At 68.1% G+C, this 57,671-nt stretch carries 34 protein-coding genes, 2 tRNA genes and 5 rRNA genes (2 of these 41 cut by a window edge); 14 read left to right on the top strand and 27 right to left on the bottom strand.

The genetic code is table 11. The features are described from left to right. From GGQ69_RS00420 to GGQ69_RS00385, 8 genes are all read right to left on the bottom strand, one after another. A 23S ribosomal RNA gene (locus GGQ69_RS00420) occupies positions 1-719 on the bottom strand (it extends 2,370 nt beyond the left edge of the window). Positions 720-1,354: 635 nt separating this feature from the next. After that, positions 1,355-2,879 (bottom strand): 16S ribosomal RNA (locus GGQ69_RS00415). Between the two features lie 1,900 nt (positions 2,880-4,779). After that, positions 4,780-4,896: ribosomal RNA gene (gene rrf, locus GGQ69_RS00410) — 5S ribosomal RNA — on the bottom strand. 252 nt (positions 4,897-5,148) lie between these two features. Continuing rightward, positions 5,149-8,237, bottom strand: a 23S ribosomal RNA gene (locus GGQ69_RS00405). 635 nt (positions 8,238-8,872) lie between these two features. Then, positions 8,873-10,397 (bottom strand): 16S ribosomal RNA (locus tag GGQ69_RS00400). The 16S, 23S and 5S rRNA genes sit together here, the layout of an rRNA operon. 726 nt (positions 10,398-11,123) lie before the next feature. Then, a complete protein-coding gene (gene glgB, locus GGQ69_RS00395; RefSeq protein WP_183523347.1) occupies positions 11,124-14,915 on the bottom strand; it encodes a 1,4-alpha-glucan branching protein GlgB in 3,792 nt (1,263 codons plus the stop codon). Next, entirely contained in the window at positions 14,912-16,720 is a 1,809-nt protein-coding gene (gene treS / locus GGQ69_RS00390) for a maltose alpha-D-glucosyltransferase (RefSeq protein WP_183523345.1), read from the bottom strand. The genes glgB and treS overlap by 4 nt, the downstream gene beginning before the upstream one ends. A 91-nt stretch (positions 16,721-16,811) precedes the next feature. Further along, positions 16,812-18,932, bottom strand: a complete 2,121-nt coding sequence (locus tag GGQ69_RS00385) for an alpha-1,4-glucan--maltose-1-phosphate maltosyltransferase (protein ID WP_183528100.1) — start codon at positions 18,930-18,932, stop codon at positions 16,812-16,814. Between the two features lie 219 nt (positions 18,933-19,151). Between GGQ69_RS00385 and glgP the strand changes: the two genes are divergently transcribed. Continuing rightward, the gene (gene glgP, locus GGQ69_RS00380; RefSeq protein ID WP_183523343.1) at positions 19,152-21,785 is read left to right on the top strand and encodes an alpha-glucan family phosphorylase; all 2,634 of its coding nucleotides are present in this window, start codon (positions 19,152-19,154) and stop codon (positions 21,783-21,785) included. Between the two features lie 31 nt (positions 21,786-21,816). On the opposite strand, the gene glgX is transcribed toward glgP, so the two are convergent. From glgX to GGQ69_RS00350, 6 genes are all read right to left on the bottom strand, one after another. After that, complete coding sequence (gene glgX, locus GGQ69_RS00375) at positions 21,817-23,982, bottom strand: glycogen debranching protein GlgX (RefSeq protein ID WP_370577156.1); 2,166 nt, start codon at positions 23,980-23,982, stop codon at positions 21,817-21,819. Between the two features lie 5 nt (positions 23,983-23,987). Then, positions 23,988-25,004 carry a 23S rRNA (guanosine(2251)-2'-O)-methyltransferase RlmB gene (rlmB, locus tag GGQ69_RS00370; protein WP_183523339.1) on the bottom strand — a complete coding sequence of 339 codons (1,017 nt, stop codon included), beginning with the start codon at positions 25,002-25,004 and terminating at the stop codon, positions 23,988-23,990. A gap of 69 nt (positions 25,005-25,073) precedes the next feature. Then, positions 25,074-26,576 carry a cysteine--tRNA ligase gene (gene cysS / locus GGQ69_RS00365; protein ID WP_183523337.1) on the bottom strand — a complete coding sequence of 501 codons (1,503 nt, stop codon included), beginning with the start codon at positions 26,574-26,576 and terminating at the stop codon, positions 25,074-25,076. Between the two features lie 9 nt (positions 26,577-26,585). After that, positions 26,586-27,089, bottom strand: coding sequence for a 2-C-methyl-D-erythritol 2,4-cyclodiphosphate synthase (gene ispF / locus GGQ69_RS00360; RefSeq protein ID WP_183523335.1), 504 nt, complete (start codon positions 27,087-27,089; stop codon positions 26,586-26,588). After that, positions 27,086-27,898, bottom strand: a complete 813-nt coding sequence (locus GGQ69_RS00355; RefSeq protein WP_183523333.1) for a 2-C-methyl-D-erythritol 4-phosphate cytidylyltransferase — start codon at positions 27,896-27,898, stop codon at positions 27,086-27,088. The genes ispF and GGQ69_RS00355 overlap by 4 nt, the downstream gene beginning before the upstream one ends. A gap of 112 nt (positions 27,899-28,010) precedes the next feature. Continuing rightward, on the bottom strand, positions 28,011-28,493 hold the full coding sequence (locus tag GGQ69_RS00350) for a CarD family transcriptional regulator (protein ID WP_029139081.1): 483 nt from the start codon (positions 28,491-28,493) through the stop codon (positions 28,011-28,013). Between the two features lie 262 nt (positions 28,494-28,755). On the opposite strand from GGQ69_RS00350, the gene GGQ69_RS00345 reads away from it, so the two are divergent. Next, complete coding sequence (locus GGQ69_RS00345) at positions 28,756-29,310, top strand: hypothetical protein (RefSeq protein WP_183523331.1); 555 nt, start codon at positions 28,756-28,758, stop codon at positions 29,308-29,310. 172 nt (positions 29,311-29,482) lie between these two features. Here GGQ69_RS00345 and GGQ69_RS00340 read toward each other — a convergent pair whose 3' ends face one another. Next, a complete protein-coding gene (locus tag GGQ69_RS00340) occupies positions 29,483-30,163 on the bottom strand; it encodes a response regulator transcription factor (RefSeq protein WP_183523329.1) in 681 nt (226 codons plus the stop codon). After that, entirely contained in the window at positions 30,160-31,299 is a 1,140-nt protein-coding gene (locus GGQ69_RS00335) for a cell wall metabolism sensor histidine kinase WalK (RefSeq protein ID WP_255459495.1), read from the bottom strand. Before GGQ69_RS00335 ends, GGQ69_RS00340 begins: the two co-directional genes overlap by 4 nt. A gap of 256 nt (positions 31,300-31,555) precedes the next feature. Here GGQ69_RS00335 and phoU point away from each other — a divergent pair, with 256 nt between their 5' ends. Then, entirely contained in the window at positions 31,556-32,215 is a 660-nt protein-coding gene (phoU, locus tag GGQ69_RS00330) for a phosphate signaling complex protein PhoU (RefSeq protein WP_183523325.1), read from the top strand. Positions 32,216-32,310: 95 nt separating this feature from the next. Here the strand turns inward: phoU and GGQ69_RS00325 are convergent, their stop codons facing one another. From GGQ69_RS00325 to GGQ69_RS00315, 3 genes are read right to left on the bottom strand one after another with little or no spacing between them, the layout of a single operon-like run. Beyond that, the gene (locus tag GGQ69_RS00325) at positions 32,311-33,069 is read right to left on the bottom strand and encodes a phosphoglyceromutase (protein WP_183523323.1); all 759 of its coding nucleotides are present in this window, start codon (positions 33,067-33,069) and stop codon (positions 32,311-32,313) included. A gap of 36 nt (positions 33,070-33,105) precedes the next feature. Next, positions 33,106-33,447 (bottom strand): DUF2516 family protein, encoded by a 342-nt coding sequence (locus GGQ69_RS00320; protein WP_183523321.1) that lies wholly within the window; start codon positions 33,445-33,447, stop codon positions 33,106-33,108. Positions 33,448-33,456: 9 nt separating this feature from the next. After that, entirely contained in the window at positions 33,457-34,671 is a 1,215-nt protein-coding gene (locus GGQ69_RS00315; protein WP_183523319.1) for a PLP-dependent aspartate aminotransferase family protein, read from the bottom strand. 80 nt (positions 34,672-34,751) lie between these two features. On the opposite strand from GGQ69_RS00315, the gene tmk reads away from it, so the two are divergent. The 3 genes from tmk (at position 34,752) to GGQ69_RS00300 (ending at position 38,360) form a co-directional block, all read left to right on the top strand. After that, entirely contained in the window at positions 34,752-35,489 is a 738-nt protein-coding gene (tmk, locus tag GGQ69_RS00310; protein WP_370577029.1) for a dTMP kinase, read from the top strand. After that, positions 35,486-36,715 (top strand): DNA polymerase III subunit delta', encoded by a 1,230-nt coding sequence (locus GGQ69_RS00305; protein WP_183523317.1) that lies wholly within the window; start codon positions 35,486-35,488, stop codon positions 36,713-36,715. Before tmk ends, GGQ69_RS00305 begins: the two co-directional genes overlap by 4 nt. Positions 36,716-36,782: 67 nt before the next feature. Beyond that, positions 36,783-38,360 (top strand): alpha/beta hydrolase, encoded by a 1,578-nt coding sequence (locus GGQ69_RS00300; protein WP_183523315.1) that lies wholly within the window; start codon positions 36,783-36,785, stop codon positions 38,358-38,360. Between the two features lie 73 nt (positions 38,361-38,433). Here GGQ69_RS00300 and GGQ69_RS00295 read toward each other — a convergent pair whose 3' ends face one another. Continuing rightward, positions 38,434-39,210, bottom strand: coding sequence for an HAD family hydrolase (locus GGQ69_RS00295; RefSeq protein WP_255459364.1), 777 nt, complete (start codon positions 39,208-39,210; stop codon positions 38,434-38,436). Positions 39,211-39,403: 193 nt separating this feature from the next. Here GGQ69_RS00295 and GGQ69_RS00290 point away from each other — a divergent pair. After that, positions 39,404-39,480, top strand: a tRNA-Thr gene (locus tag GGQ69_RS00290). Between the two features lie 240 nt (positions 39,481-39,720). Continuing rightward, on the top strand, positions 39,721-40,017 hold the full coding sequence (locus GGQ69_RS00285; protein WP_183523313.1) for a rhodanese-like domain-containing protein: 297 nt from the start codon (positions 39,721-39,723) through the stop codon (positions 40,015-40,017). A 43-nt stretch (positions 40,018-40,060) separates the two neighbouring features. Here the strand turns inward: GGQ69_RS00285 and GGQ69_RS00280 are convergent, their stop codons facing one another. Both GGQ69_RS00280 and GGQ69_RS00275 read right to left on the bottom strand, forming a co-directional pair. Continuing rightward, on the bottom strand, positions 40,061-40,510 hold the full coding sequence (locus tag GGQ69_RS00280) for a hypothetical protein (protein ID WP_183523311.1): 450 nt from the start codon (positions 40,508-40,510) through the stop codon (positions 40,061-40,063). Further along, a complete protein-coding gene (locus GGQ69_RS00275; protein ID WP_183523309.1) occupies positions 40,510-41,583 on the bottom strand; it encodes an NAD(P)H-quinone oxidoreductase in 1,074 nt (357 codons plus the stop codon). The genes GGQ69_RS00280 and GGQ69_RS00275 overlap by 1 nt, the downstream gene beginning before the upstream one ends. A gap of 134 nt (positions 41,584-41,717) precedes the next feature. Between GGQ69_RS00275 and GGQ69_RS00270 the strand changes: the two genes are divergently transcribed. Next, positions 41,718-41,805 (top strand) — tRNA-Ser (locus GGQ69_RS00270). Positions 41,806-41,864: 59 nt separating this feature from the next. Here the strand turns inward: GGQ69_RS00270 and GGQ69_RS00265 are convergent. After that, positions 41,865-42,329, bottom strand: coding sequence for a tyrosine-type recombinase/integrase (locus tag GGQ69_RS00265; protein ID WP_370577028.1), 465 nt, complete (start codon positions 42,327-42,329; stop codon positions 41,865-41,867). On the opposite strand from GGQ69_RS00265, the gene GGQ69_RS00260 reads away from it, so the two are divergent. Together GGQ69_RS00260 and GGQ69_RS00255 are read left to right on the top strand one after the other, a co-directional pair. After that, entirely contained in the window at positions 42,310-42,498 is a 189-nt protein-coding gene (locus GGQ69_RS00260) for a hypothetical protein (RefSeq protein WP_183523305.1), read from the top strand. The genes GGQ69_RS00265 and GGQ69_RS00260 overlap by 20 nt on opposite strands. Positions 42,499-42,640: 142 nt before the next feature. Then, a complete protein-coding gene (locus GGQ69_RS00255) occupies positions 42,641-44,218 on the top strand; it encodes an ATP-dependent endonuclease (protein ID WP_255459362.1) in 1,578 nt (525 codons plus the stop codon). Positions 44,219-44,517: 299 nt separating this feature from the next. Here GGQ69_RS00255 and GGQ69_RS00250 read toward each other — a convergent pair. From GGQ69_RS00250 to GGQ69_RS00240, 3 genes are all read right to left on the bottom strand, one after another. Then, positions 44,518-45,701 (bottom strand): IS3 family transposase gene (locus tag GGQ69_RS00250; RefSeq protein WP_183523301.1). Its coding sequence is split into 2 segments (ribosomal slippage): positions 44,518-45,414 and positions 45,417-45,701, totalling 1,182 coding nucleotides; the frame shifts between segments, so codons are not numbered across the junction. Positions 45,702-46,361: 660 nt separating this feature from the next. Further along, positions 46,362-47,642 carry a pentapeptide repeat-containing protein gene (locus GGQ69_RS00245; RefSeq protein ID WP_183523299.1) on the bottom strand — a complete coding sequence of 427 codons (1,281 nt, stop codon included), beginning with the start codon at positions 47,640-47,642 and terminating at the stop codon, positions 46,362-46,364. Between the two features lie 880 nt (positions 47,643-48,522). After that, a complete protein-coding gene (locus GGQ69_RS00240) occupies positions 48,523-48,897 on the bottom strand; it encodes a hypothetical protein (RefSeq protein WP_221243323.1) in 375 nt (124 codons plus the stop codon). Between the two features lie 666 nt (positions 48,898-49,563). Here GGQ69_RS00240 and GGQ69_RS00235 point away from each other — a divergent pair. Together GGQ69_RS00235 and GGQ69_RS00230 are read left to right on the top strand one after the other, a co-directional pair. After that, positions 49,564-51,855 (top strand): bifunctional UDP-sugar hydrolase/5'-nucleotidase, encoded by a 2,292-nt coding sequence (locus GGQ69_RS00235; RefSeq protein ID WP_255459360.1) that lies wholly within the window; start codon positions 49,564-49,566, stop codon positions 51,853-51,855. A 205-nt stretch (positions 51,856-52,060) separates the two neighbouring features. Then, positions 52,061-54,820 carry an ExeM/NucH family extracellular endonuclease gene (locus GGQ69_RS00230; RefSeq protein WP_183523297.1) on the top strand — a complete coding sequence of 920 codons (2,760 nt, stop codon included), beginning with the start codon at positions 52,061-52,063 and terminating at the stop codon, positions 54,818-54,820. Between the two features lie 92 nt (positions 54,821-54,912). Here GGQ69_RS00230 and GGQ69_RS00225 read toward each other — a convergent pair whose 3' ends face one another. Then, positions 54,913-56,880, bottom strand: a complete 1,968-nt coding sequence (locus tag GGQ69_RS00225) for an FAD/NAD(P)-binding domain-containing protein (protein WP_183523295.1) — start codon at positions 56,878-56,880, stop codon at positions 54,913-54,915. An 89-nt stretch (positions 56,881-56,969) separates the two neighbouring features. On the opposite strand from GGQ69_RS00225, the gene GGQ69_RS00220 reads away from it, so the two are divergent. Continuing rightward, a protein-coding gene (locus GGQ69_RS00220) for a prolyl oligopeptidase family protein (RefSeq protein ID WP_221243322.1) crosses the window boundary here: on the top strand, positions 56,970-57,671 show its 5' end (the start). Its footprint extends 1,704 nt past the window's final position; the window shows 702 of its 2,406 coding nt (coding positions 1-702); it begins with the start codon at positions 56,970-56,972; the stop codon falls past the right edge of the window.

Here is a 57,671-nt window from a genome sequence, read left to right as displayed (position 1 = left end):
CGCTTTCGCTACGGCTTCCCCACACGGGTTAACCTCGCCACGTACCACTGACTCGCAGGCTCATTCTTCAAAAGGCACGCCGTCACCCCGAAAGGCTCCGACGGATTGTAGGCACATGGTTTCAGGTACTATTTCACTCCCCTCCCGGGGTGCTTTTCACCATTCCCTCACGGTACTTATCCGCTATCGGTCAACAGGTAGTATTCAGGCTTGCCAGGTGGTCCTGGCGGATTCACACGGGATTTCTCGGGCCCCGTGCTACTCGGGCACACTCACTAAGCGGCGGAACGCATTCCAGCTACGGGACTCTCACCCTCTACGGTCAGGCATCCAAACCTGTTCGCCTATACGCCCGCACCTCACCACGGTGGTTCGGCAGAACCACCACGCAAGGGCCCACAACCCCGAACACGCAACCCCTGCCGGGTATCACACGTGCACGGTTTAGCCCCATCCGCGTTCGCTCGCCACTACTGACGGAATCACATGTTGTTTTCTCTTCCTGCAGGTACTGAGATGTTTCACTTCCCTGCGTTCCCCCCGACCGGCCTATGTGTTCAACCGGCGGTCACACGCTCATCGGCGTGCGGGGTTTCCCCATTCGGAAATCCTGGGCTCAACGTCCGGTTATCGACTCCCCCAGGCTTATCGCAGATTCCCACGTCCTTCATCGGCTCCTGTTGCCAAGGCATCCACCATGCGCCCTGAAAAACTTAGCCACACAACGGCCAAGCCCTCAATGAGCAAAAACCCACACCAACACACCCGCCCCCACCAGGAGGACAGGACGATCAGTGCGGGCATCAAAGATGACTACATTCTCGGCGCCACCACACCACACCAGGGGGCGTGATGATGGCGGCAATAAAAATAAGATGCTCGCGTCCACTATGCAGTTCCCAAACAACAACCCGCACCGCGCACTCCACACCCCACCACAACGGCAGGACGCTTCAACGCGGCCGGAACCAGGACCCGGGACCCCCACCACGGAGGAACCCGACCCGGAACAACCACCCCCGAGCCCACCGGCGGATCACTCCACCGACAGACCGGGAACGGCCGGTCCTGTTGTCCCAGGACCCAACAGTGTGCCAACACCCCCACGCCCATCCGGACCCGGTGACGCTCCCCTTCCCCTCGCCGGCGCGACACCACGGCCCACGGCCGCGGCGCCCATTCCAGACGCGGTACTACGAGAACCCACCGGCCGGTACGACCACGGGGCACGATTCGTTGATGTTCCACCCTTGAGCAACCCGCCGGTCCACACGCGGGACCGACACGGGCAACCAATGGACCACCCCGGTACCCGGACCAGAAGTCCAGGCGGTGATGGCCATGTGCTCCTTAGAAAGGAGGTGATCCAGCCGCACCTTCCGGTACGGCTACCTTGTTACGACTTAGTCCCAATCGCCAGTCCCACCTTCGACGGCTCCCCCCACAAGGGTTGGGCCACCGGCTTCGGGTGTTACCGACTTTCGTGACTTGACGGGCGGTGTGTACAAGGCCCGGGAACGTATTCACCGCAGCGTTGCTGATCTGCGATTACTAGCGACTCCGACTTCATGGGGTCGAGTTGCAGACCCCAATCCGAACTGAGACCGGCTTTTTGGGATTAGCTCCACCTCACAGTATCGCAACCCATTGTACCGGCCATTGTAGCATGCGTGAAGCCCAAGACATAAGGGGCATGATGATTTGACGTCGTCCCCACCTTCCTCCGAGTTGACCCCGGCAGTCTCCCATGAGTCCCCGGCATAACCCGCTGGCAACATGGAACGAGGGTTGCGCTCGTTGCGGGACTTAACCCAACATCTCACGACACGAGCTGACGACAACCATGCACCACCTGTGAACCCGCCCCAAAGGGGAAACCACATCTCTGTGGCGGTCGAGAACATGTCAAGCCTTGGTAAGGTTCTTCGCGTTGCATCGAATTAATCCGCATGCTCCGCCGCTTGTGCGGGCCCCCGTCAATTCCTTTGAGTTTTAGCCTTGCGGCCGTACTCCCCAGGCGGGGCACTTAATGCGTTAGCTGCGGCGCGGAAACCGTGGAATGGCCCCCACACCTAGTGCCCAACGTTTACGGCATGGACTACCAGGGTATCTAATCCTGTTCGCTCCCCATGCTTTCGCTCCTCAGCGTCAGTAACAGCCCAGAGACCTGCCTTCGCCATCGGTGTTCCTCCTGATATCTGCGCATTTCACCGCTACACCAGGAATTCCAGTCTCCCCTACTGCACTCCAGTCTGCCCGTACCCACCGCAGATCCGGGGTTAAGCCCCGGACTTTCACGGCAGACGCGACAAACCGCCTACGAGCTCTTTACGCCCAATAATTCCGGATAACGCTCGCGCCCTACGTATTACCGCGGCTGCTGGCACGTAGTTAGCCGGCGCTTCTTCTGCAGGTACCGTCACTTTCGCTTCTTCCCTACTGAAAGAGGTTTACAACCCGAAGGCCGTCATCCCTCACGCGGCGTCGCTGCATCAGGCTTGCGCCCATTGTGCAATATTCCCCACTGCTGCCTCCCGTAGGAGTCTGGGCCGTGTCTCAGTCCCAGTGTGGCCGGTCACCCTCTCAGGCCGGCTACCCGTCGTCGCCTTGGTGGGCCATTACCCCACCAACAAGCTGATAGGCCGCGAGTCCATCCAAGACCGATAAATCTTTCCACCCCCCACCATGCGGTGAGAGGTCGCATCCGGTATTAGACCCGGTTTCCCAGGCTTATCCCAGAGTCAAGGGAAGGTTACTCACGTGTTACTCACCCGTTCGCCACTCATCCACCCCAGCAAGCTGGGGCTTCAGCGTTCGACTTGCATGTGTTAAGCACGCCGCCAGCGTTCATCCTGAGCCAGGATCAAACTCTCCGTAAAAAAATACAAAAGACACGACGACCCACCCGGCGGAAAACCCGGCCGGCCATCGCTCAATCCATGGCAAAAAACCATCCACCACACGGGGGTGCGGCAGACAGCCATTCAACCAATCAAATAATTGGCATCAACAAACTTGGCACACTATTGAGTTCTCAAACAACAGGCACATCACAAGTACTCACCAAGAAACCAGGAAAACCCGGAACATCTTCGCTTTTCTCATCTGCGGCTTTTCAAGTTTCGGTCATTCTCTCGTCATTGTCAAATCCGCGTTTTCAGCGTTTTCTCCAAGTCAGAAACGAAGTCCCTGATCGCTGCTTTTCCCATTTGATCAACCGCTCCGCGGCCGCCCCATGTTCCTGAGCAACTTTTCCATCTTAGACCCGCTGGCCAGTCGGTGTCAACTCCGCCTCGCCGGGCACTCCCCCGGACCGAAGTCCACGGAACCGCCCCGGTCCTTGACCGGCGATGACCCCCGAAGGAACCACCGGCACCGAATCACCAGCCTCAGATCCGCAGGTCACCCCACCGATCCTCGGCCTCCGACCCGTCCGACTCACGTCGTCCGCGCCTCGGCACAAGGGAAGACAATACACACGTTCCGGCCCGAAGCAAAATCGGCCACCCCACACCCCCAGACGGGACGCAGAGCGGCCGATCCCCACCCAACCCCGTTTTCAGCATCCGGACCAGTCACAGGCCCAGACACAGCCACTGAGCCCCTCAGCCCACCGGCCGGAACAACACCGTCGCCAACGGCGGCACCACCACCACCGCCGACACCGGCTGACCATGCCCGCCGAGCCCCGCGGGCGCGACCGCACGGTCGTTTCCCGGTGATCATCCTGGCCGGCCCCGGGAATGGTCTATCGGATGTCCCGGGCCGGGTCCGGTGACGGGGCCGCGAGACTTTCACGGTGCGCAGGGCCTTCGCTCCACCGGGACAGCGGGACAGCGGGACAGTCGCCGCGGAACGGCCGTGTTCGAGAGGCATTCGGCAGCTCGGCGAACCACCCGTGGCGAGAGGTCATCCTTACGTCGAACCACCTGCCCGGGCCGGCTTACCGCTGCGCAGATCCACACGGTCCGGAACTGCACTGGTCGCCACGATGAGCCATGGACCGGGCTCCCCCGCGCACCGACACCAACCGTGGTCCTCGGCACGGCAGGACCACCGCAGTTCGCCTCAGTGGTCTGGCCGGGTTCACCGGTGCTGCATCCCCCAGGGCCGAGGAGCACCACCCATGGTGAGCACGGCCACTGCGCGAGACCCCCGCCCACGAGACCTCCTCGAGAGGGCACCAGGTGATGCGGGCATGGATCCCGTGACGGTCGGCTTCCGGTGAGTCGATCGGCGAACGGGGAACGAGGAAGCACCACGAGATCAATCTCACGGTGAGGGCGTGGCGCGGTCACGCTCGCGCCCCGTCGTCCTCGATGAGGAGGACGGGGTGCGGTCGCACTCACGGCCCGTCGTCCTGGACGCGCATGATGAAGATCGCATCAGGCCCGCTTCGTCAGAGGACGGAAACGGGTGCCGGCCACTCCGGGTGCGAACGGCTGGGGTGCGAACGGTTGGATCAGCTCGATCGGAAACCTCGCACAGAGCACGCCTGCCGGCCCGCACCGCAGGGCCACACTCGGGGTCATCTTCGACGCGCCAGCTCACAGGTGCCGAGGCAGCGGACCGGGCCGAGGCATCACCGACACCGCTGACGGCAGGCCGCCTGACCATGCACAGCGGGAGCCAGTCCCCCCACCCGCGGCGGGCCTCGAGCTACTGGAGTCGTCGGTCCGTTTCGGGGCCGGTCCTCGCTCTGGTGGGGGTGGGGTGGGGGTGGGGTGGTTAAACGCAGGAGCCCTGGACCGTGTGGTCCAGGGCTCCTGGTTAATGGTTGTCCGGCGGCGTCCTACTCTCCCACATCCTCCCGGATGCAGTACCATCGGCGCTGTGGGCCTTAGCTTCCGGGTTCGGAATGGGACCGGGCGTTTCCCCCACGCTATGACCGCCGTAACCCTGTTACCGCCCTGTCCGGGCCTCCCGTGGGGGGCCGCTGTGTCGGGGGTGGTCTTTTAGGGGTACAACTTGTGGTTGCACTGTTCAGTTGTGTGTGTGGTGCGGTGTTCCGCCCCGCGGGCCCCGGGTGCCGGTGAGGGCTCGGGGGTGCGGGGTGGGTTGTTGTTCCGCAACCGCATAGTGGACGCTGCGCACCTGGCCAACCCCGTCCCCTGGTGCCTGAAGCGGCGGGGGGTGGGGTGGTGTTGTGTGTGTAAGTTGTCGGCCTATTAGTACCGGTCGGCTTCACAAGTCGTTAGTCCTTGCTTCCACGTCCGGCCTATCAACCCAGTGGTCTGCTGGGGGCCTCCCAGGGACAAGCCCTGTGGAAATCTCATCTCGAAGCTGGCTTCCCGCTTAGATGCTTTCAGCGGTTATCCGTCCCGAACGTAGCTAATCAGCGGTGCACCTGGCGGTACAACTGACATACCAGAGGTTCGTCCGTCCCGGTCCTCTCGTACTAAGGACAGACCTTCTCAAATTTCCTGCGCGCGCAGAGGATAGGGACCGAACTGTCTCACGACGTTCTGAACCCAGCTCGCGTACCGCTTTAATGGGCGAACAGCCCAACCCTTGGGACCTACTCCAGCCCCAGGATGCGACGAGCCGACATCGAGGTGCCAAACCATGCCGTCGATATGGACTCTTGGGCAAGATCAGCCTGTTATCCCCGAGGTACCTTTTATCCGTTGAGCGACGGCCCTTCCACGAGGTGCCGCCGGATCACTAGTCCCGACTTTCGTCCCTGCTCGAGCTGTCGCTCTCACAGTCAAGCCCCCTTGTGCACTTGCACTCGACACCTGATTGCCAACCAGGCTGAGGGGACCTTTGGGCGCCTCCGTTACATTTTGGGAGGCAACCGCCCCAGTTAAACTACCCATCAGGCACTGTCCCTGACCCGGATCACGGGCCGAAGTTAGATGTCCAGAGTGACCAGAGTGGTATTTCAACGATGACTCCACACGAACTGGCGTCCATGCTTCAACGTCTCCCACCTATCCTACACAAGCCACACCGAACACCAATACCAAACTATAGTAAAGGTCTCGGGGTCTTTCCGTCCTTCTGCGCGTAACGAGCATCTTTACTCGTAGTGCAATTTCGCCGAGTTCATGGTTGAGACAGCGGGGAAGTCGTTACTCCATTCGTGCAGGTCGGAACTTACCCGACAAGGAATTTCGCTACCTTAGGATGGTTATAGTTACCACCGCCGTTTACTGGGGCTTAAATTCTCCGCTTCGCCTTGCGGCTAACAGGTCCTCTTAACCTTCCAGCACCGGGCAGGAGTCAGTCCGTATACCTCGTCTTGCGACTTCGCACGGACCTGTGTTTTTGATAAACAGTCGCTTCCCCCTGGTCTCTGCGGCCCCGATCCGCTCCACCCAGCAAGTGGGTGTCACGGTTGGGGCCCCCCTTCTCCCGAAGTTACGGGGGCATTTTGCCGAGTTCCTTAACCATGATTCTCTCGATCGCCTTAGTATTCTCTACCTGACCACCTGTGTCGGTTTGGGGTACGGGCGGCTAGAACCTCGCGCCGATGCTTTTCTTGGCAGCATAGGATCACCGGATCCCCCACGTGGTGGGGGCCTATCGGGTCTCAGGCTCACGTCCGGCGGATTTGCCAACCGGACACCCTACACCCTTGGACCAGGTCAATTCCATTGCCCGGCCCGGCTACCTTCCTGCGTCACACCTGTTAATGCGCTTGCCTTACCGGTTCAGGTCCCGCGCTCCCCTGCCACGTCCCCCGAAGGGGATCCAGGCAGGCTCGGGCGGTTAGTATCACCGGCTCAGCATGGGCGGTTCTTCGCCGGTACGGGAATATCAACCCGTTGTCCATCGACTACGCCTGTCGGCCTCGCCTTAGGTCCCGACTTACCCAGGGCAGATTAGCTTGACCCTGGAACCCTTGGTCATCCGGCGGACGGGTTTCTCACCCGTCTTTCGCTACTCATGCCTGCATTCTCACTCGTGCACAATCCACCGACGCTTCCGCCCCGGCTTCACCTCGTGCACGACGCTCCCCTACCCATCCAGCAAACGCTGAATGCCACGGTTTCGGCGGTGTGCTTGAGCCCCGCTACATTGTCGGCGCGGAATCACTTGACCAGTGAGCTATTACGCACTCTTTCAAGGGTGGCTGCTTCTAAGCCAACCTCCTGGTTGTCACAGCAACTCCACATCCTTTCCCACTTAGCACACGCTTAGGGGCCTTAACCGGTGGTCTGGGCTGTTTCCCTCTCGACCATGAAGCTTATCCCCCACGGTCTCACTGCCACGCTCTCACTTCCCGGCATTCGGAGTTTGGCTGACGTCAGTAACCTTGTAGGGCCCATCAGCCATCCAGTAGCTCTACCTCCGGGAAGAAACACGTGACGCTGCACCTAAATGCATTTCGGGGAGAACCAGCTATCACGGAGTTTGATTGGCCTTTCACCCCTACCCACAGCTCATCCCCTCCATTTTCAACTGAAGTGGGTTCGGTCCTCCACGCGTTCTTACACGCGCTTCAACCTGGCCATGGGTAGATCACTCCGCTTCGGGTCCAGGACACGCGACTATGTTCGCCCTATTCAGACTCGCTTTCGCTACGGCTTCCCCACACGGGTTAACCTCGCCACGTACCACTGACTCGCAGGCTCATTCTTCAAAAGGCACGCCGTCACCCCGAAAGGCTCCGACGGATTGTAGGCACATGGTTTCAGGTACTATTTCACTCCCCTCCCGGGGTGCTTTTCACCATTCCCTCACGGTACTTATCCGCTATCGGTCAACAGGTAGTATTCAGGCTTGCCAGGTGGTCCTGGCGGATTCACACGGGATTTCTCGGGCCCCGTGCTACTCGGGCACACTCACTAAGCGGCGGAACGCATTCCAGCTACGGGACTCTCACCCTCTACGGTCAGGCATCCAAACCTGTTCGCCTATACGCCCGCACCTCACCACGGTGGTTCGGCAGAACCACCACGCAAGGGCCCACAACCCCGAACACGCAACCCCTGCCGGGTATCACACGTGCACGGTTTAGCCCCATCCGCGTTCGCTCGCCACTACTGACGGAATCACATGTTGTTTTCTCTTCCTGCAGGTACTGAGATGTTTCACTTCCCTGCGTTCCCCCCGACCGGCCTATGTGTTCAACCGGCGGTCACACGCTCATCGGCGTGCGGGGTTTCCCCATTCGGAAATCCTGGGCTCAACGTCCGGTTATCGACTCCCCCAGGCTTATCGCAGATTCCCACGTCCTTCATCGGCTCCTGTTGCCAAGGCATCCACCATGCGCCCTGAAAAACTTAGCCACACAACGGCCAAGCCCTCAATGAGCAAAAACCCACACCAACACACCCGCCCCCACCAGGAGGACAGGACGATCAGTGCGGGCATCAAAGATGACTACATTCTCGGCGCCACCACACCACACCAGGGGGCGTGATGATGGCGGCAATAAAAATAAGATGCTCGCGTCCACTATGCAGTTCCCAAACAACAACCCGCACCGCGCACTCCACACCCCACCACAACGGCAGGACGCTTCAACGCGGCCGGAACCAGGACCCGGGACCCCCACCACGGAGGAACCCGACCCGGAACAACCACCCCCGAGCCCACCGGCGGATCACTCCACCGACAGACCGGGAACGGCCGGTCCTGTTGTCCCAGGACCCAACAGTGTGCCAACACCCCCACGCCCATCCGGACCCGGTGACGCTCCCCTTCCCCTCGCCGGCGCGACACCACGGCCCACGGCCGCGGCGCCCATTCCAGACGCGGTACTACGAGAACCCACCGGCCGGTACGACCACGGGGCACGATTCGTTGATGTTCCACCCTTGAGCAACCCGCCGGTCCACACGCGGGACCGACACGGGCAACCAATGGACCACCCCGGTACCCGGACCAGAAGTCCAGGCGGTGATGGCCATGTGCTCCTTAGAAAGGAGGTGATCCAGCCGCACCTTCCGGTACGGCTACCTTGTTACGACTTAGTCCCAATCGCCAGTCCCACCTTCGACGGCTCCCCCCACAAGGGTTGGGCCACCGGCTTCGGGTGTTACCGACTTTCGTGACTTGACGGGCGGTGTGTACAAGGCCCGGGAACGTATTCACCGCAGCGTTGCTGATCTGCGATTACTAGCGACTCCGACTTCATGGGGTCGAGTTGCAGACCCCAATCCGAACTGAGACCGGCTTTTTGGGATTAGCTCCACCTCACAGTATCGCAACCCATTGTACCGGCCATTGTAGCATGCGTGAAGCCCAAGACATAAGGGGCATGATGATTTGACGTCGTCCCCACCTTCCTCCGAGTTGACCCCGGCAGTCTCCCATGAGTCCCCGGCATAACCCGCTGGCAACATGGAACGAGGGTTGCGCTCGTTGCGGGACTTAACCCAACATCTCACGACACGAGCTGACGACAACCATGCACCACCTGTGAACCCGCCCCAAAGGGGAAACCACATCTCTGTGGCGGTCGAGAACATGTCAAGCCTTGGTAAGGTTCTTCGCGTTGCATCGAATTAATCCGCATGCTCCGCCGCTTGTGCGGGCCCCCGTCAATTCCTTTGAGTTTTAGCCTTGCGGCCGTACTCCCCAGGCGGGGCACTTAATGCGTTAGCTGCGGCGCGGAAACCGTGGAATGGCCCCCACACCTAGTGCCCAACGTTTACGGCATGGACTACCAGGGTATCTAATCCTGTTCGCTCCCCATGCTTTCGCTCCTCAGCGTCAGTAACAGCCCAGAGACCTGCCTTCGCCATCGGTGTTCCTCCTGATATCTGCGCATTTCACCGCTACACCAGGAATTCCAGTCTCCCCTACTGCACTCCAGTCTGCCCGTACCCACCGCAGATCCGGGGTTAAGCCCCGGACTTTCACGGCAGACGCGACAAACCGCCTACGAGCTCTTTACGCCCAATAATTCCGGATAACGCTCGCGCCCTACGTATTACCGCGGCTGCTGGCACGTAGTTAGCCGGCGCTTCTTCTGCAGGTACCGTCACTTTCGCTTCTTCCCTACTGAAAGAGGTTTACAACCCGAAGGCCGTCATCCCTCACGCGGCGTCGCTGCATCAGGCTTGCGCCCATTGTGCAATATTCCCCACTGCTGCCTCCCGTAGGAGTCTGGGCCGTGTCTCAGTCCCAGTGTGGCCGGTCACCCTCTCAGGCCGGCTACCCGTCGTCGCCTTGGTGGGCCATTACCCCACCAACAAGCTGATAGGCCGCGAGTCCATCCAAGACCGATAAATCTTTCCACCCCCCACCATGCGGTGAGAGGTCGCATCCGGTATTAGACCCGGTTTCCCAGGCTTATCCCAGAGTCAAGGGAAGGTTACTCACGTGTTACTCACCCGTTCGCCACTCATCCACCCCAGCAAGCTGGGGCTTCAGCGTTCGACTTGCATGTGTTAAGCACGCCGCCAGCGTTCATCCTGAGCCAGGATCAAACTCTCCGTAAAAAAATACAAAAGACACGACGACCCACCCGGCGGAAAACCCGGCCGGCCATCGCTCAATCCATGGCAAAAAACCATCCACCACACGGGGGTGCGGCAGACAGCCATTCAACCAATCAAATAATTGGCATCAACAAACTTGGCACACTATTGAGTTCTCAAACAACAGGCACATCACAAGTACTCACCAAGAAACCAGGAAAACCCGGAACATCTTCGCTTTTCTCATCTGCGGCTTTTCAAGTTTCGGTCATTCTCTCGTCATTGTCAAATCCGCGTTTTCAGCGTTTTCTCCAAGTCAGAAACGAAGTCCCTGATCGCTGCTTTTCCCATTTGATCAACCGCTCCGCGGCCGCCCCATGTTCCTGAGCAACTTTTCCATCTTAGACCCGCTGGCCAGTCGGTGTCAACTCCGCCTCGCCGGGCACTCCCCCGGACCGAAGTCCACGGAACCGCCCCGGTCCTTGACCGGCGATGACCCCCGAAGGAACCACCGGCACCGAATCACCAGCCTCAGATCCGCAGGTCACCCCACCGATCCTCGGCCTCCGACCCGTCCGACTCACGTCGTCCGCGCCTCGGCACAAGGGAAGACAATACACACGTTCCGGCCCGAAGCAAAATCGGCCACCCCACACCCCCAGACGGGACGCAGAGCGGCCGATCCCCACCCAACCCCGTTTTCAGCATCCGGACCAGTCACAGGCCCAGACACAGCCACTGAGCCCCTCAGCCCACCGGCCGGAACAACACCGTCGCCAACGGCGGCACCACCACCACCGCCGACACCGGCTGACCATGCCAGTGCTCACCGTCCGCGGTGATGGTCCCGGGGTTGCCCACGCCCGAACCCCCATAGGTCTCGGCGTCCGTGTTGAGCACCTCCTCCCACTCCCCCGCGAGCGGCAGCCCGAGCCGCACGTCGTGGTGGGGATGGCCGGCGAAGTTGGTGACGCACACCAGGGGGCGGGCCTCCTCGCCGTCCGCGCCCGGCGCGGACCAGCGGATGAAGGAGAACAGGTTGCGGTCACCGTCGTTCTGGTCGATCCACTGGAAACCTGCCGGGTCGTTGTCCTGGCTCCACAGTTCCGGGGCGTTGCGGTACACCATGTTGAGGTCCCGCACGGCCTTCATCAGCCCCTTGTGCTGGAGGTTCTCGGTGAGCCACCAGTCCAGCCCGTGGGATTCCTTCCACTCGGACTCCTGCCCGAACTCGGATCCCATGAAGAGCAGCTGCTTGCCCGGGTGGGCCCACATGAATCCGTAGTAGGCGCGCAGGGATGCCAGTTGCTGCCAGCGGTCACCGGGCATCTTGCGCAGCAGCGAGCCCTTGCCGTGGACCACCTCGTCATGCGAGAGCGGCAGCACGAAATTCTCGCTCCACGCATAGACGAGCGAGAAGGTCATCTCGTTGTGGTGCCAGCGCCGGTTCACCGGGTCCTCGGACATGTACTTGAGCGAGTCGTGCATCCAGCCCATGTTCCACTTCAGGCCGAAGCCGAGCCCGTCCTGGTCGGTGGGTGCCGTGACACCCGAGAACGCGGTGGACTCCTCCGCGACCATGACCGTTCCGGGGTTGCGCTTGTAGGCCGTGGCCGTGGCCTCCTGCAGGAAACTGATCGCCTCGAGGTTGTGGTTGCCCCCGTGGATGTTGGGGATCCATTCCCCGTCCTCCCGGGAGTAGTCGAGGTAGAGCATCGAGGCCACGGCATCCACCCGCAGCCCGTCGATGTGGAACTCCTCGAGCCAGTACAGCGCATTGGCCACCAGGAAGTTGCGCACCTCGGTGCGGCCGTAGTCGAACACCAGGGTGCCCCAGTCCGGGTGCTCCCCCTTGCGCGGGTCCGCGTACTCGTAGAGGGGCGTGCCGTCGAACTTCGCCAGCGCCCACTCGTCCTTGGGGAAGTGGGCGGGCACCCAGTCCAGCAGGACGCCGATGCCGGCCTGGTGGAGGCGGTCCACCAGGTACTTGAAGTCGTCCGGGGTGCCGAACCGTGAGGTCGGGGCGTAGTAGCCGGAGACCTGATAGCCCCAGGACCCGCCGAAGGGGTGCTCGGCCACGGGCATGAACTCCACGTGGGTGAACCCCTGCCAGGAGACGTACTCCACGAGCTGCTCGGCCATCTCGCGGTAGCTCAGGCCCGGACGCCAGGACCCGGCGTGCACCTCGTAGATGCTCATCGGCCCGTCGTGCGGGTCCGTGCGCGCCCGCTGCTCCATCCAGTCCTGGTCGCCGAACTGGTACCGGGAGTCGTCCACCCGCGAACCGGTCGCCGGGGGCACCTCGGTCCAGCGGGCCATCGGGTCGGCCTTGTCCCGCCAGTGCCCGTCGTGGCCGAGGATCGCGTACTTGTACACGGTCCCGGCGCCGATGCCCGGGACGAAGATCTCCCAGATCCCGGAGTCACCCAGGGAGCGCATGGCGTGCTGGTGCCCGTCCCAGCCGTTGAAGTCGCCCTTGACCCGGACGGCCTGGGCGTTGGGGGCCCACACCGCGAAGGAGGTGCCGGTGATCTCGCCCTGGGGGGACGAGTAGTGACGGACCCGGGAGCCCAGGACGGTCCACAGGGTCTCGTGCCGTCCCTCGCGGAACAGGTGCTGGTCCAGTTCGCCCACCGTGGGCAGGTACCGGTACGGGTCGTCCTGCTCGGTGGCGTCCAGGCCGGGGAAGGACACGAGGATCCGGTACCCCGGCACCTGGCCCGGGTGCGTGGCCGGCAACGTCCCCACCCAGATGCCCTCGACCTCGTGGCGCAGCGGGACCACCGTCCCGTCGTCGGTCCGGACCGACACCTCCTCCGCCATCGGCCGCAGGACGCGGAAGGTGACGGTGCCGGCGTCGTCCAGGTGCGCCCCGAGGACCTCGTGGGGCTGGTGGTACCGGCCGTGCGCGACGGCGGTCAGCACCTCCGCGCGCACCCCCAGGGGGGCGGGGCCCCCGGTCTCTCCCGCGCTGACTTCGGCAGTGGCGCTCCCGGGTGCCCCGGCGGACGGCGCCGCGGCGGGTGCCGGAGCGTCCGGCGTCGTTGATTCGGTGTTCTCGGCGTGCATGGTGTCCTCCTGGGGTTCACCCTCGATGACTGTCTCCACCGTATCCCGCATGGGCGTGGCTGCCACGGTCCCCGCGGAGGCCGCGCCCCGCCCGAGGGCCCGCCGGACGGCCGCGGCGGGGACCTCGACCCAGTCCGGGCGGTGACGCAGCTCGTAGACCGTCTCGTACAGGGCCTTGTCCAGCAGCAGGGCGGTGAAGACCGTCGAGGCCGTGTCCACCGGTTCTCCCACGGTGCGCCCATAGCCCTCCAGGAAGGCCCGCTGCGTCCCGGCGGTCCACTCCGGGGTCCCGGCCAGCGCACCGGCGTAGTCGAAGGACCGCAGCATCCCGACGACGTCCCGCAGCCGCAGGTCCCAGCCGGAGCGTTCCTCGGCGTCCCGCAGTGGTTCGCCCTCGAAGTCCAGCACCGTCCAGCGGGTCGTGCCGTCGGCGTCGGAGGCGAGGACCTGGCCGAGGTGGTAGTCGGCGTGGATCCGCTGCAGGGGCGGCAGCCCGGCCGCCGCGTCCGCCGAGCGCAGGGAGGTGAGGACCTGCTCCACGCGGTCCGCCAGGTCCTCCCCGATGGTCGCCGCGGCCTCGCGCCAGCCCCACTCGATCCGGGTGGCCAGTTCGGACAGGACCTGGGGCGCCCGGCCGGTGCCGGCGGGCACGGAGCGCGTTCCCAGGGCCCCGGCCAGGGCCAGGTGCAGCCGGCCGGTGGCCTCGCCGATCCCCGTGGCCTCGGCGAGGAAGTCCTCCCCGGCCTCGGCGGCCTCGGTGGCCACCCGCCAGGCGTCCCTCGACCCGGTGATGAACTCGCGCAGGACGCAGGCCTGGCCCGAGACCCACTCCTCCGGCGTGCCGCGCCATCCCACGGTGACCGAGCCGTACGTCACCGGGACCTCGCTGGAGCCGGCGGCGGACAGCGCCAGGCCGATCTCGACGTCGGGGTTGGCGCCGGCGGCCAGGACGCGGAAGAACTTGAGGATCAGCGTGCCGGGACCGGCCTCGATGACGACGGAGGTGTTGGACTGCTCGCCCTGCAGCAACCGGGCCCGCAGGGTGTCGGCGTGGAAGGCGGGCCACTCCTCGAAGCCCGCGTAGGCGTGCCCGGCCGACCGCCGGTCCGCCGTGGGCAGTTCGCGCCGCATCATCTCGAGCCAGGCGGCCACGAACTCCGGGTCGTGGGTGCCGTCGTAGACCCAGCGGGGCCCGGAGGCGCTGTCCCAGCGTCCGATCAGCGCGGCGTCCCCGCCCTCGAGCGGTTCCTCGCGGATGGCCACGGGCACGGACAGGGTCACGGTGTCATCGTCCCGTCCGGCCGTCACCACCTGCAGCTGGAGCTGGACGTCCTCCCGGCTGGCCGTCAGCCGGATCCCGCCGACCCGGTGCAGGTCGAAGGTGCCGCGCACCGGGAACCAGCGCTGGGACGGCAGCCAGGCGGAGAGCAGCTCGGGGAAGGAGGCGGAGGAGTTCTGTTCAGTGGTCATCGGACGCTCCCTGCGGACATCTCGGGGGTGATCACGGGAAGGGCGGTCGTGTAGGGGTTCCGTTTGCCGGCCAGGGCGGTCCGGTCCGTCCCGCCCATCAGGTCCGGCCCGGTGCGCAGGCGCAGCCAGAAGAAACCGTGTCCCGGCAGGGTGACCGGCAGGCGGCCGTCCTCCCCGATGTCCAGGAAGGCCCGGCCACCGAACACGTCCCGCAGGCCCCGCCCCTCGTACCCCGGCACGCTCAGCCACGTGGCCACCGGGTCCGGGGACAGGTTGAACACGCACAGCACGGTCTCGGGGTACAGGTCCTCGTCGTCACTGATCGGCAGGTCCCGGACGAAGGCGAGGACCTGTTCGGCCTCGGCGTCGACCATCGTGAAATCGCCCAGCCCGAAGACGGGGTGGCGCTTGCGCACGGCCAGCGTCTCCCGGACCCAGTGCAGCAGGGAACCGTTCGAGGCCAGCTGTGCCTCCACGTTGACGTGGTTGTAGTGGTAGACGAGGGACTGGATGACCGGCAGGTAGAGCTTGCCGGGGTCGGCGTCGGAGAACCCGGCGTTGCGGTCCGGGTTCCACTGCATCGGGGTGCGTGAGGCATCACGGTCCGGCAGCCAGATGTTGTCCCCCATGCCCAGTTCGTCCCCGTAGTACAGGAACGGCGAGCCCGGCAGGGACAGCAGCAACCCGTGGATCAGCTCGAGCTCGGAGCGGTTATTGTCCAGCAGGGACGCCAGCCGGCGGCGGATGCCGACGTTGGCGCGCATCCTCGAGTCCGGGGCGTACCAGCCGAGCATGGCCTGGCGCTCCTCGGGCGTGACCATCTCCAGGGTCAGCTCGTCGTGGTTGCGCAGGAAGGTCCCCCACTGCGAGCCGGCCGGGATCTGCGGGGTCTCGGCGATGGCCTCCAGGATGGCGGTGGCCTTGTGGTCGCGCAGCGCGTAGAAGATCTTCGGCATGATCGGGAAGTGGAAGCACATGTGGCACTCCGGGTCCTCCTCGGACCCGAAGTAGTCGACCACGTCCTGCGGTGGCTGGTTGGCCTCGGCGATGATCACCCGGCCCGGGTACTCCGCGTCCACCATGGTCCGCAGGTCCCGCAGGAACACGTGGGTGCGCGGATCGTTCTCGCAGTCCGTGCCGTCCTCCTCGTAGAGGTACGGGATCGCATCGGCGCGGAAGCCGTCCACGCCCATGTCCAGCCAGTACCGGACCACGTCGTAGAGGGCCTCGATCACCGCCGGGTTCTCGAAGTTCAGGTCCGGCTGGTGGGAGAAGAACCGGTGCCAGAAGAACTGCCGGCGCACGGGGTCGAAGCTCCAGTTCGACTCCTCGGTGTCCACGAAGATGATGCGGGCGTCCTCGTACTTCTCGTCCGTGTCGCTCCAGACGTAGAAGTCCCCGTACGGTCCGTCCGGGTCCGATCGGGACTCCTGGAACCAGGGGTGCTGGTCCGAGGTGTGGTTCAGCGGCAGGTCGATGATGACGCGCAGGCCGCGCGCGTGGGCCTCGGCCACGAGCCGCTTGAAGTCGGAGACGGTGCCGAAGTCGTCCAGGACCTCGTAGAAGTCGGCGACGTCGTACCCGCCGTCCCGCAGCGGGGAACGGTAGAACGGCGGCACCCAGAGGCAGTCGACGCCCAGCCACTGCAGGTAGTCCAGCTTGTTGATCAGCCCGTCGAAGTCCCCGGAACCGTCACCGTTGCCGTCGTGGAAGGCCCGGACCAGGACCTCGTAGAACACGGCGGTGCGGAACCAGTTCGGGTCGTGGGAGATCCCGTGGGTGTGGAGCTGGAACGAATTGGCCATCGGGTGCAGTGTCTTCCGTCGTGGGTCGTGCGTCGGTCCGGCGGATCCCCCCGGGGGTCCGCGGCGTGGTCTCTCGGCGCGCGGCGGCCGCTCAGTCGCGACGCACCACGCGCAGCACGTGGGCCGGCTCGACGTGCGGGTCCAACCGGACGTAGTTGTGCGCGGACCACTGCCAGCGGGCGCCGGTGATCAGGTCCTCGACCTCGAAGCGGCCCTCGGCGTCCAGGTCCTGCGGACGCAGGTCCAGCGCGGACAGGTCCAGGTGGGCGGTGGCCTCCTTCACGTCGTGCGGGTTGCAGTTGACCACCACGATGACGGTGTCCGCGTGACCGGGCAGCCCCTCCACCAGCGCCGAGGGATCCTCGACGCCCGGGAAGACGGGGCCGATGTCGGGCAGGTCCTCCGTGCCGGTCGCGGCCGCGGCATGCCAGCCGGCGGCCCGGTGCCGGCGGGTCTTGGAGAAGACGAGGATGTCCTCGTTGTCCGCCTCGTGCAGGGTCAGGTTCTGCAGGTCCTGGAGGGCTGGGTGGGCCCGGCGGATGTGGTTCAGCCGGGTCAGGTAGGGGGCCAGCGAGCGCCCCTCGGCCTCGGCGGCGGCGTAGTCGCGGGGACGGAACTCGTACTTCTCGTTGTCGATGTACTCCTCCGCGCCCGGACGGGCCACGTGCTCGTACAGCTCGTAGCCGGAGTACATGCCCCACAGGGGGTTGGACAGCGCCGCGAGCACGGCCCGGATCTTGAAGGCCGCGGGCCCGCCGAACTGCAGGTACTCGGTCAGGATGTCCGGGGTGTTGACGAAGAAGTTCGGCCGGTAGAACGCCGCCGTCTCGGCGGTGACCTCGTGGAGGTACTCGGCGATCTCGTCCCGGGTGTTCCGCCACGTGAAGTAGGAGTAGGACTGCTGGTACCCGGCCCGGCCCAGGGCGTGCATCATGGCCGGGCGGGTGAAGGCCTCGGCGAGGAAGACCACCTCGGGGTGGCGGCGGTGCACCTTGGCGATCAGCCACTCCCAGAACCACAGGGGCTTGGTGTGCGGGTTGTCCACGCGGAAGATCTTCACGCCGCGGGCCACCCACAGCTCCACGACCCGCAGCACGGCCCGGCGCAGTCCGCGCGGGTCGTTGTCGAAGTTCAGCGGGTAGATGTCCTGGTACTTCTTCGGCGGGTTCTCCGCGTAGGCGATCGAGCCGTCCACCCGGGTGGTGAACCACTCGGGGTGCTCGGTGACCCACGGGTGGTCCGGGGAGCACTGCAGGGCCAGGTCCAGGGCGACCTCCATGCCCAGCTCCTCCGCGCGGGCGACGAAGCGGCCGAAGTCCTGCACCGTGCCGAGCTCGGGGTGGATCGCGTCGTGGCCACCGTCCTCCGAGCCGATGGCCCACGGCGAGCCCGGGTCCTGCGGCCCGGCGGTGAGGGTGTTGTTGGGTCCCTTGCGGTGGGCGCGGCCGATCGGGTGGATCGGGGGCAGGTAGACGACGTCGAAGCCCATCCGGGCGATCGCCGGGAGCCGCTCGGCCGCCGTCGTGAAATCGCCCGAGGTCCAGGTCCCCGATTCCGGGTGGTAGACCGCGCCCTCGGACCGGGGGAAGAACTCGTACCAGGCGCCACGGCCGGCCAGGGCCCGCTGCACGTCCAGGGGGTACTCGGTCGAGGGCGAGACGAACTCTCGGATCGGGCGGGCCGCCAGGACCTCCGCCAGGTCCGGGTCATCGGCCGCGGCGAGCCGTTCGGCCACGTCGCGCGCGGTGTCCTCGAGGCCGCGCACGGCGCGGGCCAGGACGGCGCGGTCCGTCTCGGAGCGGTCCGGGTCCTCGGCCGCCCGGCGGAACAGGGCACCGCCCTCGGCCAGCATCAGCTCGACGTCGATCCCCGCCGCGATCTTCACGGTCGCCGCGTGCTGCCAGGTGGCCACGGGGTCGGACCAGCCCTCGATGACGAAGGTGTGCGGACCGATGTCCACGGGACGCAGGACGGCCCGGTACTCGTCCAGTCCGGGCGTTCCCTCGGTCATGCGCACGCGGTGCACCTCGGACCCGGAGGGTCCGTAGAGCACGGCCGTGGCACCGAGCCGGTCGTGTCCCTCGCGGAACACGGTGGCGCGCACGGGGATGTCCTCTCCCACCACGGCCTTGGCCGGGTGGGCGCCGCAGTCGATGACCGGTTGCACACCCGTGACGGGGATGCGGCCGATCCTGACCTCGGAGCGGAACATCGGGGCAGTGATGGCATTCCTGGAAGCTCCCACGCGGTCGACGTTACCGGTGCGATGCTCGGCTGGCCAACGCCATATCCGGCGGCGACCGCGCATGACGTGCTCGCGGGGCCCGCGGGGAGAGGATTCAACCGGTGGTCGACCCGGCGTCGGCCGGGCGTCGACCGGGGTTCACCCGGTGCCCGGAACGGGCCGGTGGACCGTGGATAATGAGGGCCTGTGAAGGCTATCCGTCGGTTTACCGTTCGTACCCACCTGCCCGAGTCCATCGCGGGACTGAGCCGCCTGGTCACCAACCTGCGGTGGTCCTGGCACCCCCAGACCAAGGCCCTGTTCCGGGACCTCGACCCGCAGGCCTGGGACGAGCTGAACCAGGACCCCGTGGCCCTGCTGGGCTCCTTCGACCGGGCCCGGCTCACCGAGCTGGCCGCCGACGAGTCGATCGTGCAGCGGGTGGCCGCGGCCGCCCGGGACCTCGACCGCTACCTGTCCGAGGACCGGTGGTTCCAGCACGAGGTCGCCGGCGTGGAGCCCGCGCCCCGGCCGATCGCGTACTTCTCCCCCGAGTTCGGCATCACGGCCGTGCTGCCCCAGTACTCCGGCGGACTGGGCATCCTGGCCGGCGACCACCTCAAGTCCGCCTCGGACCTCGGCGTGCCGGTCATCGGCGTCGGGCTGCTCTACCAGTCCGGGTACTTCAAGCAGTCGCTCTCCCGCGATGCCTGGCAGCAGGAGACCTATCCGGTGCTGGACCCGGACAACCTGCCGCTGACGCTGCTCAAGGAGCAGGACGGCTCGCCGGCGCTGGTGTCCCTGCCGATCCCCGGCAACCGCACCCTGCACGCCCAGGTGTGGCGGGCCGACGTCGGGCGCGTCCCGCTGCTGCTGCTGGACTCCAACGTCCCGGCCAACGACGACACCGCCCGCTCCATCACCGACCGCCTGTACGGCGGCGGCGGTGACCAGCGCCTGCAGCAGGAACTGCTGCTGGGCATGGGCGGGGTGCGGGCGCTGCGGCTGTACTGCCGGCTGACGGGCACGGACGCGCCCAGCGTCTACCACACGAACGAGGGCCACGCCGGGTTCCAGGGCATCGAGCGGATCGAGGAGCTCATGGCCGCCGGGCTGGACTGGGAGGCCGCGCTGTCCTCGGTGCGGGCGTCCACCGTGTTCACCACGCACACCCCCGTGCCCGCCGGCATCGACCGCTTCGACCGGCACCTCGTGGAACAGTTCTTCCGCGCCGGGCTGGCCCCCAGCGTCCCGGTGGAGCGCATCATGGCCCTCGGCGCCGAGGACTACGACGGCGGCAATCCGGACGTGCACAACATGGCCGTCATGGGGCTGCGGCTGGGCCAGCGGGCCAACGGCGTGGCGAAGCTGCACGGCGAGGTCTCGCGCGAGATGTTCAAGGGGCTGTGGCCGGGCTTCGACGCCGACGAGGTGCCGATCAGCTCGATCACCAACGGCGTCCACGCCCCCACCTGGGTGTCCAGCACCGTCTCGGACCGGGCCATCGAGCTGTTCGGCACCTCCGCGGTGGCCGGCCACGACTGGAACCGGGTCTTCGAGGTCCCCGACGAGGAGCTCTGGGAGATGCGCCGGACGCTGCGCCGGGCCCTGATCCAGGACGTCCGGGCCCGGTTGCGGTCCTCGTGGCTCAAGCGCGGTGCCTCGGCGGCCGAGGTGGCCTGGACCGAGAACGTGCTGGACGAGGACGTCATGACCATCGGCTTCGCCCGGCGGGTCCCCACGTACAAGCGCCTGACCCTGATGCTCCGGGACCCGGAGCGGCTCAAGCGGCTGCTGTTGGACCCCGAGCACCCGATCCAGGTCGTGGTGGCCGGCAAGTCGCACCCGGCCGACGAGCAGGGCAAGCTGATGATCCAGGAGATGGTGCGGTTCGCCGACGACCCGGAGGTCCGCCACCGGATCGTGTTCCTGCCGAACTACGACATCCAGATGGCCTCCACCCTGATGCCCGGGTGCGACGTGTGGCTGAACAACCCGCTGCGCCCGCTCGAGGCCTGCGGGACCTCCGGCATGAAGGTGGCCATGAACGGCGGGCTGAACCTGTCCGTGCTGGACGGCTGGTGGGACGAGATGTACGACGGAGAGAACGGCTGGGCCATCCCCTCCGCCTCCTCCGCCGCCAGTGCCGAGGAACGGGACGACGTCGAGGCGGCCGCCCTCTACGACCTGCTCGAGACCCAGCTGGTGCCCCGGTTCTACGCCGCCGAGGACTCCGACCAGGCCGGTGCGGCCGGGCCGTCCCGGGCCTCCCGGGACGGCATCCCGCACCAGTGGCTGGCGATGGTCAAGCACACCATGGCCACCCTGGGTCCGGCGATGTCCGCCGACCGGATGGTGCAGGACTACGTCAACGAGCTCTACCGCCCCGCCGCCGCCGCCGGCCGGACCATGGACGCCGACGACTACGCGAGGGCCCGCGAGCTGGCGGCCTGGAAGACCCGGGTCCGCGCCGCGTTCGGCCAGGTGACCGTGGAGCACGTGGACTCCCTCGGCGTGCGCGAGGAACCCCAGATCGGCGACGAGCTGCAGGTCTCCGCGTACGTCAGCCTGGGTGACCTGCAGCCGGCCGACGTCTGCGTCCAGGCCGTGTACGGCCGGGTCTCCACCACCCCCGCCGGCAGCCTGGAGGAGGACCGGCTCCTGGACACGGCCACCCTGGAGCTGGACCCGGCCGAGGACCTGGGCGGTGGCCGGTGGCAGTTCACCGGCTCGCTCGTGATCGACCGTTCCGGCGCCTTCGGCTACTCGGTGCGCGTGCTCCCGCAGCACGAGCTGCTGGCGTCCCCGGCGGAGATGGCCCTGGTGGTCAACGCGGGCTGACCCGCCCTCTCCGCCTGGCCCCGGAGGCCGGTCAGACGGAGTAGACGGAGATCGAGTTGCCCTCGATCATGTCCGTCTCCCCCGGGGAGAACAGGGCGCCGCGGCGCAGGTCACCGTAGTGGGATGTGGACAGCTGCAGGGTGAACGTCCGCAGGTCCGCTCCGGTCGGGTCCGTGATGCCGCGGAGCTCGTCCGGGGTGGGCAGGTGGAACCAGGACTTGGACAGTCCCCCGTTGAAGACGATCAGCCCCTTGCTCAGCCCGCCGGGGACCCCGACGAGCAGTTGCAGCAGCCGGTGGGACGGGTCCGCCCACTCGTCGTGGGCCATCGGCACGCCCTGGGCGTTGAACCACATCAGGTACCCGGGATCGCGGGCCGGGTACGTGTAGGGCTGCCCGGCCAGGAACTCCTTGCGGATCGCGATCAGCCGGCGCGTGGTGGACAGCATGCGTTGCTGGCGCTCGCCGAGGTCCCAGTCGGTCCAGGAGATCTCGTTGTTCTGGCAGTAGGCGTTGTTGTTCCCCCGCTGGGTCCTGCCGATCTCGTCCCCGGCCGTGATCAGGGGGACCCCGAGGGAGAGCATGAGCGTGGCCATCAGGTTCCGGGCCGTCTGGGACCGGGAGTCGCGGATGTCCTCGTCATCGGTCGGCCCCTCCACCCCGTGGTTGTAGGACCGGTTGTGCGAGTTGCCGTCCCGGTTGTCCTCCCCGTTGGCCTCGTTGTGCTTCTCGTTGTAGGAGACCAGGTCCCGCAGGGTGAAGCCGTCGTGCGTGGTGACGATGTTCACCGAGGCCAGGGCGGACCGTCCGGACCCGGCGAACAGGGCGGCGGAGCCGGCCAGGCAGTCGGCCAGCCGGGCGGTGGACCCCCCGGCGCCGCCGTGCTCCATGGCGCCGCGGTCGGCCACCCAGAAGTCCCGCACCACGTCGCGGAAGCGGTCGTTCCAGTCCGCCCAGCCGAGGGGGAAGTTGCCGGTCTGCCACCCGCCGATGCCCACGTCCCAGGGCTCGGCGATCAGCTTGGTCCCCGCCAGCACGGGGTCGGCCTGGGCGGCCACGAGGAACGGGTGGTCGCTGGTGAAGTGGTGGGCGCCGTCCCGGCACATCGTCACGGCGAGGTCGAAGCGGAAGCCGTCCACCTGGAAGTCGCTCACCCAGCGCCGCAAGGAGTCCAGGGCCATCCGGACCACCTGGGGGTCGCTGAAGTCCAGTGAGTTCCCGCAGCCGGTGGTGTCCAGGTAGCGGCCCATGGCGTCATGGCGGTAGTAGTGCCGCTCCCCCAGCCCACGCCAGCAGAAGACCGGGCCGCCGGGCCCCTCCTCCGCGGTGTGGTTGTAGACGACGTCCAGGATCACCTCGATCCCGGCCGCGTGCAGCAGCTTGACCATGCCCTTGACCTCGTCCTGCACGGCCCGGGGTCCGGCCGCCTGCGCGGCGGCGGTCGCGTAACCGGGGTGCGGCCCGAAGAAGCTGACGGTGTTGTAACCCCAGTAGTTCTCCAGGCCCAGGCGCTCGAGGTGGGACTCGTCCCGGTGGTGGTGGATGGGCAGCAGCTCGACGGCGGTGACCCCCAGGTTCCTCAGGTACTCCACCATGACGGGGTGGGCCAGTCCGGCGTAGGTCCCCCGCAGCTCCTCCGGGATCCCGGGGTGCAGCTTGGTCTGGCCGATGACGTGGGCCTCGTAGACGACCGTGTCCCGCAGCGGAACGTGCGGCTTCTGGACGCCGCCCCAGTCGAAGTCCGGGGGAACCCGCGCCGACCAGTACCGGCCCTCGCGCTCCACGACGGCGTCCCCGTACGGATCGATCAGCAACTGCGGCAGGGCATGCACCTTGCCCGAGGACCGCCTGCGCACCTTCCAGACCCCGGGAATGCGCCGGTCACGGGCGACGAAGGCGTAGAGGCTTCCATACCCGAGCCCGGGGATCGTCCCGTGGTGGACGTGGTCCGTGACGTCGTACAGGGGTGCACGGCGCACGTCGGCCGAGGTGGGGACGGCGTCCGGCGGGAAGTCCGGATCGGTGAAGACGACGTCCACCGCGGACAGGCCGGGCGCGTACACGGCCACGTTGGCCGCCCCGGGGACCTCCACCACGCCGGGTACGGAGTCGGCCACGCCCAGGGGGAACGCCCGGGACCGGTGGCCACTGACGCCGCGCAGCCCGGCCGGTATGCCCCCGCCAGGCCGAGGAGTCATGGGCATCAGGAGGTTTCCTCCTGGACCGCCCCCTCGGCAGCCGGCCGGTGCCCGGACCGCTGGACGGCGATCTCGTACAGCGAGATCCCCACGGCCATCGAGGCGTTCAGGGATTCCATGTCCGAGGCGATCGGGATGGAGACGATCTGGTCGCAGTTCTCCCGGACCAGCCGGGACAGGCCCTTGCCCTCCGAGCCGACCACCAGGCACACCGGCTCCGTGGCCAGCGGCAGCCCGGGCAGGGACTGGTCGCCACCGCCGTCGAGGCCGAGGACGAAGATGCCCAGCTTCTTGAACTCCTGCAGGGCGGTGTTGAGGTTGCCGGCCTGCGCCACGGGGACGCGCACCGCGGCACCGGCCGAGGTCTTCCAGGCGGTGGCGGTCACGCCCACCGACCGGCGGGAGGGCACCACGACGCCGTCCGCGGAGAACGCGGAGGCGGAACGGATGATGGCGCCCAGGTTCCGCGGATCCGTGATCCCGTCCAGGGCGATGAGCAGCGGCGGGGCCGCCTGGTAGCCCTTCTCCCACTCCTGTACGGCCTGCCGGGCGAGGCTGAGCGCATCGGCGTACTCGTAGGGCGGCACCTGCAGGACGAGGCCCTGGTGGATGGCGTCGTCCGTCATCCGGTCCAGTTCGGCCTTGCTGTTCTCGAGCACCGGCACGCCGCGCTCCGCGGCGAGCTTGAGGGCCTCCCGGACCCGCTCGTCCATCTCCACCCGGGTGGCCACGTGCAACGCCTTGGCCGGGATGGAGGCGCGCAGGGCCTCGACCACGGAGTTCCGCCCGGCCACGGTCTCGTCACCGTGGCGGGAACGGGTGTTGCGCGTCCCGCCGCGCTTGGCCGAGGAACGCTCGGCCAGCTGCTTGGTCCGGTGGGCCTTGTGGTAGACGCGGTCCTCGGCCTTGGGCGTGGGGCCCTTGCCCTCCAGCGCCTTCCGGCCGTGTCCACCGGTGCCCTTCAGGGGGCCCTTCTTCCCGCTGTTGCCGCGGGAAGATCCGGAGCGTGGTGCTGCGGCCATGTCGGTGGTGCCTTTCTGGCGAGGGAGGGGACGGCCCCAGTCTACGGCCCCGCACCACCGGGACCGGCCCTACTGCAGGGACCAGCGGGCGCCGTCGGCGGAGTCCTCCACCACGACGCCGGCCGCGGCCAGGGTGTCCCGGATGGCGTCCGCGGTGGTCCAGTCCTTGGCGGCCCGGGCCGCGGCCCGGGCGTCGAGCTGGGCGCGGATGAGGGTGTCGAGGGCGTGCTGCGCCGCCGGGTCGGTCCCGGCCTGGGGCTCGGGGACGTCGTCGAGGCCCAGGACCTCCACCATGGACTGGACGTCCGCGTAGTGCTCCTCGACCGCCGCCACGTCCCCGGCGGCCAGCGCGGTGTTGCCGGCCCGGACGGAGTCGTGCAGGACGGCCAGGGCCTGCGGGACGTTGAGGTCGTCCTCCATGGCGGTGCGGAAGGCCGGCGGCACGCTGCTGAACGCGGCCACGTAGACGGCCTCCACGGCCTGGCCGCCCTGGGCGGCCGCGGCCTCCTCGCGCTGCAGCTGGGCATCGGCCACCACGTCGGCGCCGCGGTCCAGGAAGGCCTCGATCCGCTCCACGGCGGCCTCCGCCTCCTGCAGGGACGTCGGGCGGTAGTCCAGCGGGGAGCGGTAATGGGCCTGGCCCAGGAAGTACCGGACCGCCTTGGGCCGGGCCAGGGAGAGCATCTCCTCCGGGGAGATCGTGTTGCCCACCGACTTGGACATCTTCTCGCCCTCGTAGGTGACCATGCCGTTGTGCAGCCAGAAGTTCGCGAACCCGTCCCCGGCGGCGGCCGACTGGGCCAGCTCGTTCTCGTGGTGCGGGAAGCGCAGGTCCAGTCCCCCGCCGTGGATGTCGAACCGGGACCCCAGGTACTTGGTTGCCATCGCCGAGCACTCCAGATGCCAGCCCGGCCGGCCGCGACCCCACGGTGACTGCCAGGTCGCGGTCCGGGGGTCGGAGTCCTTGGCCCCCTTCCACAGCGCGAAGTCGCGGGGATCGCGCTTGCCGCGCGGGTCGGCGTCGGGCGCGTCCTGCATGTCCTCCACCCGCTGGCGGGTGAGCTCGCCGTAGGCGGTCCAGGAGCGCACGTCGAAGTACACGTCCCCCGAGCCGTCGGCGGCCGGGTAGGCGTGGCCGGCGTCCACGAGGCGCTGGATGAGCTCGAACATCTCGGGGATGTGCCCGGTGGCCCGCGGCTCGTAGGTGGGCCGGCGGACCCCGAGCGTGGCGTAGGCCCGGGCGAACTCCTGTTCGAAGCGGTAGGCGAGGGCGAACCACGGCTCCTCGGCGGGGTAGAGGTCGTCCTCCTCGAAGTCCGGCGCGTAGGAGGCGGCGGACTTCTCCAGGATCTTGTCGTCGATGTCCGTGACGTTGCGGACGGACGTGACCCGCAACCCGGTGTGCTCGAGCCAGCGGACCAGGATGTCGAAGACGATCGCCGAGCGCACGTGGCCCACGTGGGGCATGCCCTGCACGGTGGCACCGCAGTAATAGAGGGAGACCTCGCCCTCGGTCAGGGGGACGAAGTCCCGTACCGTCGCGGTCCTGGTGTCATAGAAGCGTTGTGCCACGGTGAGACTCTAGTGCAGCCGGTAGACCAGGGCGGTGGCCACCGCGGCCAGCCCCTCCCCGCGCCCGGTGAACCCGAGTGCGTCCGTGGTGGTGCCGGAGACCGCCACCGGCGCACCGGCCGCCTCGGACAGCACCCGTTCGGCCTCGGCGCGGCGCGTCCCGACCTTCGGCCGGTTGCCGATCAGCTGGACGGACGCGTTGCCGACCCCGAAGCCGGCCTCCCGGACCAGTCGCGAGGCCTCGGCGAGCAGCGTGGTCCCGGCAGCCCCGGACCATTCCGGGCGCGAGGTCCCGAAGTGCTGTCCCAGGTCACCGATCCCGGCGGCGGAGAACAGGGCGTCGCACAGCGCGTGGGCGACCACGTCCCCGTCCGAGTGCCCGGAGAGGCCGGGCTCGCCGGGCCAGTGCAGGCCGGCCACCCACAGCGGGCGGTCCGCGCCCTCCGGGGCGAAGGCGTGGACGTCGGTCCCGATCCCGGTACGGGGCAGGATCGGGGGCTCTCGGTCGGTCATCGGTCCTCCTGCAGCAGGGCCCTGGCCAGCACCAGGTCCAGGGGCGTGGTCACCTTGAACCCCAGCGGGTCACCGGGCACCACGGCGACCCGGTGTCCGGCCGCCTCCATCACCATCGCGTCATCGGTCAGCGCGGGACCACCGGCGGCCGCACGGTGCGCGGCCTCCAGGGCGGTCAGGTCGAATCCCTGGGGGGTCTGGACGGCGCGCAGCGTCGACCGCGACGGGGTCCCGGTCACCCATTCCGGTTCGTGGTCCGGGCCGGACCCCTCCTCGGTGTCCGGTGCGGCCCGTTCTCCGGGAGCGCCCGGCACGGAGACGGTCTTGATGGTGTCCACCACGGGCAGGCCGGGCACGACGGCGGCCGCGCCGGCCTCCAGCGCGGCGGTCACCGCGCGGAACACCGCCGGGGGGACGAACGGCCGGGCGGCGTCGTGGACGAGGACGGCGTGGCGGCCGAACGGGCCGGCCGTGCTCTCCGCCACGGCACCGGCACGGACCGCCGCGAGTCCGGCGCGCACCGAGTCGGCGCGCTCGGCTCCGCCCGGCACGGTCTGCACGGTCAGCCCGGTCCGTGCGGCAAAGTCCCGGCACACCTGTTCCAGCGGTTCGGCGGCATGGGCGTCGGGGGGCACGACCACCACGATCCCGGCCAGGTCGAGGGCGGCCGCATCAGCGGCGCTCGCCACCGAGTCCAGGCAGTGCTGCAGCAGGCTGCGGCCGTCGCCGAGGTCCACCAGTGCCTTGTGCAGGCCGGCCTGCAGGCGGGAGCCGCTTCCGGCGGCCACGATCAACAGGGTCGAACGCATGCTGTCAGTCTAGGTTCAGTCCGCCCGCTCGCCGGACCGGGCCGGCTCGGCGATCGGGGTCTGACCGGGGCCGGGACGCAACCGGCGCGAGAGGCTGCGAGGCCGCCGCGCCTCAGGCGGCGAGGGTCTCGTCCAGCAGCTCGGTGGCCTCGTCCTCGGAGGTCTTCTTGGCCAGGGCCAGCTCCGAGACGAGCACCTGGCGGGCCTTGGCCAGCATGCGCTTCTCCCCGGCGGACAGTCCGCGGTCCTGGTCCCGGCGCCACAGGTCGCGCACGACCTCGGCCACCTTGATGACGTCCCCGGAGGCCAGCTTCTCGAGGTTGGCCTTGTAGCGGCGCGACCAGTTGGTGGGCTCCTCGGTGAACTCCGCCTGGAGCACGCGGAAGACCTCCTCGAGGCCCTCACCGTCCACGATGTCCCGCACGCCGACGAGGTCCACGTTCTCCGCCGGCACCTCGATCGTCAGGTCGCCCTGGGCCACCTTCAGCTTGAGGTACATCTTCTCTTCACCCTTGACGGTGCGCATCTTGATCTCTTCGATCCGGGCCGCACCGTGGTGGGGGTAAACAACAGTTTCTCCGACCTCAAAAACCATGTGAGTGGTCCCCTTTCACTCCGGCAAAGTTTACCACGTCACATTTTCGGGGCGCGTGTCGATGCTTGCGCCCGCGGCGGAAACGGACACAATTCTCCCTCGCCGGATCGCCCCCCACCGCGTCACGCCCCCGTCGCGCAGCGGGAGGGGAGGGGGCCGGTACGGTAGTCTCGTGTCAGCACCGCGCCCTGTCATCTGCCGTGCCCGTCGGCACCGGCGGATGACCCCCGCGCACTTTGTCCGCACCCGAGGAGATCCCACCGTGAAGCTCGCCGCCCGCAAGGCCACTGCCCGCAATGCCGCCGTGGCCGGACTGGCTGCCGTCGCCCTGCTGGGCGCCACCGGCTGCAGCGCCATCAACCAGCAGGCCACCACCCTGCAGTACGCCCCGTCGGACGGCATCGTGGCCAACGTCGGTGAGGCCGAGCTGCGCAACATCGCCCTGATCACCAGCGGTCCGGACACGGAGGCCCGCTACATCGGCACCATCGCCGCGGACACCTCCGAGGAGAACCTCGAGGTGAGCATCACGGTGGCCGGCACCGAGACCCGGTTCTCCGTCCCGGCCGGCGAGTCCCTCAAGCTCGAGGACCCCGCCAACGAGCAGGTCATCCCGAGCTCGGGCGGCTTCCCCGGCGGCATGGTCGAGGCGACCGTCGAGGTCACCGGCGGGGCCGAGACCGCCACCGAGCAGGTCGACGTCACCGTCCTGGACGGCACCCTGCCGGAGTACCGCCCGTTCGTGCCCGGCGGTGCGGACGCGAGCCCCGGCGCCCACCTCTACGAGACCCCGGCCGCCGAGGAAGGCGGCCACTGACCACCGCCCCGCGGGGCGCCGGTCAACCAGCACGACGGCGAAGGGCCGGCACCGCACGGTGCCGGCCCTTCGCCGTCGGCGACCGGTGCCCGCGGCGTCCTGCCGTCGGGCTCCGGTCCGCGGCACCGGTGGCCGACGGACAGGCCGTCGTGTCCCCGGCGCCGGGCGCCCCTCAGGGCTCGAACTTGTAGCCGAGCCCGCGCACGGTCACGAGGTACTGCGGATGGGAGGGGTCTGGCTCGATCTTGCCGCGCAGTCGCTTGACGTGGACGTCCAGGGTCTTGGTGTCCCCCACGTAGTCCGACCCCCAGACACGGTCGATCAGCTGGCCCCGGGTCAGCACGCGGCCGGAGTTGCGCAGGAGCATCTCCAGCAGCTCGAACTCCTTCAGCGGCAGGGACACCTGCTCCCCGTTCACGGAGACGACGTGGCGCTCGATGTCCATCCGGACGGGCCCGGCCTGGACGGTCGAGCTGATGAGCTCCTCCGGCTCCCCCTGGCGGCGCAGCACCGCGCGGATGCGGGCGACCAGCTCACGGGAGGAGTAGGGCTTGGTGACGTAGTCGTCCGCACCGAGCTCCAGTCCGACCACCTTGTCGATCTCGGAGTCCTTCGCGGTGAGCATGATGACGGGGACGTTGGAGCGTTGGCGCAGCTGGCGGCAGACCTCCGTGCCGGACTGGCCGGGCAGCATCAGGTCCAGGAGCACCAGGTCGGCCCCGGCCCGGTCGAATTCCACGATCGCCTCGTGGCCGTCGGCCACGACCTCCACCTCGAAGCCCTCCTTGCCGAGCAGGTAGGACAGCGGGTCGCTGAACGACTCCTCGTCCTCCACGATCAGAATCCGGCTCACGACTGGGCTCCTTCCCCGGCGGCAGGCGCGTTGCCACCCCGTGCTTCCACTGACCTGCCGAGCTGCACACCAGCGTCGGGTTCCATCTCCGGGAGGCGGACCGTGAACGTCGAGCCCCGGCCCGGCTGTGACCAGACGGTCACTTCCCCCCCATGATTCGAGATTACATGTTTGACGATGCTCAGCCCGAGACCGGTACCGCCCGTCTGGCGCGACCTGGCGGCGTCGATCCGGTAGAACCGCTCGAAGATCCGGTCCTGTTCGTCCTCCGGGATCCCGACCCCCTGGTCGGTCACCGAGATCTGGGCCAGGCCGCGGACCGACTTCAGTCCGACACCCACCGTGGTGCCCTCCGGGGAGTAGCGCACGGCGTTGTCGATCAGGTTGCGCAGGGCGGTCATCAGCTGGTCCGGGTCCCCGTGCACCGTGGACTCGATCCGGCCGGCCACCTTGATGTCGATGTTGCGGGCCTCCGCCGGCAGCCGGGAACGGTCCACGGCCTCGCCGACCACCCGGTTGAGGTCGACCGGCTGCCCCGCCCGCACGGTGTCCTTGGCCTGGAGCCGGGACAGTTCGATGATGTCCTGCACCAGGGCGGCCAGACGGGTGGACTCCACGCTGAGCCGGCCCGCGAAGCGGCGCACGGCCTCCTCGTCGTCGGCGGCGCCGTCGATCGCCTCGGCCAGCAACGAGATGGCGCCGACCGGGGTCTTCAGCTCGTGGGAGACGTTGACCACGAAGTCGTGGCGCATGGCCTCGGTCCGGGAGATCTCCGAGCGGTCGTCGGCGAGGATCAGGATGTACTCGTCCGCCAGGGGCGCCACGCGCAGCTGCACGACGAGGATGCCCTGGCCGACCGGGCCACGGGGCAGCTCGTAGCGGCGGTCCACGATGATCCCGTCGGCACGGACGCGGTCGGTGAGCTCGAGCAGTTCGTCATGCGCCAGGCTGTGGCCCCGCACCAGGCCGAAGGCGTAGGCGGAGGGGTTGGCCCGGACCACCCCGTTGACGGCGTCGACCACCACGTAGGCCCGGCCGATCACGGACAGGACCTCGGCGGCACCGTCCGGGATGCTGGGCTCGCCCACGGTCAGGTGCACGGCGCGGCTGCGCTCGGAGATGCGGAAGGCGACCATGGACAGCACGCCCAGCACGAGGCCGATGAGGCCGCACACCACTCCAACCACCACGGGATCCGTCACGCGGTCCAGACTACCCATCGCGCACCCCGCGCCCGGCGCAGGGCATACTGGCACCGGAACGTTCCCGCGGTTCAGCGACTGTTCATCTTCCCCGGGAAGGATGACCGAGGCCCCGTGCCCCGTCCGGGGTGCCGGTGCCCTGCGCCGCCGGGACATTCCCGAGCCCATTGACCGGAAAGAGGGACCATCCATGCGTGAACTGTTCCAAGCCGACCTGAAGGCCCTGGGCGACCAGCTGGTGGAGATCGCCGGCCTGGTCCGCGAGGCCATGGAGAAGGCGCGGACCGCCTTCGAGACCGCGGACGTGGAGCTGGCCGAGGCCGTCATCTCCGAGGACGCCAGGATCGACTACCTGCAGACCTCCGTGGACGAGAAGGCCATCGAGCTGCTGGCGCTGCAAGGCCCGGTGGCCACCGACCTGCGCTCCGTGGTGGGCGCCCTGCGGATGAGCTCCTCGCTGGAGCGCATGGGCGACCTGGCCCGGCACATCGCCCAGCAGGCCCGCCGCCGCTACCCGGACCTGGCCGCCCCGGAACCGGTCCGCGAGGACTTCCGGCAGATGGCCGACCACTGCGTGGCCGTGGCCACCGAGGTGGAGAGGCTGCTGGCCACCCACGACACGGTCCACGCCCAGGAGATCGTCAAGCACAACGTGGCCATCAACGAGCTGCACGCGAAGAACTTCAAGACCGTGAACTCGGCCGGCTGGAACGCCAGCGGTGCCACCACCGCGGACGTCACGCTGGCCTCGCGGTTCTTCGAGCGCTTCGCCGACCACGGTGTCTCCGTGGCCCGCAAGGTCACCTACCTCGCCACCGGCGAGTGGGAGCCCGTCATCGAGATCGACTGACCCGTCGCGGCCCGTGCCGCGCCCGGCCCCTCGACGACGACGGCCGTCCCCTTCCGCGGAAGGTGACGGCCGTCGTCGTCGGTGCGGGGTCCGGTCTACTTCTGGGCCCCCTGGGCGGCCACGGCGGCAGCGCCGGCGGCGGCGGCCTCCGGGTCCAGGTAGCGCCCGTGGGCCGTGATCGGCTTGAGGTCCTCGTCCAGCTCGTAGTACAGCGGGATGCCGGTGGGGATGTTCAGCCCGGCGATGTCCTCGTCGGAGATGCTGTCCAGGTGCTTGACCAGGGCCCGCAGCGAGTTGCCGTGGGCGGCGATGAGCACGGTCTTGCCGGCCTGGAGGTCCGGCACGATCTCGGACTCCCAGTAGGGCAGCAGGCGGGTCACCACGTCCTTGAGGCACTCGGTGCGCGGGGCGTCCGCGCCCAGGTCCGCGTAGCGCGGGTCCCCGGACTGGGACCACTCGGAGGAGTCGTCGAGCACCGGCGGCGGGGTGTCATAGGACCGGCGCCAGACCATGAACTGCTCCTCGCCGAACTCCTCGCGGATCTCGGCCTTGTCCTTGCCCTGCAGGGCGCCGTAGTGGCGCTCGTTCAGCCGCCAGTCGCGCTTGACCGGGATCCACTGCCGGTCGGCGGCCTCGAGGGCCAGGTTGGCGGTGGTGATGGCGCGCTTGAGCAGCGAGGTGTACAGCACGTCCGGCAGCAGCCCCTCCTCGGAGAGCAGCTCACCGCCGCGGACCGCCTCCCGGCGGCCCTTCTCGGTCAGGGGGACGTCCACCCAGCCGGTGAACAGGTTCTTCTCATTCCAGTCGCTCTGGCCATGCCGCAGCAGGACGAGCTTGTACGGGGTCTCAGCCATGGGCACATCCTATAGGCGGCCCGGGGCCCGGAACGGTCAGTAGCCGTAGTGCGACGGGCCTCCCCGGCCGAACGTCTTCAGCTCGGTCCGCGGGCCGGCCAGGTACACGGCGGCCACGCACAGGGCCGCGATCTGGAACAGGCCGAAGCCGGCGCCGAGGCTGCTGATGGAGCCCAGGAAGGTCAGGACGCCGACCACGCCGGCCACGCCGGTGAGGATCAGCCAGAACGACTTCTGCTTCTGGCCGGAGCGCTCGAACTGGTGGGCGGGCCGGGTCAGGCAGTCGCCCAGCGCCCAGACCTCGAGGACCACGGCCACCACCGACAGTGCGATGTACAACCAGTTCTCGATGGAGGTGACCAGGATCCAGGCGCTCATGGGGACAGCCTAGCGGTGGGCACGGTCCCAGGCCGCGGCGGCGCGCAGTGCCTGGTCGAGGTCGTCCCACAGGTCGTCCACGTGCTCGATCCCGCAACTGAGCCGCAACAGCCCTGCGGGCACGGTCCTCGGCTCCGCGGCGAAGCGCCGCCGGCGCTCGACGAGCGACTCCACCCCGCCCAGCGAGGTGGCCGGCACCCACAGCCGCAGGGCCCGCACCGCCGCGTCGGCGGCGGCCGCGGATGCGTCCTCGGCCGGACCGGTACCGTCCTCGTCGCTGCCGGCGGCGACCTCGACGGTCAGCACGGAGCCGAAGCCGCCGTGCATCTGCCGCGCCGCCAGGGCGTGCTGCGGGTGCCCCGCCAGTCCCGGGTAGCGCACGGCGGCGATCGGCAGGGTGCCCTCGCACCGGGCCGCCTCCGCCCGGCGGGCCAGTTCGGCCGCGTTGGCCTGCGAGCGCGCCAGGCGCAGGGCGAGGGTGCGCATCCCGCGCAGCGCCAGGAAGGCCTCCATCGGCCCGGCGATGGCCCCGTGCAGGGTCCGGTGGGCGTGCAGCCTGGCCTGCAGCTCCGGGTCGGCGGTGACGGCCGCTCCCATCACTACGTCGGAGTGCCCGGCCAGGTACTTGGTCACCGAGTGCACCACGACGTCCGCGCCGAGGTCGAGCGGACGCTGCACCAGGGGCGTGGCGAAGGTGTTGTCCACGATGACGAGCGCCCCGGCCGCGTGCGCGGCCCCGGTGAGCGCGGGCAGGTCCGCGACCTCCAGCATCGGGTTGGTCGGGGACTCGAGCCACAGGATCGAGGCCCCCTCGAGCGCGCCGACGACCGCCGCGGTGTCCGTGATGTCCACCTGGTCGACGCTCAGCCGGCCGGAGTCGCCCATGCTCTCCAGCAGCGAGGTCAGGCCGTTGTAGGCATGCTGCGGTGCGATGACGCGTGAGCCGACCGGGACCAGGTGCAGCGCCGCGGCGATCGCGGCCATGCCGGAGGAGAACAGCAGGGCCGGGGTGGCCTGGGGGTCCGGCACCCCCTCGAGCGCGGCCAGCAGCTCCTCGGGCCCGTCCCAGGAGGGGTTGGACATCCGGCCGTAGACCCGGCGGTCGGCGCCGCCCCCGGCCTCCCATCCCACGAAGGTGGAGGTGAGGTGCACGGGCTCGTTGACGGGCGCGTCGACCTCCTTCGCGGGACGGGCGGCACTGACCAAGAGGGTTTCGGGATGCATGGGCCACATCGTACGTCCGCCGCCGGGCCCGGGTTGTGGATCGTTCGGCACCGTGACGCCGCCGCCGGTAGGCTGGACCGGTGACTGAGACGCCTGCTGCCGCCGTCCCCGCAGCCCGAGGGTGGGGCGTGTTCATCGCCTTCGAGGGCGGGGACGGTTCGGGCAAGTCCACCCAGGCCCGGTTGCTGGTCGAGCGGCTCCGGGCCGCCGGCCACGACGTGCTGCCGACCCGCGAACCGGGCGGGACCGACATCGGTGAGCGGCTCCGCGAGCTCGTCCTGGATCCGCGGTACGCCCCCATCGATGCCGTCACCGAGGCCCTGATGTTCGCCGCCTCCCGGTCCGCGCACGTGCGCCAACTGGTGGTCCCGGCCCTGGCGGACGGGCGGATCGTGGTCACCGACCGCTACGTGGACTCCTCCGTGGCCTACCAGGGCGCCGGACGGGACCTCGGCACCGCGACGGTGGCGCAGCTGAACGAGTGGGCCACCGACGGACTGCACCCGGACCTCACGGTCCTGCTGGACGTGGACACCGGCACGGCCGCCGCCCGGAGGGTCCTGCGCGAGCAGTCGGCCGGGGGCGCCGGGCCGGACCGGATGGAGTCCGAGCCGGAGCCCTTCCACGCGCGCATCCGGGCGGCCTTCACCCACCGCGCGGACGCCGACCCGGGCCGGTACCTGGTGCTGGACGCCGCGCGGCCGGTTCCGGAGCTGGCCGAGGAGGTGCTGGGGCGGGTCACCGGGCTCCTGGACCAGCGGGACCGCTCCGGGGCGATGGCCACCGACGGGACACGCTCCGAGGGGAGCCGGCCATGACCGCGCCCTCCCCCGTCCCCGCGGACCAGACGACCCCGGCCGCCCTGGCGCCGGCCTGGGCCGACCTCGCCGGCCAGCAGGCCGCCGTCGAGCAGTTGTCACGGGCCGCCGCGGCGGACCGGCCCACGCACGCCTGGCTGTTCACCGGCCCCCCGGGATCCGGCCGGTCCAACGCGGCCCGGGCCTTCGCCCAGGCGCTGCAGTGCGAGGTCGAGGACCCGGACCGGCGCGGCTGCGGCAGCTGCCACGCCTGCCTCACCGTCGCCGCCGGGACCCACGCGGACGTGAAGGTGCTGGCCACCGAGAACGTCACCTACAAGATCGACGAGGTCCGCGACCTGATCGCGCTCGCCCAGGACCGTCCCACCTCCGGTCGCTGGCGCGTCTTCATCATGGAGGACGCCGACCGGATGACGGAGCGGGCCACGAACGTGCTGCTCAAGGCGATCGAGGAACCGCCCGAGCGGACCGTCTGGATGCTGTGCGCCCCCTCCCCCGCGGACGTGCTGGTCACCATCCGTTCCCGCTGCCGCCAGGTGGGCCTGCGGATCCCCGCGGTGCGCGCCGTGGCGGACCTGCTGGTGGAACGCGACGGCCTGGACCCGGACCTGGCCCTGTTCGCCGCCCGGGCCTCCCAGTCCCACGTGGGCATGGCCCGGCGCCTGGCCCGGGACGAGGGATCCCGGTCGCGCCGTGAGTCGGTGGTGCACCTGCCCCTACGCGTCAAGGCCACCTCGGACGCCGTGGCGATGGCCAAGGAGCTCGTGGAGGTCACCCAGCAGGAGGCCGCCTCCTCCGCCGAGGTCCGCAATGCCGAGGAGCGGCGGAACCTGTTGCGGTCGCTCGGCCTGGCCGAGGACGAGAAGGTCCCGGCCAAGCTCCGCCACCACGTCAAGAGGCTCGAGGACGCCCAGACGGCGCGGAACAAGCGTGCCGTGCACGACACCCTGGACCGGGCCATGATCGACCTCACGGGACTGTTCCGGGACGTGCTGGCCCTGCAACTGGGCACCGACGCCGAACTGGTCAACGAGCACCTGCGCGACGAGCTGGCCTCCTACGCCCGGGCCGCCTCCCCGGAACGCACCGTGGAGCGGATCGACGCCGTCTCCACGGCCCGGCGCCGGCTGGCCGGCAACGTCCCGCCCCTGCTGGCGCTGGAGGCGATGGCCACCAGCTTCCTGCCGGACCGGATCCTCGACCGACGACCGCCCGACCATCCCTGAGAGGCCCCGCGTGCGCCAGCGTCCCCGTGCTTCCCTCCGCCCCCGCGGCAGCAGTCCCCGCCGTCCGGTGCCCCTGCTCGCCGGCCTGCTGGCCGCGGGCCTGTTCCTGACGGGTTGCACCCCCGATGGCGGGGCCGGCGGCGGGACGGGCACCGGCACGGAGGGGACGACGTCGGGAGGCGGGCAGGAGGCCACCGGCGGGGCCGCCGGCCCCGGGACAACCGCCCCCGGGGAGGTGCCCGACGGCCTCGGGGAGTACTACGACCAGGACCTGCAGTGGCAGGACTGCGAGCAGGACCGGGGCGGCTTCGAGTGCGCGACCGCGAGCGCCCCGCTGGACTACGCCGACCCGGGCGGGGACAGCATCGACCTGGCCCTGGTCCGCTCGGCCGGGGCCGGGGAGGACGCCCCGCACCTGCTGGTCAACCCCGGCGGACCGGGCGTCTCCGGCGTGGACATGGTGGTCGAGGGGCTGGACTACGCCGTCTCGGCGGACGTCCGGGAGCACTACACGGTGGTCGGCTTCGACCCCCGCGGCGTGTCCCGTTCCGCCCCCGTCACCTGCCTGACGGACGAGGAGATGGACGAGGCCCGGGAGGGCCACATCGACCCCTCCACGGACGAGGGACTCGACCAGCTGCGCGAGTCCGCCCGCGAGTTCGCCGAGGCCTGTGAGGAGCACACCGGGGAGGTCCTGGGCCACGTGGACACCGAGAGCTCGGCCCGGGACATGGACCTGTTGCGCGCGGTGCTCGGGGACGACCGGCTGAACTTCCTGGGCTTCTCCTACGGCACCGACCTGGGGGCCACCTACGCGGGGCTGTTCCCGCAGAACGTGGGACGCATGGTGCTGGACGGCGCCATGGACCCGTCCCTGCCCGAGTCCGAGGTGACCCTGGCCCAGGCCGCCTCCTACGAGGAGGCCCTGGCGTCCTGGGCGGAGTACTGCCTGGCCGGCAGCGACTGCCCCCTCTCCGGGACCCCGGAGGACGCGGTGGCCCAGGTCCGGCGCCTCCTGGAGCAGGTGGAGCAGTCCCCGATGACCGCCTCGGACGGACGCCAGGTCCCGGCCAGCACGTTCGTGTCCGGGATGATCCTCGCGCTCAACGCCGACGAGAGCTGGCCCGTGCTGACCACGGCCGTCCAGGACGCCCTGGACGGCAACCCCGACCTGATGCTGCACCTGGCGGACCTCGGTGCCGGACGGGACGAGGACGGCACGTACGACTCGAACGTCACCGCGGCGATCACCGCCGTCAAGTGCCTCGACGGGCCGGCGCCGGCGGACACGCAGGTCCTGCGCGAGCAGGCCGCGGAGCTGGACGAGGCCTCCCCGACCCTCGGCCGGTTCCTGGCCTACTCCGGGTTGTACTGCGCCGTGTGGCCCGAGGCCCCGGTGAGCGAACCGGCCCCGGCCAGCGCTCCGGGCGCGGCGCCCATCGTGGTCGTCGGCACCACCGGGGACACCGCGACCCCCTATGAGTGGGCCTCGGTCCTGGCCGAGCAGCTGGAGTCGGCCGTCCTGGTGACCTGGGAGGGCCAGGGCCACACGGCCTACGGGCGGGCCGGGGACTGCATCGAGGACGCCGTGGACGCCTACCTGGTGGAGGGGACCGTGCCCGAGGACGGGCTGACCTGCCCCTAACGCCCGCGGGGCCGCGGGCGGCGGTGACCGGTTCAGGTGGCCGGTGCAGGTGGCCGGCCGGGGACGAGCCCCGTCAGCGGCCCCGGACCAGCGCCGGGATGTCCCGGACGGAGGGCACGACGGCGGTGGCACCGGCCGCCGTCAGCGCCGGCCCGTCGTGGTAGCCGGAGAGCACGCCGACCGTGAGCCCGGCCCCCGCGCGCTGACCGGCGCGGATGTCCCCGACCGTGTCGCCCGCGACCAGCACGGAGCGGACGTCGTCCAGGTCCAGGGCCAGCAGGGCGGTGAGGATCATGTCCGGGTAGGGCACGCCCCGGCCCGCGTCCGAGGGGCAGAGGCTCAGGTCCGAGACGCCCATCCATCCCAGGGACTCCAGGATCATGTTCTGCGTGTGCCGGGCGAAGCCGGTGGTCAGCACGATCTTCATCCCCGCCTCGCGCAGTTCGGCCATGGCCTCGGCGGCCCCCTGCACCGGCCGCACCCCGCGCTCGGCGAGCAACTCGTCGTAAGCGGTCTCGAAGCGCCGGTTGGCCCGCCGGGCGCTGACCGCGTCCTCGCTGAAGAGCGAGCGGAAGACCTCGTGGCGGGGGGTGCCGCGGGACCGCCGGAAGTAACCCACCATCGCGTCATGCCGGGAGCCGCCCCCTTCGATCCCCTCCTCGCGGAGGGCCGTGCTGAACGCGTCGTCCTGCAGGCCGCCCTCCTCGACCGTGGTGCCGGACATGTCGAGCACGGCCAGCCTCAGGGGGCGCACCGGTTCCAGGGCGGGCCCCGGGCGGGTGGTGGAGGGCATCGTCACGTCCGTTCTCCCCTCGACGACGGCCCGGGCAGGTGCCGGGGTCTCGTTCATGGTCGTCCCACTCCACAGCACCCAGCTGTCCGGGGGTTGGCCGTGAAGTGAACGTCATCTGTGGGTTGTGGACCGTGCCGGGCACCCCGGTCTCCCCCGTCCGGTGTCCGCTGCAGGACACGCTTTGCCCGGCAGGCCACCCTGCCGCTACCATGGACAGCCGTGGCACCCGCACGGCGGGCGCCACGGAAACGCCTCCTTAGCTCAGCTGGCCAGAGCAGCTCCCTCGTAAAGAGCAGGTCGCCGGTTCGAATCCGGCAGGGGGCTCCAGGAAACCTCCCCGAGACGGCGCACGCCGCTCGGGGAGGTTTTTTCATGCCTGGCGGGTGCCTTCCACGGCTTGCCCGCGCGCCTGCCCTCCAGCGACCCTTGCATACCCCCGGGGGTATGCAGCATACTGGGTGCACGGGCCCCGCCCGCGGCGGGACGACGACCCGCTGTCCGGTTTTGGCCAGGACGGCGTACGCCCCGCCTGTCGCCCACGAATCCGCAGACCCTTGAGGAGCAGCCTTGTCCGAGATCACCATCACCGAGGCAGACCAGCGCCGAGCCCAGGACCAGGTCCTGGACGTACGCGAGGACTTCGAGGTCGCCGAGGGAATGATCCCCGGCGCCATCCACATCCCCATGGACCAACTGGGCACGCGCCTGGACGAGCTGGACCGGACACGGCCGGTGATCGTGGTGTGCCGCAGCGGCAATCGCAGCGCACGGGTGGCCGAGGCCCTCGAGGCGGCCGGTTACGCCGCGGACACCATGGGCGGCGGGATGGTCGCCTGGCAGCGCGCCGGCCTGCCGGCGGGTTGACCCACGATCCCGGGGCCTGCCCGTCGGCCCCCGGAGTGCGTGGTCAACGCCCGGGGCGGAGCGTTTCCGCCTCCTCCACCGCCGCGATGACCTTCTCGGCCCGGCGTCCCACGGACTGCAGGGAGGACTGGCCAAGCCGGAACATGGCGGCCGCCTGGGCGGTGGTGGCCAGGTCGTTGGCGGCCCGGGACAGCACCCGGTGCAGGTCCGAGACGGGCGCCGGGACCTCCATCCCGTGCTCCGGGTGTTCCCGCCGGGCCTCGACGCACAGCCGCCGGACCCGCGGCAGCAGCTCGGCCAGCACGTTGCCGGCGTTCACCAGCCCGTTCATCTCGTCCTGCGGGACGCTCCCGCTGCGCTGCGCCTCGTCCACGACCTGCCAGTAACGGTCCAGGGACCGGGCGAACCAGTCATAGCAGCGGCGCCACAGGTCGGTGCCGAGCTCGCGATCGTCCTTGCGCCGCTGGCGTCCGCGTGCGAACGGCCCGGCCATCACGGGCGGTGCCGCTGCGCGCCGGGGTGCACGGCGTCGGCGGTGTCTGCGGCGGCGGCCTCGGTGACGAGCAGTACCTTGCCGGTGCGGTCCGCCTCCTCGAAACGGTCCTGGGCCTGTGCCGCACGGTCCAGGGGGAAGGCGGTGTCCGTCGTCGTGCGGATCTTCCCGGCGCTGACGAGGGGCCAGACCTGGTCGCGGACCTGGCGCATGATCTCCGCCTTCTCCTGCACCGGACGCGGCCGCAGCAGGGTCCCGGTCACCGAGCCGTTGACGCCCATCAGCTTCCCCAGCGGCAGGGTCCCCGACCCCCCGCCCTGCAGGCCGATGACCACCAGGCGGCCGCCCCGGGCCAGGGCGTCGACGTTGCGCTCGAGGTACTTCGCCCCGATGACGTCCAGGATGACGTCCGCGCCGTACCCGCCGGTGATCTCCCGCACGCGCTCCACGAAGTCCTCCTCGCGGTGGTTGATGGCAGCCTCCGCCCCCAATTCGAGGCAGCGCTCGAGCTTCTCCGGGCTGCCGGCGGTGGCCAGCGGACGCGCCCCCAGCGCGGCCAGCAACTGCAGCGCGAAGGAGCCGATGCCCCCGGTGCCGCCATGGACGAGGACCCAGTCCCCGGCCTGGACGCCCGCCTCCATCACGAGGTTGGACCAGCACGTGGCGGCCACCTCGGGCAGGCCGGCCGCATCGATGAGGGAGACGCCGTCGGGCACCGGGACCACCTGTCCCTCCGGGACCGCGACGTACTCGGCGTACCCCCCGCCGGTGAGCAGGGCGCAGACGGGCGTGCCGAACTCCCAGGGCCCGACGCCGGCCCCGGTCTCCTCGATCGTCCCGGAGACCTCCAGCCCCGGCCCGTCCGGGGCGCCGGGAGGGACCGGGTAGTTCCCCGCCCGCTGCAGCAGGTCCGCCCGGTTGATGCCGGCCGCGTGCACCCGGATGAGCACCTCCCCCGGTCCCGCGACGGGGATCTCGGAGTCCACGACGGTCACGACCTCACGACCGCCGGCGCCGGTGTAGGAGATGGCCTGCATGGTCGGGTGGGACGCGTCCCGGGGCTGCGTGGTCATGGTTCCTCCGTGGCTGTGGGCAGTCGGTGCGCGCCGAACGCGCGCGGGCAGGGCTTTGTCCATGATCTCCCGTCAGGCCGGTTCCCTGCCACCCGCACGGCAACCGGGCGCCGGCCGTCTAGACTGGACCTTCTGGATGGTTGTCCGAGCGGCCGAAGGAGCTGGTCTTGAAAACCAGTGTGCGGTAACCCCGTGCCAAGGGTTCGAATCCCTTACCATCCGCGTGAATAAAGGGAAGCGGCCCCGCTCAGCGGGGCCGCTTCCTTTGTCTCCGAAGCCGATCAGGCCCCATGCTTGGCCGAACTTTGGCAATCAGTGCGAGGCGCCGCGCGCGGGATCATGCCCGCGCGCTGCTCTGCGGCGGCCTCCCCGACCCCCGGCAGCAGGTGTCCGTACGTGTCCACGGTGAGCTTGATCGTCGAATGGCGCAGCACTTTGGACACCACGGCCACGTCCACGCCGGCCGCGATCATCAAGGACGCCGTGCCGTGCCGCAGATCGTGCAGCCGCACGCGCCTGAGCGGCCGCTGCGGGCCTTCTGGCTTCTCCGCATCCACAGGGACGGTCACGTCCTCCTGAAGCACCAGGAACCGGGCCGTGAGCCAACTCGGCCGGATCGGCGTACCGTCCTCCCGGGCGAACACGAGTCCGTGGTCCCGGTACGCACTGCCCCACGCCTCCCGTTCCTCCCCCTGGGTTAGTTGCTGGGACAGCAGGACGGAGACGGTGCCGGCGTCCAAGTGCACGACGGCGGCGCTGTCGTCCGTCTTCGGCGCGGTGATCCCGATTCCCGGGATGCGTTTGGCCGCAGTACTGGCAGTTAGCCTCGATCGCCTGAAGGTTTACCTGGACAACCTGCTGACGGATGACGACCCGGCGGCGCACGGGGTCCACGTCATCCCAGCGCAGTCCTAGAGCCTCGCCCCGGACTGAGCATTGACTGTGCGCAAGACGGACCATGTCAAACAGCTATAGTCCCCCTCAGCGTCGACACCGCTACGTCTAGAGGACACCTATCCTCCGGCGCCCCATGCAGAACTGGTTAAGGAGCTCGAACTTGTCCAAGTCAGAGATTCGGGACAGCGTTATCCATGATTTGGAAGACCGGGTCCGTAAGGATAAGTATTCAAAGTATTTAAAGTCCATGCGATTGGTCCGCATTAGAGGCTTTTCGGACGCTTCTGTTCGGTTCGATTTCCCAGTGACTGCTCTCATTGGGCCTAACGGAGCGGGCAAGACCACAATTCTTGGTGCGGCCGGTCTAATTTATAAGTCTGTCCCTCCTCGCAGATTTTTCGCCAAGAGTGGAAGTTATGACGAAGCGATGAGGGACTGGAAGATCGAGTACACCGCTCTCGACGCACCCTCCGGTTCAAAGAAGTTGGGAAGTGTGGTAACACGCACCGCCAGCTATCTAAAGGCGAGATGGAACAGAGACCCACTTGAGCGGTCAGTGCTGATTATAGGCATTAATCGAACGCTGCCAGCCAGCGAACGAAAAGACTTATACAAGTTCGTAGGAGCCGATTTTGAGGGCGACTCCGAAACTATCTTCAGCACTCGAGTTGTCGACGCTGTTCAAAAAATTCTCGGCAAGTCAGCGGACAAGTACCTGACCGTAGGGTCCAAACTCGCTTCCGCAGAGATTTTCGCCATGAGGGACGAGAGTGACCCAACTGCGGGGTACTCGGAGTTTCATTTTGGCGCTGGAGAAGCGAGCATAATCCGAATTGTCAGTCAAATTGAATCGGCACCCGATGACTGCCTTATGCTGATCGAGGAAATAGAGAATGGGCTTCATCCCGTAGCAGTACGTCGCTTGGTCGAATACTTGATCGAAGTCGCAAAAAGGAAATCCTGTCAGGTGGTTTTCACTACACACTCCAACTCAGCACTTGCCCCCTTACCTGACGATGCCGTTTGGTCTTGTTACGGGGGCAAAGCAACGCAGGGCAAGCTAGACGTGGAGGCTTTGAGAACACTAACTGGCGAAATTTCATGCGAGGTGGCGGTCTTCGCCGAAGATGCTTTCGGGGCGCTATTTGCAGAAGTCAGTCTCAGGAGCATTGCCGCTCGCCAAGGTCTGAGGATGCAGTCGGTGCAAATTCACAAAATGGGGGGTGCGTCGCCTACACGAGACCACACCAGATTCCATAACGGAAACCCCACTGCAAAGTTCCCAGCGATTGCGTTTGTTGATGGTGACAAGAGAGCTGAGGGGGAATTCAATCCACGACAGACTGTATTCGAAAACGTGGAAGGTTTCGATCTGGTCTATGCGCCCGGTGATTCACATCCAGAAGCAGCGGTATTCAGTGACATCGCCGAGAACTTGGAGACCGGTAAAAATCTCCTGGGGAAACTAACTCAGCGACTGATGCTGGATACGGATGCCCAAAGCCGCGTACGCGATTCAATAGTGGCTAGAAGCAACACCAACCGTGATCCCCACGTGATTTTCGCGCAGATCGGGGAGGATTTGGATTTCTTGCCTGAGGCAACTGTCGCACGAGCTTTCGTGTCAATATGGTGCGACACCTTCGAGGACCGTGTCATGGATGTTTGGGGTCCGGCTCTTCCCTTCCTGCCCTTCACCGTGGCAGATAAAGCGAACGGAAATTCAAGCGAGGAATAGAAGAACTTTCTCTATCCGAGTGTGGTGATGCATTGAATCTGCCCGGTTTCAGCAGCGATCGGCAGCTGTTAAGCGCATACAGATTTGGGAATTCTTTCCGCAGATAAACCTGAAGAGGGCCAGCCGAAACGGCTGGCCCTCTTCCATTTCCGAAAGTTCTCACGACACCCCAATTCCATGCTCACGTGAGACACCACCGATCAGCAAGGTCGCCGCCCGCTTGCGTAACGCGAGAACGTTATTTACAACATGTCCGAAGGGACTGCTGCACCGATAGGTGACAGGGTGGGTCAGGCTGCCTAAGCGGCAGCTGTGGTCATGATGGTCTCGTATTCGATGGGGGTCAATCGGCCCAGGGATGATTGCCTGCGGCGGCGGTGGTAGGTCCGCTCGATCCAGGTGACGATCGCGAGCCGCAGCTCCTGGCGGGTGGCCCACCGGCGACGATCCAGGACGTTCTTCTGCAGCAGCGCGAAGAAGCTCTCCATCGCGGCGTTGTCCCCGGCCGCCCCGACCCGGCCCATGGAACCGACCATGGCGTGGCGGTGCAGGGCGCGCACGAACTTTCGGCTTCGAAATTGAGATCCTCGGTCCGTGTGGACCACGCAGCCGGCCACGTCACCGCGGCGGGCGACGGCGTTGTTGAGCGCCGCGACCGCGAGCCGGGACTTCATCCGGTCGCTGATGGAGTAGCCCACGATCCGGTTGGAGTACACGTCCTTGATCGCGCAGAGGTAGAGCTTGCCCTCCGCGGTGCGGTGTTCGGTGATATCGGACAGCCACAACGCGTTCGGCCCGTCGGCGGCGAACCGGTGACGGGTCGCGCCGTGCTCGTCGAGGTAGGCGCACAGGTCGTCGTGGACCGGAGGGCCAGGCGTCTTGCCGTTCTTGCCGCGTTTCTTGCCGAACGCCGACCACCAACCGTTGGTCGAGCAGATCCGCCAGGCGGTGCGCTCGGCCATCGGTTCACCGGCATCCCGGGCCTCCTCAACCAGGTACCGGTAGCCGAACTCCCGGTCATCGGTGTGGGCGTCGAACAGGGCGTTGGCGCGGTAGGCCTCGGTGAGTTCGGCGGTGGCGACCGGGGTGGCGAGCCAGCGGTAGTAGGGCTGGCGGGAGAGCTTCAGGACCCGACACGTCACCATGACGGGGATACCGTCGGCGGCGAGCTCCTTCACGAGCGGGTAGAGCCTTTTGACGGCAGGTTGGCCTGCGACAGGTAGGCCGCCGCCCGGCGCAACACCTCGTTCTCCTGCTCCAGCAACCGGATGCGCTTCTTGGCCTCGCGCAGTTCCGCGTTCTCCGCTGCGGGCGTTCCGGGCCGGGCGCCGTCCTCGACCTCGGCCTGGCGTATCCAGTTGCGCACACAGGACTCGGCGATGCCGAAATCCGCGGCGATCTGCTTGATCGTTTGGCCTGCTTCACGGTTGCGGACGACGTTCACGACGTCGTCGCGGAACTCCTGGGGATAGGGCTTGGGCACGGTGTTCATCCTTCCAGCAACGCCTCACAGCGTCACAGATCAGATGTCACCTATTCGTGCAGCAGTCCCGAATGCCCCGAAGTGCATCTTGGTGCCAGAGGTGTGCCAACGGATCTAGTGCTTTGCCCTCCGTGCTCGGGGCGTCAATGCGTGTCAGCGTCGGGTCAGGTCAGTGTGGGATCTCGGCGGTGCCGGCGGCAGGTGGAGTAATGACGGATGCGCCTCTGCTGGCTCTGGGAACTGGGCAGGCCAGTCATGTCCTTACCGGACGCCATGGAGGTAAAGCCACAGGGCGACGAGAGGGCTCAACTGGCGCTTCAGGGATCAAATCGGAGCGTCGACAAAGGCGTCCCGCGACCGCTCAAGTCTCCGCGGCGAATCCTGGGGTGTGTTTGTGTTCCCAAGAAAAACGCGTCACACCCTGTGGCACATGTGGGAGCTACAGGATAGCTATGGTTCTCGACAAGGTGGGAATCCGGTGGGCAGAAGTCGATCCCACTCAAGACGATGCCGTCCTGGACTAGAGCACCGATGACCTCAACTTCAGCCCCCCATCTGCATCGTCCAGGACAGCACCAGCAACGACCACCGGTTGGGCTTTCGTCCCGATCATATTGACCGCATCGCTGCACCCCCAATCTAGCCGCCCAGGCAATCAACTTACGGTACGACAACCTCAGGATTATTCGGTCCCGTGGGCGGGTAGAGAACCGGTGGGTGGGCTCCGTCCCACGGACCGGGCAGAGGGATCTCGTACGACGCGCTGTGAAACTGCGCCACGCTGCCGGTGCAGCGCGCGTCTGCGAAGCTGACGTCACCGCCCGTGAACCGTGCCTCGTTGAAGTTCACGGCCCCTCCGGCCACTTTTGCGAGTTGGAAGTCGACCTCTCCTCCCGTGAACTGTGCACCGTGGAATGTGACGGTCCCGCCGTCGATTCTCGCGGCCATAAAGTTGACATGCCCGCCAGTGAACTTCGCAGCGATGAAGTCGACCTCCCCGCCGGTGATGTGGGCGAAATGGAAGCTGACCTCGCCGTCAGTGAACTTGGCTATTCCGAAACTGATGTCCCCGCCGGCGATTGTCGCAAACTCGAAGTTGACGTTCGCTCCGGTGAACTGCGCCCCCTGGAAGATGAGGTTCCCTCCGGTGAACCTCGCAGATTGGAAGCCGACATCCCCTCCGGAGAACCTCGCGTCCCGAAAGGTCACAACGCCACTCGTGAACTGAGCACTGTTGAAACTAACAGTGCCTCCGGTGAACTGTACGTCTGCGAAGCTGTGGTCCCCCGCGAAGGTAGCCCCGGTGAAGTCGAAGTCCATTCCGCACCAGGAGGACGCTTCATCCGGGTCCTGTAGGTGAGCGGCGATTACGCGTGTGATCGTCTGCCGCACCTCATTCTCGCTGCGCTTTTCCGTATCCTCTGCGCTCTTCAACTGAGGAGTCCGGAAATACGCACAGAGAAGTTCGACGCACACCTGAGCATCTTGCCTGTTGGACCGGGCGAGCCAGTCATCCGCCAAAGCAGCCAGGGAATACACGCCGGCTAGGCGGACGGCAGCCGACTCATGGCCTAATTGCTCGGCTGCCGCCGCATACCGATCGCGCAGCCGCGAGACCTTCTCAGCATCATGGCGTTCCTGGTCCCGGTCGTACCGGTCCCGCTCCAGATGATGACGACCTTGCTCCAAGTCGTACCGCTTTTGCTCCAGGTCATAACGTTCCTGCTCCAAAGCATGCGTGGCATCCAGGTTCTTCTGACGCAAGACTCCAATGGCTCCGGCCGCTCCGCCACCTAACAGCACCGCAGCGGGCACCGCACTTCGCAGAAGACTGCCGAGCCTCCGATTCTCGTGGACCATCCATGGCAAATCCTCGCCTGCGGCGGCTGCAAGCAACACCACCACCAGGTAAGTGGCAACGGCCAAAATCACCATGCCCAAGAGCGCCCACCGCAGGATTGCCCACGTGGAGACTTCCCTATCTGGTTTCTCAGAATCGTCTTCCCCAGGTTTCAACTAGCGCCTTTCCAACCCCACCGCAGCGACCGAATCGGATAGAAGCCTGTCACACCACGGGAGACTCCCCGAACATGGCTCCTCCCCGGAACAGCGGGCCTTGTGCCGAATTAGGGGTACCTACAGATCAGCGACCCGGTGCGGGTTGATTCGCATTACACTGACGCAGCACTCAGCCCAGACCGGGTCGCATTGCGGATGCCAGACCTATGATGACTGATCAAGTGTTTTGCGACCGAGCTCGGGACGAACGCCGTATGTCGTCCGGTGAAAGGCTACCCACCTGGCCACATGGGCTAGGTGGAGGGCGTCGGCCCTATGCATCCGGGAAGATCATGTGCTTGTTCTTCTCCAGAAACTCCCGCCTCCTCTGGTCAGCTTCTTCGGCCCGGTTATGCAGGACCAGAAGGGGATCGTCAACCCGCCTGACCACGACGGGGCCAACGGCCCAGTTCCTACCCTGAGCCTCACTCCGAGCGTCATACGCCTCGAGAAGTTCTTCCGTCGCGGTCTGGTGAGCGCGCAGCAGATCCTTGTATTGATTGCGGATCATGACCTCACGAGGGACGTACTGAGCACGGCACGAGCACTCACCCCACTCTGTAGGATCTTGGGTCGGTTTCTGGCATCCGGATTGATCGTGATAGTCCTCAGAATGATTGCAGGTGCAATTTCCGATTAGGGGCATATGGGAAAAATACAGGCGGGTGAGCATAATCTCGAACTGGACCGCTAATGGCGTAACAGTGCTGAGGGAGTGCCCCTATGAAGTTTCTAAATATCGTCTAGGGGGCCGCGCCGACCTTTACTGGCCACCCAACGTATACAGCGCCAAATCCACGTCGCGGTTCGTCCATTCCAGCGCGACCTGCTCACGAAGACTATCGATAGTTTCCATGTAGGTTGTGTACGTGTACCAGCGGGGAATTCTGCCGTTGATGAGGATGGACAGCCCCGTGCGTGCACGCCGGTCATAAACCGCCATTCTTTGGGGAGCCGCCGCCGTGAGGATGGCGGAGGCTACTGCATGCCCGTGACCACAACCGGGCAGCTCTCCTAAGATTCGGCGTGCGATATCGGCGGCATGGGCTAAGGGCACGGACTCATTCAGCGCCGCCTCCCTCGCACGAGCTGTACTTGCACGCACCTCGCTTTTGGGAGTACCCATGAGCTTGGCCATCCACGGGGTATTGGCCTGGAGTCGCTTCCACGCCCCAAGGGTCCCGATGTCGGCCTTGCCCAGACAGCCCAAGGCCTAAGCGCGGGCGGACACTTCCGTGAGGACCTCGTCGTAGTGGGGCGAGGCTTGCTCGTCGTACTTAGTCCTGACCGTCTGCAGCTGATTCGCCATGCGGGTCATAGACGCAACCTACTATTCGTGCCCTTCCCTCTGAGCGGTCCCGGATAACTTCGGTCCCGACTGTGGCCATTCTGTGGCCGCAGGCGCAGTAACGTCGCATCACGAGGGGGCACGAGACAGATGCAAATGCCCGTGATTCCGGGGAACTTGGGACACACCAGGACTTACCGAAACCCGCCATTCCGGGGTCGCCGAAACTTGAAAACCAGTGTGCGGTAACCCCGTGCCAAGGGTTCGAATCCCTGACCATCCGCTCTCCGCGGCATCACGCGCCGCATGCTCGCCTGTCAGACCTGGAACTGGTCCGCCGGGCCACAGCACCTGACGTAAGCCCTCCCGTTATTTTCGGCGTCACCGAGACTTCATGCGGGGGTGGTGCGATGATGGGACCGTCGTCTTTCTCGGACGGCGGTCGTCCACGCCGGAATCAGCCCCGTCGCCGGCTGGAACGCACCGTTTCTGGGGCACCAGAGGAACCACAGACTGATGCAGCCAAGGAAATCCTTGCTGGCCGGTGTGCTCACCGCGGGGCTCGTCATCGCCCCTGCTGCAGTGCTCCCGGCCTCCGCCGACACCACCGTCCCGACCGTGACCGCCGAGGAGGCCATCGAGGCCGCCGCCGTCCCGGCCGCAGAGGGCACGGAGAAGATCTCGCTCCTGAGCTTCAATGACTTCCACGGCGCCCTGTCCCCCGACTTCTCCGGCACGCAGTTCGCCGACACCGTGGAGGACTATCGCGCCGCGTTCGAGGCCGCCCAGGGTGAGGGGTCCACCCTGTTCACCAGCGCCGGGGACCTGATCGGCGCCTCGGCCTCGGTGTCCAACGTCCAGCAGGACGAACCGACCCTGGAGATCATGAACGCCCTCGGCCTGGACGTCTCGGCCGCCGGCAACCACGAGTTCGACAAGGGCCTGGACGACCTGCAGGACCGCGTGCTGGAGATCGCGGACTTCGACGTCCTCGCGGCGAACTTCGTGGACCCGGAGACCAAGGACCCGGTCCTGTCCTCCCACGAGGTGTTCGAGGTGGGCGGCGTCACGGTCGCCGTGATCGGTGCCGTGCCGAACAACCTCTACGCCACCACCACCGGCGCCGGCCTGGAGGGCAACGAGGTCCCGTACCACGTGGACGCCGTCAACGAGGTCGCCCGGATGCTCTCGGACGGCGTCGAGGACGAGGACAACGAGGAGGCCGACATCATCGTGGCCTCTTACCACGACGGCGCCGACGGCAACGGCTCGCTCGAGGAGGAGACCGCCCGCTCCGAGGTCTTCGAGCGCATCGTCAACGACACCGACCCGGCGGTGGACGTGATCTTCAACGGCCACTCACACCAGGCCTACGACTACGACACCACCGTCCCCACCGAGGACGGCACCAAGAACCGCCCGGTGGTGCAGGCAGGCCAGTCCGGCAACCTGCTCGCCGCCGTGGAGCTCGAGATCGACGCCGAGACCTCCGAGGTCCTCGGATACGAGTCCTCGCTGATCGAGCAGTCGGAACAGGACGCCGCAGCCGCAGCCGCGGAGTCCGAGGCCACCGCCGCCGTCTACGCCCTGGAACAGGCGGCCGTCGCGGAGTTCGAGGAGCTGCAGAAGACCGAGATCGGTGAGATCGACGCGTCGATCACCACCGACTACCAGGTGCGCATCGCGGAATCGGGCTCCTGGCGTGCCGGCGGCACCCGGCGGCAGGAGACCACCCTGGGCAATTGGGCCGCCAATGCCCTCAAGGACAGGGTCGCCCTGTCCAACCCCGCCGTCGACCTGGGCGTGACCAACTCCGGCGGGCTGCGCGCCGAACTGCTGTACGACCGGTTCACGGCGGGCGGTGAGTTCACCGCCAAGCCGACCGCCGCGCACGGGAAGGTGACCCTCGGTGAGGTCCTCGACTTCGCACCGTTCGGCAACACCCTGGTCTACTTCGACCTCCCGGGATCCTCGATCAAGCAGGTCCTCGAGGAGAACTGGCAGAACGGCCAGAAGACCAACCACCTGGGCTGGTCCGAGGAGCTGACCTACACCTTCGACGAGTCCCGTGCCCAGGACGACAAGGTCACCGGGATCTGGATCGGCGGCGAGCCGGTGGAGATGGACCAGATGTACACCATCGCCACCCTGTCCTTCCTGGGTGACACCTCCTGGGTCGGCACCGGCAACCGCGCCCCCGACGGCTACGAGGGCTTCGCCACCGGCCAGCAGGGCTACGTCGACCTGGGCATCATGGACAACCAGGCGTACCAGGAGTACATCCAGGCGCAGACCGCCGCCACCGGTGACATCCGCCCGGACTTCTCCAAGAACTCCGTGCAAGTGACCGGCGCACCCGGGACAGTGGCCCCCGGTGAGGAGATCGTCCTGACCCTGGACGACCTCGAGCTGGACTCCGACGGTGCCGGGGACGCCACCGGCGTCGCCGTCGCCTTCGAGACCGCCGACGGCACGGTCACCGAGCTCGGCTCCCAGGCCATCGCCGCCGAGGGCGAGACCGCCACCCTCACCGGGATCTCCGCTCCCGGGACCGCGGCCGAGGGCACCCTGGTCATGACCGTGACCTACGACGACCGGTACGCCTCCACCTCCGAGGTGCGCCTCCCGCTCAGCGTCACCGGCACCGGCCAGCCGGGTGCCGGCACGGACAACCCGAACAAGGGGCCCGGCAACGACAGCGGCCGGGACAACCCGAACAAGGGCCCCGGCAACAACAGCGGCAACCACGACGGCGGCCGCGCCCCCGGTGCGAACCAGGGCAACGGCACGGTCCCGCGCTCGTCCTGACCCGACGCACTGACATGGACGGAACACCGGCCGTCACGGTGATGCCCCCGGGATTCGTCCCCGGGGGCATTGCCGTCCCCGGGCCCGGCCGGAGGGTACCGCGCCGCCGTCCCCCCGCGGCCAACCGCCGGACACCGGCCGTTCAGCGTCGCATGTGACCATGTCAACCGTCCTTCACCGCTCGCACCCCACCGAAAGTGACTCCATGAAGACCACCCACCGACTGACCGCCGTCGGGGCCTCGTTGGCCCTGCTGGCCGCGGCCGTCGTCGTCCCCGCCCAGGCCTCGCCGGACGGTGACGACGTCGTCATCAGCGAGGCCTACACGAACGGCGGGTCGGCCAACGCCGTCTACACGCACAAGTTCGTCGAGCTCCACAACCCCACGGACTCCCCGGTCTCGCTGGAGGGCTGGTCCCTGCAGTACCGGTCCTCCGGCGGCAGCTCGGCCCCGACCGGCGTCGCGCGGCTCTCCGGTACGATCCCCGCCCAGGGGTACTACCTGGTCCAGGGCAGCTCGAACGGCTCCGCCGGCCGGGCCCTGCCCGCCCCGGATGCCACCACGGGCGTGTCCTTCTCTGGCACCAGCGGGACCCTGGTGCTCTCCGACCAGTCCGCGGCCCTGACGGGACTGTCCACCGGTTCGGTCCTCTCCGGCCGGGACGAGCGAGTGGTCGACCTGCTGGGCTACGGTTCCTCGAACACCTTCGAGACCGCCGCGGCGCAGTCCCCGTCCGCCAACTCGGACCCGAGGTCGATGAACCGTGCCGCCGGTGGTGTGGACACGGACGACAACTCGGCCGACTTCAGCCTGTCCGGGACCGTGACGCCGGCGAACTCCTCCTCACAACCGGGCGACCCCGGTGACCCGGCCGACCCGGCACCCGAGGATCCCGTCACCCCCACCGAGGTCACCCCCATCGCCCGGATCCAGGGCTCCGGGGAGACCACCCCGCTGGCCGGGCAGGTCGTGACGACCCGCGGCGTGGTCACCGCGGTGTACTCCACCGGCGGCTACGAGGGCTACTACCTGCAGACCGCCGGCACCGGCGGTGACGCCGGTGCCGGTGACGGCGACGGCGACGGCGCCTCGGACGGCCTCTTCGTCTACTCGCGGGACACCGTGGACGACGTCGCCCTCGGTGACCACGTCCAGGTCACGGGCACGGCCGGCGAGCACTACTCCCTGACGCAGCTGACCGTGGCCGACGGCGGCGTGAAAATCCTCGACGAGGACGCCGCGGTGGAACCCACGGAAATGGAGTTCCCGCTCACCGAGGCCGAGAAGGAGGCCCACGAGGGCATGCTCATCGCTCCCGCCGGCGACTGGACGATCACGGACAACTACGACGTCAACACCTACGGCTCGCTGGGCATCGTGCCCGGGGACAGCCCGCTGCTGAACCCGACGACGGTCGCCGAGCCGGGTGCCGCGGCCCAGGCCGTGATGGCCGAGAACGACGAGAAGCTCATCGTCCTCGACGACGGCGCCGGCACGAACTTCATGCGCTCCCCCGGGAACCAGGACGCCCTGCCGTACCTGGACCTGGACGACCCGGTGCGCGTGGGCTCCGGAGTCGACTTCACCACCCCGGTGATCCTGGACTTCCGCTACGGCGCCTGGAGCTTCCAGCCGCTGGCGCACCTGACGGACGAGAACGCCGACCAGGTCCAGCCCGCCCGGTTCGAGGACACCCGGACCGGGGAGGAGGCGCCCGCCGAGGTCGGCGGCACCGTCTCCGTGGCCACGTTCAACGTGCTGAACTACTTCACCACCCTGGGGAACCGGTTCGAGTCCTGCGAGGCCTACGAGGACCGCGAGGGCAACCCCATCACGACCAACCGCTGTGATCCCCGCGGCGCCTACGACGAGGTCAACCTCGAACGCCAGCAGGCCAAGATCGTCGAGGCCGTCAACGGGCTGGACGCCTCGGTCATCGGCCTCGAGGAGATCGAGAACTCCGCCGCCTTCGGGCAGGACCGGGACCACTCGCTGGCCACCCTGGTCGAGGCGCTGAACGCCGACGCCGGCTCCGAGAAGTGGGCGTATGCCGAGACCCCGTCGGTCACCCCGGACCTGGCCTCCCAGGACGTCATCCGCAACGCCTTCATCTACCAGCCGGAGGCCGTGGAGACGGTCGGGGAGTCGGTGATCCTCGACGACCAGGTCGCCTTCGACAACGCCCGCGAGCCACTGGCGCAGGTGTTCCAGCCCGTGGACGGGGATGAGTCCACCCGGTTCATCGCCATCACCAACCACTTCAAGTCCAAGGGCTCGGGCTCCGGCGAGGGCAACACGGACATCGGCGACGGCCAGGGTGCCTCCAACGCGGACCGCGTGGCCCAGGCGGAGGCCCTGGTCGCCTTCGCGGCGCAGCTGCAGGACAACACCGGCGTGGACAAGGTCCTGCTCATCGGCGACTTCAACTCCTACGAGAAGGAGGACCCCATCCGGGTCATGGAGGACGCCGGGTACGTCTCGCAGGCCCCGAAGACCGGTGAGCACACCTACGCCTTCGACGGCTCGGTCGGCTCCCTGGACGGCATCCTCACCAACGCCGCCGCCGAGGCCACGGTGACCGGTGCCGACGTCTGGGACATCAACGCCGACGAGTCCGTGGCCCTGGAGTACTCGCGCTACAACTACGTCAACGAGATGCTCTACGCCGCAGACCAGTGGCGTTCCTCGGACCACGACCCGGTCCTGGTCGGCCTCGACCTCGCACCGGCCGACGCGGAGGAGCCGGGCGAACCGCGCGAACCGGGCAACGGCGCGGACAACCCGAACAAGGGCCCGGGTCACAACAGCGGCAACCACGAGGGCGGCAACGCCCCGGGCCAGAACAACGGCGCGGGCCAGGACAACGGCGCGGGCACCCCGGGCCGGGGCGGGGACCACCCGCACGGGGGCCCGGGCCACGACCATGGCCAGGGCACGGGCGGCGGCCACCCCGGCCGTCCCTGATCCGCAGGCCGCTCCACCCCGCTGAGACTGGCTGACGCCCCGGCCGCGGGGACGGTGCCCCCGGGACCTGACCGGTCCCGGGGGCCCCGTCGTCAGCGGCCCAGGAGCTCCCAGACCGCGCGGGCGGCCGCGTCCGCATCACCGAGCGTCCGGGCGCGGCCGTCCGGGTCCTGCCCGGCCTCTGCGGCGATCGCGGTGCCCCACTGCACGGAGGCCAGCTGCAGGCCGAGGACGAACACGCGCTCGTGCACCCGCCCCTGGGCGTCCTTGAGCCGGTAGGGCCGCCCCGTGACGTCGAAACCGCGCCCCGGAAGCACCTCCCCCTCCTCGTCCTCCACCGCGTACGGCACGGCCGTGCCGTCCTTCAGCAGCGAAGCCACCAGGGCCGAGGAGGACTGCTGCACCCGGTTCGCCGGCATCATCGCCTCGACCATCCACCGCCCGTGGTGCACGTCCAGCGCGGCCTCGTCGGTGCCCACCTGCGGGCTGGAGACCGTGAACAGGGACCGGCCGGCGTCGGCCTCGAACTGCGGGTCCGGCCCCACGAACCGGACCAGTCCGGCCCGGGCCAGGGCCAGCAGCTGCTCCACGCGCAGCAGGGGCGGTCCGGAGGCCAGCCCCTCGACCAGGACCTCGAACCATCCGGACACGTCCCGCCGGCGGGAGGCATCGGTGATGCGCCGCTCCGCTACCAGGCGCTTCACCTCCAGCCGCGCGGCGTGCAGGGTGCCGATCGCGACCATCAGCGGGGAGTCCTCCCCCGCCGCGGCCTCGGCGCAGACACCCGCCAGGAAGTCGACGACCTCCTCCTGGTACTCGGCCCCCGAGTCGAACACCTGCCGTTCGAACGGCCGGGCGAGGGCGCGGATGTCCAGGAAGGGCATCCCCGGCTGGTAGGTGTGCAGCAGCTCCTGGGCGTGGTGCGCGGTCACTGGCTCGCCGCGGCCTGCGGCCTCGAACTGGCCGACCAGACCCGCGAGGAACTCCCCCGCACGCTCGGCACCGCCCAGGACCTCCGGTCGGGTCCGGGCCATGGTGAAGTAGTAGGCCCGCACCACGTCGCGGTGGATCAGCGGCCACAGGTGCACCATGAAGTCGAGCGTCCCGTGCTCGTCCTGCAACCGGTCCACCTCCTCCGGGACCAGGTACTTCAGGGACACCGCGTGCGGGACGAACGTCTCCAGTTCGGCCTTCGGCAGGTAGCAGACCCCCCGGCGGGAGGCCGGGTGCATCACCGGTTCGCGACCGGACGGCTCGTAGCGCAGGGCACGGCCCGGCCCGTCCCCGCTGTCCACGAACCGCCCGCCCCGGCCCAGCGTCAGCTGCGCCATCGCGTCGAAGAAGTTCAGCCCCATGCCACGCACCAGCAGGTCCTCCCCCGCGGGCACGGCGTCCCAGTCCACCTCGGCCGGCAGGTTCGGCCCCCGGTAGTCCAGCCCCAGTTCGGCGGCCGAGGACCGCAGCGCCTGCTGCTCCCGGTTCAGCCGGGCCGGGACATGGCCCAGGCCCAGCACCAGGGCGTCCGCCTCCAGCGTCCGGCCGTCCTGCAGGCCCAGCCGGACCCCGCCGTCGGGGCGCGGTTCCAGGCACTCCACCTCGGTGCGTTCCCAGGTGATCGTCCCGACGGCGCCGCTGGCCTCGAGCGCCCGGGTCACCTCCCAGTACAGGTCGGACAGGTACAGGCCGTAGACCGCTCGGGGCGGGTAGTCGGTGCGGTCGAGGTCACCGGCCCGGTCCGGGTAGGACATCCGCCACTGGTCGAAGGTCTGGCCCGCGGAGGAGGCGCGCAGTCCCGGGGTGCCGGCCGCGGCCGCCGTCGGGAAGAAGGAGGGGGTGTTCATCAGCAGCAGCGGCGACTGGTCGGTGCGCCAGACCCGGCCAGGGCCCGGGGCGTGCGGGTCCAGCACCACGATGTCCACCACCGGTGCGGACGGGCCCGTTCCCGCGTCCCGTGTCTCCTCGATCACCGCCAGGAGCCGTTCCAGGAACGAGGTGCCCCGAGGTCCGGCTCCGACGACGGCGATCCTGGCCGGGTGCGGAACGTCGGGAGTGGGCGGCATGGGCGGTGTCCTCTCGGGCCGGGATGGGTGCTGTCCCCCAGCCTAGGGGGGAGGACCCGGCCGGACGCAGTCCGTGGTCTGATGGAGGGATGGCGAAGACACCCCCCGTGACCGGCACCGATGACGAGTTCCTCTGGCTCGAGGACATCCACGGCGAGCGCCCCCTGGAGTGGGTGCGCCGGCAGAACGCCCGGACCGAGGCGCAGCTGGACACGGAGGGCTTCCACCGCCTGCGCGACCAGGTGACCGAGGTCCTGGACGCCCCGGACCGAATCCCCCACGTCAGCAAGCGCGGCGGGATGTACTACAACTTCTGGCGGGACGCCGAACACCCCCGCGGGGTGTGGCGGCGCACCGACTGGGAGTCCTACCTGGCCGGGGACCCCGACTGGGACGTGCTGCTGGACGTCGGCCGGCTCGCCGAGGAGGAGGGCACCCCCTGGGTCTTCTCCGGTGCCCGGCTGCTGCGCCCGGACTGGGACCGCGCGCTGGTGCGCCTGTCCCCGGACGGGGGTGACGCCGTCGCCGTGCGCGAGTTCGACCTGGCCGCCCGGGCGTTCGTTCCCGCCGGCGGCCGGCCCGGGGACGGCGAGCCGTCCGCGGGCACGGATGCGTCCCTGCCGGGCTTCAGCCTCCCGGTGGCCAAGACCCAGGCGTCATGGATCGACCGGGACCACCTGCTGGTCGGCACCGTGACGGACCCTGATCCCGACGCCGGCGACGCCACCCAGTCCTCCTACGCCAGCACGCTGCGGATCCTGGCCCGGGGACAGTCCCTGCAGGAGGCGCAG

This window comes from Micrococcus sp. TA1 (genome assembly GCF_014199555.1).
Taxonomy (GTDB): Bacteria; Actinomycetota; Actinomycetes; order Actinomycetales; family Micrococcaceae; genus Citricoccus.
The sequence above is the reverse complement of the archived record's forward strand: the minus strand, read 5'-3'. Positions and strand labels throughout refer to the sequence as shown.

Bases quoted from the DNA above. Each gene is read 5' to 3' on its own strand.
- ispF (WP_183523335.1), bottom strand. From the start codon at position 27,089: ATGACCGACCGAGAGCCCCCGATCCTGCCCCGTACCGGGATCGGGACC.
- GGQ69_RS00350 (WP_029139081.1), bottom strand. From the start codon at position 28,493: ATGGTTTTTGAGGTCGGAGAAACTGTTGTTTACCCCCACCACGGTGCG.
- GGQ69_RS00355 (WP_183523333.1), bottom strand. From the start codon at position 27,898: ATGCGTTCGACCCTGTTGATCGTGGCCGCCGGAAGCGGCTCCCGCCTG.
- glgX (WP_370577156.1), bottom strand. From the start codon at position 23,982: ATGACTCCTCGGCCTGGCGGGGGCATACCGGCCGGGCTGCGCGGCGTC.
- GGQ69_RS00295 (WP_255459364.1), bottom strand. From the start codon at position 39,210: ATGAACGAGACCCCGGCACCTGCCCGGGCCGTCGTCGAGGGGAGAACG.
- GGQ69_RS00230 (WP_183523297.1), top strand. From the start codon at position 52,061: ATGAAGACCACCCACCGACTGACCGCCGTCGGGGCCTCGTTGGCCCTG.
- GGQ69_RS00225 (WP_183523295.1), bottom strand. From the start codon at position 56,880: ATGCCGCCCACTCCCGACGTTCCGCACCCGGCCAGGATCGCCGTCGTC.
- GGQ69_RS00280 (WP_183523311.1), bottom strand. From the start codon at position 40,510: ATGGCCGGGCCGTTCGCACGCGGACGCCAGCGGCGCAAGGACGATCGC.
- GGQ69_RS00335 (WP_255459495.1), bottom strand. From the start codon at position 31,299: ATGGTCGCCTTCCGCATCTCCGAGCGCAGCCGCGCCGTGCACCTGACC.
- GGQ69_RS00240 (WP_221243323.1), bottom strand. From the start codon at position 48,897: ATGGCCAAGCTCATGGGTACTCCCAAAAGCGAGGTGCGTGCAAGTACA.
- GGQ69_RS00305 (WP_183523317.1), top strand. From the start codon at position 35,486: ATGACCGCGCCCTCCCCCGTCCCCGCGGACCAGACGACCCCGGCCGCC.
- GGQ69_RS00385 (WP_183528100.1), bottom strand. From the start codon at position 18,932: ATGTTCCGCTCCGAGGTCAGGATCGGCCGCATCCCCGTCACGGGTGTG.
- glgB (WP_183523347.1), bottom strand. From the start codon at position 14,915: ATGACCACTGAACAGAACTCCTCCGCCTCCTTCCCCGAGCTGCTCTCC.
- GGQ69_RS00325 (WP_183523323.1), bottom strand. From the start codon at position 33,069: ATGGCTGAGACCCCGTACAAGCTCGTCCTGCTGCGGCATGGCCAGAGC.
- treS (WP_183523345.1), bottom strand. From the start codon at position 16,720: ATGGCCAATTCGTTCCAGCTCCACACCCACGGGATCTCCCACGACCCG.
- GGQ69_RS00315 (WP_183523319.1), bottom strand. From the start codon at position 34,671: ATGCATCCCGAAACCCTCTTGGTCAGTGCCGCCCGTCCCGCGAAGGAG.
- rlmB (WP_183523339.1), bottom strand. From the start codon at position 25,004: ATGGCCGCAGCACCACGCTCCGGATCTTCCCGCGGCAACAGCGGGAAG.
- GGQ69_RS00275 (WP_183523309.1), bottom strand. From the start codon at position 41,583: ATGACCACGCAGCCCCGGGACGCGTCCCACCCGACCATGCAGGCCATC.
- GGQ69_RS00235 (WP_255459360.1), top strand. From the start codon at position 49,564: ATGCAGCCAAGGAAATCCTTGCTGGCCGGTGTGCTCACCGCGGGGCTC.
- phoU (WP_183523325.1), top strand. From the start codon at position 31,556: ATGCGTGAACTGTTCCAAGCCGACCTGAAGGCCCTGGGCGACCAGCTG.
- GGQ69_RS00320 (WP_183523321.1), bottom strand. From the start codon at position 33,447: ATGAGCGCCTGGATCCTGGTCACCTCCATCGAGAACTGGTTGTACATC.